Below are 57,671 nucleotides of genomic sequence, written 5' to 3'. Positions count from 1 at the left end.
TAAACAATGCAAAGTCCATCGAATTTATTTTGCCATCATCATTTAAATCACCCTTAATTCCAATAAGGGTAGGAGTCGGAGTTGGTGTTACGGCAGATTTTGGTGCACCTAAAAACTGTATCTCCGCTACGTTGCCATAGCTGCCGTCAGGAGACAGATAACGGACATAGCGGAAGGTGTTCGTATTGGTCACATTCGCCGAAGTTAATACACCCGTTGCCGGTTGCGCCGTAATGGTAAACAGCGTCACTGCGTCGCTAAAGTCAGCCAGATTGGCACCCTGGAATATTCCGCCCACCATGCGTTGTGAAAAGTTGGGTCGCGGACAGTAACTGATCTGCATAACGACATTGCTCACGCCGACACCAAAGTCCAACCCTGCCCAGCAACCGCTTCCTGCAGCTGCATCAAAGTACGAGTTCAGGTCGTTATCAAAAATCTTGGCGATTGTATTCCCTGAGTTATTCCAAGAACCGGTAGTACCTATAACAGTGCCGGTAAGTTTCGGGTATAACAGCGTCGCTTCAGCACTGTTGAGAGTTTCCACTTCATTGCTGACCGCACTGACCACATAATAGTACTTTGCGCCTGCCACCACGCTATCATCGGTATAGTTTGTCGAGGTAATACCTGTGGCAATTTTTGTATAAGGACCTGTGCTGGTAGTAGACCGTTTGACGTTGTAACTGTTTGCACCCGTTGTGGTATTCCATTTAAGATTGACAGCGTTGCCGGATGAATTTAATGTGGCACTCAATCCCGTCGGGAACACAGGAGCGGAAGGTAACTGTATTGCCCATTGCTGATTGGCACCTTCATGGTATGCCTTCCCTTCTATCTTACTTGAGTCATTGTTTGATATCTCCAGATTCGTACCATCATTAACGAGCACAAATCTATAGTAACCATCTCCAGTCGGTCTGATAATAAAACAAGTACCGGATCCAGTTCCCCACCAACCTACAGTACCAAATCCCATCCACCAGTTCCAGTTCCAACCCCTGCCTGCTGATGAGATTCTGTATTGGCCACCACCAATGTGCTGAATTTTCCAGTGCTGATCCGCTGTTCCCTTGTAAGTGCTGGTTACAATAGAGTTGTTGCTGGTTACTTCCTGCAATGTCATAGTATTGGCACGGTTCAAAAATTTATAAGTTCCATCTGCTATCGGTCCTGTTGATACCGGAGATAGTTCGATCCAATTCAAATTGAATCCGCCGGATAAAGCATTGATACGCAATTTCTGCCGTCCGGATCCGAGAAACACCTGCCGTGTGTCTGTTTTCCATGTCTGAACACCTCCAGTAACCGGAAGTACCCATGTTCCGGTCTTATCCTGATTACCGAAATTCACCTGCACACTGCCTCCACTGTTGTTTGCCACACGCAGTGCGAGATTGTAGTAACCTGGATGCTGTACCCAGATGGTATACTCGAGCCATTCTCCATCTTCAATCCAACCAACATTGTATCCACCGTCGGCATCCTTTGTCGTTTCAATATCTACCGCTTCATCAAGGCGGTACTGTGCTCCCTTATTCTCAGAATCTTTGTCATAAAATGAGACATCATTGCCACCCCAGTCAAAGTCCTCAGCCTCGATGCGTGTGGTACCGGTCAGGAAATTATTGACCCAGGTCGATGTTTTCCTTGGTAATCCTCCATTACCGTGCACACCTCGAGCTGCCGGCCAATTACCGTAGTCAGGCTTCCATGAAAGCCCGGCATTTTCAACTAATGCCGAGAAATATTCTGGCTTTGTAACATCATCTGATACACCAGAAGGAGGGATATATTGAAAAGTAAGCCAGGAAACACCCATGCGTTCCAATTCGGATGTAAGCTGGATATCAAATCCACCCGTTCCGCTTCCCCAAGCACCTCCGGCATACTCGGTCATAAAACAGGGATATCCGGCTTTAAGCAGTCCATCCACCGCGGTACTGGTTGCCTCCCAGCCTGCATATCCATGAAACGCAACAGCTTCGTTTGTCCACACTGCGTCCTGCTTGCCGAAAACTGCACTATTAAAAGCTTGTATGTCCTTCAAAGCTTCGGTTGTTCCTCCTGTACCGCCAAACACTGAATAGGAGAAAATTAATACCGGAGTTTTTGGTGCGTTTGCACGGATGGTCTTATATACATCGACATTCATTTCCACAGCACCGGTTGGCGTGGCCGTCGTGGAAGAATAAGGTGGTCCCCATGCAACAGGCTCATTGTGTATCTCATATAGAACATGTGTCTCGTTTGCATAGCGTGATGAATAGAAACTCCAGAAATCTTTCGCATACCTTGTGTTATGGTTACCATTATTGGCACCGTTACCGATGGTCATAACAAGATATAGCCCAAGTTCACGCGTTCTTTCCACTACCTTGTCAATTTCAGTAGCGGCATACCCAGGTGATTTGCTTCCAGCATTAGGATAATTGATATCGAAGCACTCCGCGTAGTGGTGCACGGCATTGAAACCAAGATTTTTAATTCTTGCAATCTGGTCATAGGGCGCTGCCGATGTCCATTCCGTAGAAATATATGGGCCACGCAGCGGCTGCCCGTTGTCACCCACGAATGTAGTCCTGGCTGAGTTGAGGTATGGCCGACCACGCTGAGGATCTGCATGCACCTGGTTTGGAACAAGGCTAAGCGAGCAAAGCACTAATGCAATTGCAGCTGCAAATGCAGTTCTGATTCTGATACTTAACTTCATAATTCGACCTCCATACTATAAATTTTTTAAGAATATATTTATTTTAAATATTGCTTAGAAAACGGATTTTTTTAAACCCTCATGCAATTCTGTTTATTATATATATTCGGCCATTATGCCTTTTTAAGTTGGGAATTTTATTAATAATTATGTATTTTACTTTATTCTATCAATAGACATGTTAACTTTATAATTACCGAATTTTAATATCCCATCCAAAAAAGAAATAAGATCTTCTTGGCTGGTTGTTTGTACTTTAAGCAGATAACATCCTTCACCGCTTATTCTATTCGCTTCAGTTACTAAATCGCTTTGCTTCAGATATTGTTGGAAAGACATATGATCCGTTGTTTTCATAAAAATAGTAATAAAAGCTGTTACTTCAAGTCCTAATTTTTTTGAGTTTATATTAACAGTATATCCCTCAATTACTCCAAGCTTTTCTAGCCTGTTGACCCTGTTTTTTACAGCTTGACCCGTGAGATGTACTATTTCTCCAATATCCTGCCATTGCTTTCTTGAGTTTTGAGTGAGCATTTTAATAATTTCCAAATCTGTTTGATCTATCATTCAAGTAAAAATCCTTTCATCATTCAAGTGCATTCAAGCAAAATATCCCACGGCTCAATTGCTTGATGCCATATAATAAATATACCACAATAAAAAGGAGTTAAGAACAATGAAGATTCATTTTATACGCCATGCTACAATGATAATCTACTATAATAATGTAAAAATTTTGGTTGATCCTGTACTGAGTCCTAAGAATACAATATCAGCCGTAATAAATGTTCCCAATAAGAAGGATAATCCACTGAAAGACCTGCCTGTCAGCATGGATTCAATTGTTGATTGTGATGCAGTATTTGTTACACATACGCATAGAGATCACTTTGATGATGCAGCCATAAAATTTCTTCCAAAAAACATAACCCTTTTCTGTCAACCGAAAGATGAAGTAAAAATAAAGAAGTTTGGATTTACCAATGTTATACCTGTAAAAGATAACTTCGAATGGAGAAATATCAAAATTAACCGAACAAAAGGAAAACACGGCCATTTTATTACTGCTTTAAAAATGGCTCCTGTATCAGGTTTCGTAATTTCAGCACCTTCTGAACCAGTTGTTTATTTAACGGGAGATACTATATGGTGTTCACATACTAAAAAGACTATAGAAAAATATCACCCGGAAATTATAGTTAGTAATTGCGGAGAGGCGAGATTTGCACGGGGTAAGGCCATTACAATGGATGCAGAAGATATCCTTTCCATATGCAAAAAAACACCTGAGGCTAAAGTTGTTGCTGTACACATGGATGCTTGGAATCACTGCAGATTATCAAAAGAAGATCTTCGCAATTTTAAAACAAAACATAGTTTAAATGGACAAATATTTATACCTGAAGAGGGTGAATGCATGTCCTTTATATAAATAAAATGTGAAAAATCCGAAATTATTCCTAAGTCATTACAATATTTCGCTTGGACAGGGCTTTTGCACCGGATTTCCGAGAATGGTTAGTATCTAAGAAGTCGATAAATCGATTTGGGCAGAATGCACCATAAGACTGCCCTTTACTTAGATACGATGCCGGCTATTCATAGTGTTACTTTTGAGCAACTATTATTGTAGTATTTTCTACTCTCCAAATCATCTCACTTTTAATAAACCCCGCCTTTGACATCAGCATAATTTGATTGTCAATAGTACATGGAGTATCATAATGATAAAACTCTCCGTGTTTAATTCCTTGTTCTTTTCGTATTCTTTGATTTTCATTATAGTATAAATCTTCATCTGCTTGATTTATAACCATATAATCACATTCAATATATTGTCCCCCAATTTTTAAGGCAGAGTAAATTTTTGAATACAGCTTAATCTTATCATTATGTGAAAAATGATGCATAGTTTGAAAAGAAATAGCAGCATCATATTTTTCAATTCCAAAATCATAATCAAAATAACTTTCATTTATCAACGTCAAGTTTTTCTCAGGGTGTTTTTGTTTCAGTTTATCAAGCATTGCTTGTGTTAAATCTATACCTGTAACATGAATTAAAGGCTTTGTTTTAAATATCTCATCAAGCTCTAATCCAGTACCACAACCTAAATCTAATATATTATTTACATCATGTGGCAACAATTCTGCCATCTTTATATAGCCCTCTTTACATCCTCTTACACTATTAAGCATATGTTCATCATATACATCAACTCGAGCACTAAAAAAATTACTCATTTGTTCTATTGGCATTATATTATCTCCTTGTAATTAACTTTATAAATGAATCTTCCATCGATTTAAATAGAAGGGGAAAACAGGATATGTCGGAGATTGCTTATTCTACGAGGTTATTTCTTTTTTCCAATAAGGATGTAACTACGTGGAAAAGCGTTATTAAGCAATTTCGATGTTTCGTTATCTGAATTTCCAAGAGTGTATTCATCAAATTCTTGTATTTCGATACCAGTTTGAATTATAGCGTTTATAATATCGGATATTTTGTGCATAAACCAAAAGCACTCGCTTGATTCATACTTCACCCCACCAACATAATCAATTCCTGTTGAGTAATTGTAAGGCCCTTTCTTGAAATAAGAGGTTATACTATCAAAATTCTGTTTTTTAAAATCGAATCCGTTCCCAAAGATATAAAAAAATGGATGTATCTCAGAAATAAATATTTGTCCATCTTTTTTAAGCAGTCTTGATAACACGCTAAAATAATCATTCAAATCGGGAAACCATTGTAGCGATCCCTCTGAAATGTATATAAAGTCAAAACAATCGTTGTATTGATCGTCAATCTCCAATATGTTCGACCTTATGAATTTTACGTTTAGTTTTGCAATTTCGGCAAGTTGCTTGGCTTCAGATATGGCGGTATCTGAAATATCAAACCCTATAGCTTCTTTTGCGCCAAGCTTCATGAGCGACAACAGTTCTCTGCCGTTATTGCACTGCATTTGCGATATAGTTTTACCGCTCAAATCAATTTGATTCAATTTGTTTATTACAATATTATCGTACTCTCCGTTGAATACTGTAAAATTAGAATCATTAAAACCAATCTTCAAGGAGTTATTTCTTGCTTTTTGATGGTATTCTAATGCTTCATTCCAAGCGGCTCTATTGCTTTCAAACATATTATTATCATTCATGCTATTACCTCCGATTATATAAATAATATCCAGTATTCTATAAGAACTGGGTGTCTCAGACGTCCTCGAAAGGTCTTATACAATTCAACCGCCCAATTGTATCCATTTCACAACTCCCCATATAACTATATCTAAACAAACTGTAAAGAAAGATTTAAGCTAGGGAAGTTGAGTTATTATATTTAACCACTGATTTGGGAGTCAGTTTTTGTCTTTACATCTACCTTTATGCTAATATCATTGTAAGAAATTCGTGTGCAATTATAGTTCGAAGCATTTGTAATATTCAAAGTCGTTCTTAAAGAGGAAGAAGGCTCTAACAAATGGAAATTAGGATGTGACACATCATCAGAGTCGTAGTAGCATACCATTCCAATATTACTACCAAATTCGTACAAAGAAAATTCTACCGATTTACTTCTGCTTGTATTCTCAGCCTCAATTTCAAAGCTCCTAATAGATTCTGTTCCATTGGTTGTCTCATTTAATATAGTAATCTTTAGATTACCATCAACTATAACATTCGATATCTCCTGTTCTACAACTTTCCAACGCGCAATCTCTTTTCCTGTTGCATCATACATGATAACTTCCGTACCCTCATTATTTTCTTCCGGTACTGTTTCTCCCACTAAAACCCTTTTATTTTCACTATCCCACTTTACAGGTACACCCAAAGCATCACCTATAGCTTTTAGCGGGAGCATAGTTCTTCCTTCAACGACCAGTACAGGCACATTATCTGGCTTAAATTCTTCTCCATTTACATAAACTTTAAATGTAGCCGTTGTCGCGCTATAGATTTTATTGTCCGCTATTCCAATATTTCCTGTTCCAGCATCTCCTGTCGCAGGATTTTCTTCTAGCTTTCCACCAACTAAAACTCTTTTATTTTCACTATCCCATTTTACAGGTAAATCTAAAGCATCACCAATAGCTTTTAACGGAAGCATAGTTCTTCCTTCAACAACTAGTACAGGTATATCACTAGGCTTAAACACTTCTCCATTCACATAAACTTTAAATGTAGCTGTTGCTGCTTTCCATTGCTCTGCATTAACACTCACACTTCCAAACAGTAAGGAGCCTATGAGTACTCCAGATAAAAAAAACGCCACCTTTTTTTGCATAAAAACAATCTCCTATCTAAATAGAATAAAACTAGTTTATACTAACTTTTTGATTCATCCATATCAAACAGCAAAAAATGAGCATTAGTTGAAATGTTGGCAACATTTTTTCTAACTCCATCCTTTTCATAAATATACAATGCCCCGGCACGCTCTTCAACTAGCTGTTTCCAGCCTTTGCTTTCCATATATTTATTAAATGTTTCATACCCATTGTTGACATCATCTAAATTTACATAGTAATACTTGCCAATAGCAAAATTTACTACTCTTACATTTTGTTCAACAGGGTATAAATTAGCATAAAATTTGAATACCTGATATTTGTTGAGCCAGCATATCAAACTAATACATAAAAAAGAAACCAAAAACAATAAAAACTTCTTTTTCATAACACCCTCCTCTCAAATATAAGAATGGATTGAATTTCCAAAGTTTTATCTATGTATAACTTCAAAGCATCACTAGATCCAAAATTTTTTCCTTCATGTCAATGACAAGATTGTATTGCGCTAAGCACAACTTTTCCATCTTTAATTTTACAAAAGTAATCCATTGGTATAGTGGGTCCGTGAACTTTAGATAAATCCTATCTTAGTGAAGGGGTGTGAGCAGGTGACCTATTAGTCATTGTTGCATATCCCATATAAATATAATCTTACCAAGTTTCAAAATGAATTTTGCTATTTTCAAACCTACAAGATTGTGTTTTTTCCTCACCTGGGTATCCAAAAGCAACTAAGGATACTGGTCGTATATTATTTGGTAACCCAAACTCCTTTACTATACCTTTGTAAAAATCTGACCCCTGTTTAATCCCGCACCAAACGCCTCCAAGCCCGATTGAATGGATAGCAAGAAGTATATTTTGAGTAGCCGCTGAGCAATCAGCTAACAACCATTCAGGTATACCTTGAACAACTTTATCACCACATACAATAATGCATGCTTGTGCACCCTTAAGCATTTTGACATAAGGATTGTAACCAATTATGCTAAACATTTTTTCCTTGTCTTTGACTACGACAAAATGAAATGGTCTTTTATTTGTCGCCGATGGAGCACAAAGGCCTGCGTTCAAAATAGTATTCATCTGAACATGGTTTATATCCTTTTCGCTAAATCTACGTATGCTTGCTCGTTGAGAAATAGCTTTCAATACCTCATTATTTATCAATTCAGGCATTTCTGTAAACTCTGGTAATAATGTTGGCGTGTCAGGCTCAATTTTCAAATGAACATTCAATTTCTCATTTCCATCAATCCCAATATCCTTAAGGAGCTGTTTACTAAAGAAAATACAATATCTCCCATTGCCTCTTGACATTAATTTAGATTTGAATTGAATGTTTTCAAGAACACATTTAACATATATAGAACCTTTAGGAATATTAAATTCAGCCCTTGCATCAAAAGGTAGTGATGCTACCACTTTATTTCCTTCTTTTTTAATATCAACTATGCAATCCATACTAATTTACCTCTTGTTTGTAAAAATAAAATATATACAATTACTTACCTATGGAGATTCAATATCACTTTCCTTACTCCAAATTTCATTCGATTTACCACCATAATACAATTTTAGCTTACTGATATCTGGTTGGCAATCTCTTTTATTCCATTTCCTTTCTCAATCAGTAGATTTCAACTTTTAATATTACCCTGTACTGTAAAATGGGTATACTAAATAAGCCTGTGCTGATTCACAGTTTTTGTCTATTCTCTATGTTTATATCCTACCTGAAACGCTTACGTTACTGCCAATGTTTAGGTTATAATAAATAAAAGATAATTTCAAAAAATATTTTGAACAAATTTAAATATGCAATACACTTATATATATGAAAGGTGCACCTTTTAAAGGAGGAAGACAAAGGAATGATTGACGCGGAAATTATTAAACTCTGCCAGCAGGAAGATCAGGCTGCTTATGATGAATTGTACAGGGTTGCCGGTAAAAAGGCTTTATGGACAGTTTATCAGCTGACTGGAAAAATGAATATAGCAGAAGATATTGTTCAAGAAGCTTTCTTCCAGTGTTTCCGTAATATAAAAAAATTACAGAAGCCGGAACTGTTTCCGGTGTGGTTTAACAGTATACTTTTAAGGACTTGCTGGCGCATGGTGTCCATGGAAAGAAAAAGGCCGGCGGTAAGTTTTGAAGCAGAAGCATTGTATGATCTGGAGAGCGATGAGAATGTTCTTGAAAAAATTGAATGTGACCATACAAGCAGCGTTATAAGGAAAGCTATTAACAGTCTCAAACCTTCAATGCGTTCAACCGTTGTATTGTACTATTACAATGATTTTACTATCAGGGAGATTGCTCAGGTCATGGGTTGTTTCCAGGGCACGGTAAAATCTAGGCTGCATTATGCAAAAAAGGTCCTTGAAAAAGAACTGAAAAAGGAATTTTCTGATGAACATATCCGTATGTCCGGTTATACCGGCTGCACCGGAAAGGAGTGTACAGCTAATGAATAACAGTAAAGATTTTGATTATTTGATTAAAAAAGCTCTATCCGAAGGTGAAAACAAGATCGAATTAGATCCATGTTTGACATCTGAGGTGAAAAGCAGGCTAATTTCACAGAAAGGAAGGGATAAAATAGATATGAACAGAATAAAAAACATTCTCGGAACACGCTTTGGTAAAGTTGCGGCGGTGTGCTGTTCTATGGTTCTTGTGCTGACTGTTTCGTATACATTTGTTCAGCCGGTAAGGGCTGCTAGCAAAGAAAGTATAGAAAAAATTAAGTCTATGGTTTATGATGTCATAAAAGGGAAAGATGGAAAGTATGTGGCAATTAAAGTTCCTTACCGGGAACCACAAAAGGAAGATAATAATGCTTATGAAGGAGTTAAAAAAGCTGTCGGTAAGGACCTTATATCAAAAATACCGGAGAATCTGGCCGGAGGTTATACTCTTGATCATCAGGCGCTCGGATGCTATGATTTAAAATCAGACTCGATGATTATGGTATCTTCTAAAGATGGTATGACGAAAGAATTGTATGATAAGTTCAATGAGACAGTGTCTTCGTTTTATTGCAAAGAGAAATCGCAGATTGTCCTTGAGATAGCCTACATGGATTTTCCTTTTGCTTTGAACTCCAGTCGGGAGCATATTGAAGGAGATAATAAGAAGAGTCTTTCCTTCGGAGATATAACAGCAACATATGCGGAGTACCCCGGCGTAAGATATCCTATAAAGGAGATTGACGGTCCTGGCAATGGAGATGAAGATAGGACTCAAAAGCCTGAAATCACTGTTTTGCATACGATAAAGTGGAAGCAGAATGATGCATATTACACAATATATGATTTCAACGGTGATCTGTCTGAGGAAGAACTAGAGTCGGCCGCAGCAACTGTAATTGAGAAGATGAATTAGCGATTGAAAGGGATGTGAACTAAGTTTACACCTGCAGGTCGCAAAAACTATAACGAAAATTCTCGGCAATTAGCCGGGAATTTTTGTTACGTTTACTTTCAACTCTATCAATTGTGTATCTTTTAAAGTGCTGAGACTTTGAGTTGACACCTATACAAAAATATTAAATAATGAAAGCATTAACAAAAGATAGTCATTGCATAGTTGTATTATTATGCTAAGCAATAAATCTATACATTATTGTGAAATAAAATTTCATACATGTTAAAAATGATATATAGATTTTAGTAATTGGAGGAATAGAAGAAATGAAGATAGGCTTTTTTGATTCAGGTATCGGAGGCATTACTGTATTGTATGATACATTAAAAGTATTGCCTAATGAAGATTATATATATTATGCAGATACATTAAATGTTCCATATGGACCAAAACCCAAAGATGAAGTTAAAAAGTATATTTTTAGTGCTATAGATTTTATCATCAAACAGGAAGTTAAGGCAGTAGTTATTGCTTGTAATACTGCTACAAGTGTGGCAATTGAAGAGTTAAGGAATAAATATAGTATTCCCATTGTTGGTATGGAACCTGCCATAAAACCTGCTGTTGAGAAAGATAGAGATGCCAATAAACGAGTTCTGGTAACTGCTACAGCATTGACTCTAAAGGAAGAAAAGCTTCATAACCTTATCGCAAAATTAGATAACGAACATGTTGTTGACTTATTACCTCTTCCGGGATTAGTTCAATTTTCGGAAAAACTTGAATTTAATGAGGAAATAGTATTGCCTTATCTTAAGGAACAGTTATCAAAATATGATTTTAATAATTATGAAACTATTGTTTTAGGATGTACTCATTTTTCTTACTTTAAAGATATGTTTAGAAAACTAGCTCTATCACATATTAAAGTGATAGATGGAAATATAGGTACTGCAAATAATCTAAAAAGAATTTTGAAAGAAATGAATTCCTTAAATGAAGGTAATGGTAGCATTACTTTCTATAATTCAGGATTTAAAATTCAGGATAAAGCTGGATTAGATAAATACAACAGACTATTCAAAAGATTGGATACCATCAACGAATAAAATTAATTTTCAAAATTCTGATATTAAGACGGAATATATGGTTGGAAACTTTTATACATGGGTGGAGGAAGTTATAACCCTAGGATAATTGAAGAGTCTAATAATATATAATTTGTTGTACCAAATAGCTTTAAATATGGTGAACTTATAAAAGTTAAATATGAGGGCACTGTTTGGAGTAATGAAAATGAGTTAAATGAAATAAAAGTTGCAATAGATATTTCTGTTACTTATGATCATGAATTTGCTCTTATGAATGATGGTATCCTTTGGGCATAAGAAAATTTTAACATGGAGGGATACAAATATCAACAATCTATACAATACGTGCCATGAAGTGCTATTTGCGGGACATTCTGAATTGCACATGGCTTTCATATATCATTTGCCAAGTACGACTTCGATGAATTGATGTAGGCAGGAAAATCATATTGTTAAGTAAAAAACATAGGGTCAAGCAATTCAGAGAATGAAGCGCTTGACCCTATGTTAAACAAAGTGCAGTTACTATTTTTATTGAATCTTTATTATATTGTAGTATTCAAGGGAATCAACTTTTATTTTGAGTTGGCCGTTACTATAGGTATAATATGGAATACTACTCTGTGATAAGTCCGGTGAAAACATTTCTACTTTTTCTGGTTCTTGTTCAAAAGGTATTACTACTTCAAAGTTGTTTTGAGGAAGCATTATATCTACATAATTATGATTTATCAAATGTATACATGTTTGTTCTTCTTTTTTATTTTCGGTAACTACTGAGCTTATGCCAGGTAACGATATCTCTGCATTTGTTTTTATTGGCTTGAATCCTGTGTATAAGCTGGCATTTTTCTTATAGAATCCGGAATAGTCAGTTAGGAAGTTTAAGATTCCGGATGTCAAAGCCGTAGGTTCAGTAGATATGGTTGTTTTAAGGTGGAAAGACATTGGAGTTCCACAGGCATAGCTCTCTGCTCCATAAATCCTCCAAAAGTCTATTTTGTCTTCTGAGGATAAGGCATAATAACTATCCATCATTTTACAAGGCCAATCCAAAAATAATACAACAGGAACATCACCGGCAACTTTTTCGCTTTTTTGTTTTAGGTCGAGGTAATAAGGAATAAGAGAGGCTCTACCATTAAGTTCCCCAGCTAATGTCGGTACGTAATTCACTTCTTTACCATTATCATCGTCATTTCCAGTATATAGCCCTATACTCTGAAAATCTACATATGGGTATATACCATTGGAGGTTATATATATATCCTTATTGTATTTGGTTTTTGCATAGGTTTTCAAAGTATCCACTATTTCGTGCCAGTATAACATCATATATTTTGCAGTAAAATTTTCATCTCCTATTTGGGGGCGGTTTTGAGTTTGTTTTCCCCATTCATTTGCCAAAGGATTTAACGAGTTAAAAGGTGATTGGGTCCATTTATTAGCAGCAAGGTACTTACGATAATTGAAATTATTATTCAAGTCATCATAGGGAACATCCTTTTTTATAACATTATCTTCAGCCATTCCAAATTTGTTTATCCAATCTTCTTTTGTGTAGTCAGGATATTTCTCCATCAAGTACTTATTAAAGTCCTTGCAGAAATAGTCATCATAACCCTCGTTCAAGTCCCAACCAGGACCTCTATAGGCTCCATCAGCTTCATCAAAGAAAAGTCCATCTACTCCGCCGTCTATCTGCATCTTTCCTATGTTAATCAAATATTGCCTATAAGAAGGATTTGCCATTGATGCTCTATAGAAAGTATCATCATGGAGCACCAATTTGTTTTCTGAATCCCTTGTAGCCCAATCAAGAAACTGCTCATTTGAAGACGCTTCATCCTTATACAGTACTGAAGCAGTTGCACCGCCAATGAACAGAGTACCATTTTTATGACATTCATTAACATATTTGAAGTTATAATCAGTAGGTACTGTTCCTGTAGTCTTCCATTTTTGCCAACCGCGAATTACCATATCAGGCTTAAGTGAGAGAACCTGAGGATCTTTAGCATATGTAGGACCCTGTGAAAATGCAAAGACGTTTACATCGTTCTTATATTCTTCATAGTCGCCTGTGTTGCGATTAAACCTTTTAGCTAAAATCATAATATCTTCTATATTTATAGCTTTATCTAAGTTTATATCCATATAAGACTTGTATTTATCACTTCCAGCAGTTGCATTCAAAACTTTTGCAATTTGAACTACATCGACCATATTGATAACGCCATCAGTTTTTCCATCCTCAGGCATGTCACCTGCCCATAGAAGTATTGGTTCATCTGCTGTTCCAATTACCTGGTCTTTATATGCAGGTATATTTATTTTACGCTCAAGAATTCCGTGTTTTGAAAAACAAAGGTTATAATTGATTATGCTCTTCGGTACATTATTCATAATAAAATAACCATTGGAATCAGTAGTTGAAGAGTATCCTGTATTTTCAAGCTTCACAGTAATTCCTGAGTTTAGTTCTTTAATTTCAGAGTTAACATTCAGCGATACATAGCCTGAAATACTCATAAGGGTATTGGGATCTATTGTAGGTGAAGGAACCGGTGTTGCTGTAGGAATCGGTGTTGCTGTAGGAACCGGCGTTGGTGTGGAAACTGGCGTTGGCGTAGGAACCGGTGTAACAGTTGTTATACTTTTTAATGTAAGATCATCCAATTCAAAGCTTCCTACACTGAAGTCTCCGTTTTCAATATTTATACTACGGATCTTTCCAAGGTCTAAAGTGTTGTTGTTGTCTTGTCCTACAGGCTGATAATAAGGGTCCTTTATAAAGAAGGAAAATGGGATTTCTATTGTTTCCCAAGAGTCTTTAGTATCAAAACTGTAAACCCAGGATTCACCTTCGCTACTTCCATCTTTTCCAAGTTCTACAACTTTAAATTTAAGTTTGGATTTTGATATAGACTTGAGTTTGAAAGAAATAGAAGCCCATTGTTTCCAGTCAGAGCTTATATTTTTATTTACTCCCCAGTAACTTCCGGAACTGTTGGTGAAGGTTATCTTCAGGCTTTTATTGCTGCCGTTATCGACGATTTCCTTAGTAACAGAAGCTCCACTTCCATTAAAGCTATACCATTCGGAGTTGTTTTCAGAATCATCAATCACAAGTACTCTGCATGTTGGTGTTGCTAAAGGTGTTGACGAAGGAACTACTGTATTCGAGGTCAAATCTGTTGCTGCAGTTTTTTCATTATATATAAAGTTTCCGTAAATCCCATGATAGCATAGAAAAAATACAGCGATGCAGAATACTACCGCCAAAACCCTTTTAAAATTTGAACCCAAACGCATTTTCATAAAATAATTCTCCATTCCGCCGCTGTCGCAGGCGACACAAATAATAATTAAAAATGGTGTGCGACTTTCACCACATTTAGTGTTCTCTTCCAAGAAGGTAATTTAAAAAGTATGATAAGGTAAGTATTAAATGGATATCTCAACCTTAACGAAGCTCATCACTTCTTCAAAAGAATAAAGAGAACAGCTTGTTTAGCTTATAACTTATTTCTGTTTGTGTACATATTTGCTAGATTTAATCTCCCCTTTTTTAAATTTTGTTTTAAGTTAGTTAAAAAGCTTTATAATTCTAGAGTTATACTAAACTCATAAAAAACTCGTAAAAAATTCATATTCTTGACTTTTAGTATCTTAACAAGCTTGACCATCATAGTACATCTTCTCAGTTTGCTTTCTACAAAATGATATTAATGCAGTGACATGAAATAAGTTTTCCTGAAATATTAACGCAAATAAGGAAAGCATATTTCAATAAAGTGTATAGTACAGAGAAGAGTTTTGTGAAGGATTAGAATTTAGAAATATTCATTTACTATATGCTATTTTATTCCAAAATACCTCATGTGCAACTAAAAATATACCACAATAAATGTAAAAATTCAACTGGAAGAAGAATTTTAGGTGAATAAAATTAAAAGATCCATATTTTACATTGAACGGGCTTATAGGCAATGATTAACTAGGTATTAGGAGAGGAAGAAATATAAGTAAAGGAGGGATTGTGGTGAAAAAATATTAAGAGTTGATCAAAATTAATAAAAAATTAATAAAAATTTAGCAAATATACCTAACAAATAAATTGACAAAATTGTGCAAATTTTGTAATATAGGTTTAGCAGCTAGGTTTGGGGAGGGAAGTTATCAATAAATAAAATTTTGTTAAGATGATGACACGGATATTTATCAGATGAATAGACAAGCAATGAAGTGAAGCGGAATGATAAGCTAAATGAAAAATTCGAAATAATATATCAGCTATTCCTTAGCATGTCTAAATGGCTGAACCTAATTTTCTCAATTAGTTAATTTCCTATAGTATTATTTTAAAATGTTCTTGATGTGTCTTAGAAATGTTCTTGATATATCAATGTAACGTATGGATATTTTATGCTTAAAAGGCTACCTCATGAGCTTTTGTAAAAATATATAAGTATATTCGAAAGGATTTTGAAATGAGTAATAGTGAGTTGAAAGAATTAAAAAAAGTAGATAATAAAAAGATTGTAAATCTATTAGGTATACAGATTAATAATATGACTGCCCAGGAGATTATTGCACATGTGGACATGTGTGTTGAAAGACGGACACCTTGCCAGATTGTTGGTGTTAATGTAGATCAGGCACTTCGTGTTATTGAGAATGAGTATTCTAAAAAGATATTCAGGGAAGCTGAACTTGTGTTTACTGATGGTAAACCTATTTTGTGGATGGCAAAACGTTTAAAAAGAGAAATTGTTGAAAAGGTTTCGGGTCCGGATCTTATGCTCTTATTATGTGAGCAGGCTGCCAGGAAAGGACATAAAATATTTCTTTTAGGTGCTGGACCTGGAGTAGCTGCTCAGGCTGCTCTAAATTTGGAAAGGGCTTACCCTGGATTGCAGGTTGTTGGTACATATTCTCCGCCTTTTGGATTTGAAAAAGATGCTGCTGAAATGAATAAGATAAATACAATGTTACTTGAATCAGGCGCAGACCAGCTCTATGTTGGTATGGGCTCTCCAAAGCAAGATATATTTATTTATGAGAATATGGACAAGTATCAGATTCCTGTTTCTTTTTCCATGGGTGCTGCTTTGGATTTTATCGGTGAAAGCTTTAAAAGGGCGCCTAAGTGGATGAGCGATATGGGGCTTGAATGGTTCCACAGGTTTTTGCAGGATCCAAAGAGAATGTACAAGAGGTATTTTGTAGAGGATATAAAGATATTTGGTTATTATAGAAAGTTTAGAAATGAAGAAAAGGCGGCCGGAAGAATATAGCTGTTTTGCACATCGGGGGATAAATATGTTGAAAGTTTTAGTAATAGTTCCGACCATATTCGGGTATGACGGAATTTCAAATGTAGCAACAAACTATTATATATACCAGGATCATAAAGAGATTAAGATGGATGTTGTAAGCATCAATCCCGTTAATGAGAAGTTTAAAAAGGAACTTGATAAAAGCGGAGGTCGTAATTTTGTAATTGAATACAGGAACAGAAAGCCTATAAGCTACGTTAAGAAACTGCGCAGAATAATTAAAGACAATGGATACCAAATAGTTCATGTCCATGGCTGCAGCTGTACAATGTTTGTTGAAATGCTTGCGGCAAAACTGGCTGGGGTAAAAGTGAGAATTCCGCATAGTCATAATACGACTTGCGACCATGTGAAGGTGGATAAATTACTCAGACCATTTTTTATGAAACTCTATACAAATGGTTTTGCCTGTGGTCAGGAAGCTGGGGAATGGCTCTTTTCCGGTAAACCGTTTGATGTGATTTCAAATGGGATTGACCTTGAAAAGTTTGGATACAACAGTGAAGTACGAGAACAGTTCAGAAAGAAGTATGATCTGGAAAACAAGTTTGTCATTGGACATGTAGGCAGGTTTAGTGAGCAGAAGAATCATAAAAAACTTATTTCAGTTTTTGATGCTGTTTCTAAAGTTCGGTCTGATGCAAAGCTGGTTCTAATTGGTGCCGGTGAGCTAAGAGATGAAATCGAGGCTGAAGTGAGAAATAAAAAATTGGATGTATTGTTTGTTGGTCTTAGTGATGAAGTGGAATGCTGGCTCCAGGCAATGGATGTTATGGTTTTTCCGTCACTGTTTGAAGGTTTACCCCTTGGAATTGTAGAGGCTCAGGCAGCGGGTCTTCCATGCATTTTAAGCAATACAATTTCACCTATGACTGCCATCACCGATCTCGTGAAGTTTGTTGAACTGGAAGCGGATGATGCGAAGTGGGCGGAGACAGTTATAAACTCTGTGGACGGTCTGGATAGAAGTGGAAGGAAAGGCTATGTAGAGCAGCAAATTAAAGACGCTCATTTTGATATAAAGACAAATTGTAGAGAGTTATTGCAGAAGTATAAAAAGATATTGGAGGAAACTAAATGAAATATTTAATATTGGGAGCCGGTCCTGCCGGACTTACATTTGCTAACAAGTTGAAAATGCGTGGAGAGACTGATTTTCTAGTCCTTGAACGTGAGTCTGAAGCAGGTGGACTTTGTCGTTCTGTCGATGTGGATGGTTCTCCATTTGATATTGGTGGTGGGCACTTTCTTGATGTTGTTCGTCCGCATGTTAACGAATTTTTGTTTAAGTTTATGCCAGAAGAAGAATGGGACAGGTATGAACGTGACAGCCGTATAGTGGTAAATGGAAATACAATCAACAGCCCGATTGAGGCAAATATTTGGCAGATGAAATTGGAAGATCAGGTTGAATATCTTAAAGCTATAGCAGTGGCTGGTTGTAATACTGGAACTCCAATGCCTGAAGCTTTTGTGGATTGGATATATTGGAAACTCGGCAGTAAAATTGCTCATGATTATATGATCCCATATAACCAGAAGATGTTTGCCAACGAACTGACTGAACTAGGTACATATTGGCTTGAAAAGCTTCCGAGCGTTAGCTTTGAAGAAACACTCCTTAGTTGTCTAACTAAACGTGCTTATGGCACTCAGCCTGGACATGCCAAGTTTTATTATCCGAAAAAGTATGGTTATGGAGAACTTTGGCTTAGAATGGGTAAAGCATTAGGTAGCAATATTGAATACAACAAGTCTGTAAAAGGTATCAACTTCAGTACTAAAACAGTAACTACCCAAGATGGTGGGAAATATAGTGCAGACATTATTGTTACCACAATTCCATGGATGGAATTTAATGAAATTATAGGAATGCCTGATGACATCAAGGAAGGTATTGGTAAATTGAAGTTTAGTTCTGTTGAGATGCGCTACTTTAGCCAAAATCTTGATACGACAGCTCAATGGATTTATTATCCTGATCCAAACCTGGCATATCATAGAATTATGGTTCGTCGCAACTTCTGCCCGAATAGTAAGGGTTACTGGACGGAAACAAGAAAAGAACGTGTCCATATGTTTACGGCAGAGGAGCAAAATAATTACCACTATCTGAACCAGTATTCGTATCCTCTGAATACAATTGGAAAGCCGGATATTATGAAGAAACTGCTTGACTGGAGTGAAGGACAGGGTGTATACGGTTTGGGTCGTTGGGGAGAACATCAGCATTATAACTCTGATGTAACTGTTGATTTAGCGATGAAGATGAGTGAAAGAATTTAATAAAATAAGTAGCATAATTTTGTTGAATAAACAGAAATTACCTGATATAATGTATTGACATTAAACGTAAATAAAGCATAAATGTGTGGCTTATTTACTATTGTGTCATTAAAACAAGAAAATACATAATTTAGAGAATACTATATAAAGATATCAGTGTATGTGATTTTTTGCTAGGGGACAATTTGTGAGTGCAGAAATATAGTACTGAGGAAGAAGTAAAGCAAGAGAATAGAAAAGAATAAATATTCTGGTAATAACCAAGACTTATAGAAAGATTTATTTCAACTATTAAAAAGCTTTAAAAACTAATACTCTTCATTATATGTGTCTCATCGCAGTTAGTCCACTGGTGATGTCTACTCAAAAATGTAAACCGAATAGAATAATTTGCAGTGCTTATATAGCTTGGATAGGTGGTTAGTCTATTAGTGCGTAAGCTATGGTAAGGTATAGGTATGCAAATTTGGTGTGGTAAGTTATGGTAACGGAGTCGTAATACTGACACTGTCTATTTGGTTAACAGTTGAGAGTCTTATGGGTGATTAATACTATTTTAAAAATGGAGATTAAAAAAATGTACAAAATGATTTGTCTTGATGTTGATGGAACACTGATCGATAGTCAACTTAAAATACCTGAAAGTAACAGGAAGATGATTAAGCAAATTGCAGACGAAGGTGTTCCTGTTGTACTTGCCTCTGCCAGACCGGCGGTAGGAATGGGTGGGTTAGTAGAAGAACTGGGAATACACCAAAATCCTCTTGTAGCATTTGGAGGGTCATACATAACTAAAGGAAATGAGGTGTTATTCCAAAAGAAGATATCTTATGAGTGTGCCATAAATATCTATTTAACTGCATCCACAGTTGGGTGTGATCACATCACTGTTTTTAGTGGTGACAGATGGGCTGTAAGAGCTAAGGATAGTATAACGGAGTTTGAAATGGGCCTTTTAGGAATTGAGCCAGAATTTGTTGGAAATCTGGATAATGTACTAAAGTATGAATTCTCAAAAGGTGTTGACAAATTTTTAATTGCAGGTGAGCACAGTCATCTTGTTACGCTAAAGGAGAAGTTAGATGCTTTAGACGCGCATATTGAAACTGTATTTTCAAAACCGCATTATTTGGAGATCCATCCTGAGGGAGTTTCAAAAGCTGATGCTATTTCAATAGTTGCTGAAAGCCTGGGAATATCACGAGAAGAAGTTGTTGCATGCGGTGACGGATTCAACGATTTACCAATGCTGGAATGGGCAGGTGTCGGGGTTGCAATGGGAAATGCACCTCTGGAAGTAAGAAAGAAAGCAAATTTTATAACGCTATCAAATGACGAGTGTGGAGTTGCCCATGTGATTGAACAGCTCTTCATTAAGAGTAATTAAAGGGGTCAAATAGTTATGAGTGTTAACTTTTATCAAAGTGATTTTGAAGATTTTATTGAGGTTATTGGTAGAGAAATTAACGGTTTTTGTAAAAGCTTGAAAGTTGAAGATTTTTTTCATGCTTTACATATAATTCAGGATTCTGAGAGAAAAGGCGGAAGAGTGCATGTAACGGGGATTGGAAAACCAGGACATGTTTCCGGTTATATTTCTTCATTATTATCATCAACAGGCACCCCTGCATATACTTTACATGGAACGGAAGCAGTTCACGGTTCTGCCGGACAGGTAGTTCCTGGAGATGTAGTAATAGCTATTTCAAATAGCGGTGAAACTGCTGAGTTAAAGAGCACTGTTATGACAGTGAAAAATAATGGAGCATATATTATAGGAGTTAGCGGGAAAAAAGATTCATGGATAGCTAAGGTAAGTGATGCCTTCTTATATGCAGGAGTCAGTGAAGAGGGTGGTCCGTTAAATAGAGCACCAAGAGCTTCCATTTTGGCTGAAATTATTGTACTTCAGGCATTGTCTGTTTTGCTGCAGTGCAGTAAGGGGCTTACGCCAAGCCAATATGTTAAGTGGCACCCAGGCGGAATGCTTGGCATATTACGAGATGATGAAGTAAAAGTATGATCGTATTAAAAATGCACGTATATATAAAAGATTTTTAGGGGGAAATTATCAGGTGAATAAGACCTATAATGTAGAAGATATAAACAGGCTCTTTATACAACAGAGCTATCTGGATAATTGGGATAAATATGTTGATAGCATTAATTGTGAGGCGGAGTGTTGGGATTATATTGTAATCACTGCGTCTAATGAACGTCAAGCACAAGCATATCGTATTCAAATAGATGAACGCCAGAAGAATGGTGTTTTGCCAGAGAAAACAAAATGTATTGTATTGTCTGACCCAGATGGCAAACGGGTTGGAAGTGGAGGAGCGACACTTAATGTTTTAAAAGAAATATATAAGCTGGAAAATATGGATGTTCATGCAGTTGAAAAACTGAGAATACTACTTATTCATTCAGGTGGTGATAGTAAGAGAGTTCCGCAGTACTCTGCTATTGGAAAACTGTTTTCACCTGTTCCAAGGGAACTTCCTGACGGCAGGCTTTCAACGTTATTCGATGAATTGTTGATTGCATTTTCAGGCCTTCCAACCAGAATGCAATCCGGAATGGTATTGGCAGCAGGTGATATTCTAATACTATTTAACCATATGCAGGCTGATTTCATAAGGGAAGGTGCAGTAGCACTGTCAACTAAAGCCTATGCAAACCAGGGAACAAATCATGGCGTATTTTGTGTTGATCAAAAAGGCAGGGTGCAGAAGTTTTTGCATAAGTATCCGGTCGAAAGGTTGAGAAGTGAAGGAGCAGTGAACGCAGTAGGAAGTGTTGATATTGATACTGGGACTTTCTGGCTTTCTTCAGAAATTGTTTTGTCGCTTTTAGGCCTGATTTGTGATGATTCATCAGGTATTGATGAATCTAAATTTTTATCATATGTTAATGACAAGGTGGCTCTTAGTTTTTATGCCGATTTTGTTATTCCAATGACAGCGCAGGCAAGTTTTGACGGATACTTGCTTGAGCCTGGTGAAGGACCTAGAACAGTAGAAAGAGATGAATGCAGAAGAGTAATCTGGTCTAAGATGAAAGATCACAAACTGGTTGTACAAAGGCTATCTCCTGCAGAATTCATTCACTTTGGTACTACATATGAGCTTAGAGAAATAATGACAGGTGCCAGTAAAGCAAGAAATCACTTAAATTGGAATAATAACACCGGAAGCAGCGGAAAGGCTATCAATGGAACTACGCTAATCAATTCGTGTGTATCAAAAGCTTCAGAGATAGGAGCAAATTGCTATATTGAGAATTGTGTAATTCATGAAGGAGCCAAAATCGATCCGGGAGCTATTGTATCTTGTTGTGAACTTGAAAAGGGAGCTAAAGTAGGTCCCGAAATGGTGTGGCAAGTACTGCCTGTGACTTATGAAGGTAGGAATGGGTTTACAGCAAGAGTTTACGGTACAAAAGATAATCCCAAGAATGAAGCTGGGCGTGGCGGAGTTCTTATGGGATATGGTCTTCTGGATTGGATGAAGGATAACAACATTCAGAATGCCGATTTGTGGGAAAATGAAGCGTTGAGTTTATGGGAGGCTAAACTATACCCGTTTTGCAAGACCGCGTGTGAAGCAATTTCTTGGGCTCAAGCTTTGCAGGATTCGGTAATCTTAAGAAAAGCATTTAATACTGAACGATGGAAAAAAATGCCAAGGCTGAGTCTTCAAAGCAGTTTCGCATATGCAGATATTCCTGGTATATTAAGTATTATGCAGAACTCCGGAGACAATGCAGCAGTAGCTCATTTCATTGATGCAGTGACTTCGGGTACATATGTAGGAAATATCATGAGATGCTTGGGAATTGGTGAAGCTATAGCCAGAAGAATGAGTATGATTCTGAATAGAACTTTAGAGAGCAGCTGGCCTATGGAGTACAAAACCAGAGTTTACCGTGCTTTAGCTGAAGTCTCTAAGGTAAAGCAGCTTCAAAATGAAGAAATGGATCCTAAAAAACTTGAAAACCTGTGCTTTGATGAAATTAATAGTGCAATCTGCTCAGCATTGTTGGAAGATATTTCAGATGATGGATGCAGAGCATTAGTAAAGGATAGTGCAGTGGTTAGTCTTCCGGTTAGAGTGAATACAGGCGGTGAATGGTCAGACACTCCTCCCTACAGCTTGGAAAACGGAGGGACGGTGCTAAATATCGCTGTAACAATTGGTGGTAAGTTGCCAATCAAGGCTAAGGCTGAAAGGATTGACAAACCGGTTATTCGCTTATCAAGTATTGATTTAGGCATTACCCGTGATTTTGATTCATTTGAGAAGCTTTTGAGGTATGACGACCCATCAGACCCATTTGCGCTTCATAAAGCAGCCCTCGTTGTTACAGGAGTTCTTCCAAGAAAAGAAAAACTGCCCAGAAGAAGCTTTAGGGACATGATGGATGCGCTAGGTGGGGGATTGCTATTGGAAACAAATGTTCTTGGGATACCAAAGGGATCAGGTCTCGGAACCAGTAGTATTTTAGCATCTGCTGCTGTTATGGCTATAAGAGAGATTTTGGGTCTTCAACATGATGACCAGCAGGTCTTTTCTCAAGTGCTTGTACTTGAACAGCTAATGACTACCGGTGGAGGATGGCAGGATCAGGCAGGAGGAATCATTCCCGGCATTAAATTGCTCTCGACTAAGCCTGGTTTGAAGCAAAAAATTACAGCGGAGAAAATTGTAGTTTCTAAAGAGACTCTGCATGAATTAAACCAAAGATTGGTACTTATTTATTCAGGTCAGAGAAGACTTGCAAAGTCTATATTAAGAAGTATCATGGGTAGGTACATACTTAATGAACCAGAAGCATTAGAAATACTTGTTGAAATTCAAAGGCTTTCTGTTCTAATGAAATTCGAATTGGAAAAGGGGAATATAGATAAATTTTCCGAACTGATGAATATCCATAGAGAAAAAATCAGAAAACTTGATGCGGGCTCAAGCAATACATATATTGACTTAATCATGAAAGTTTGTGAGCCATATTTATCAGGAATAATGTTTTGTGGAGCAGCAGGCGGAGGATTTTTAATAGGAGTTTTAAAAGATGCAGATAAGAAAGAGGTTTTATCTACAAGTCTTTGTGAGGTATTCCAGGATACACAGGTTGCGTTATGGGATATAGAGATATATAACAGCGAATTATAATGGAGGAAATATATAATGGAAATTAAGGAGTATATCAATATTTTTTTTAGAAGGATATATGTTGTAATTGCAGTAACTTTGGCATTCACTATCCTTGGTGGATTGGTTCTATTTGCTATGTCTAAATATGAAGCATCCAGCAGCGTTTATGCCGTTGGGTTGGAAAACGAAGATGCATTTTCCGAAGAAGTTCTGGTTAACGACTATTGCCAAATAGCTTTAAGTCAAGTTGTAGTTAATGAAGTGCAAAAGAAACTGTCTCAGGACAGTAACAATTCTGCAAAAAAGTTTTCAAGCTTAACCTATGAAGATTTCAAAAAGAAGGTAAATGTTTCTTCGGAATATGGTACACGGGTAATCTATATAAAAGTGAAAGACAAAAATCCTCAAGCTGCTGCAATTGTTGCTAATAGCATGGCTGAGGTTCTGATTCTCCGGGCTAATATATTTTCCAGTACTGATAATTTGAAATTACTTGATAGAGCTGTAGTTCCGAGTAAACCTGTAGGAGGAAGCTTAATATTGTTAATTGCAATATGTTTTATATTAGGTTTTGGAGCATCTATCGCATGTGTTTTCTTACTTGAGTACTTTGATGATAGAATCAGATCCGCAGAAGATATTAAAATGATTTTAGAAATGCCGGTTTTGGGTGTTGTGTCAAACGTGAGCAGATAATGCTTATAGAGTGAAAAATCCCAGAGAATACTTAAGCTATTATTTATCAAAAAATAGGAGTGTGTACAAGTGGCAGATAAAAAAGTAAACCTTAAGGTTGTGACAAAAGATGACCCTAATTCAATGGCATCAGAAGCGTATCGTAAGATACGTTCAAATATAAAGTTTGCAAATGAAAAACTTCGAAAGATTATAGTGACAAGTTCACTCCCAAATGAAGGCAGGACAGGGACTGTTTCAAACCTCGCAGTTGTTTTCGCTAAGGAAGGAAATAAGATACTGTTGATAGATTCAGACTTAAGAAACCCAAAGATAGCAGACATTTTTGGAATTGAAAATAAGTTGGGATTAACCAGTGTACTTGCAAAAAAGAAGAATATTTCAGAATGCACAAGAAAAACAGAAGTAGATAATCTATGGGTTTTAACAAGCGGTCCGTCTGTAGATAATCCTTCAGAGCTTCTAGGATCCTCAGAAATGAAAGATTTTTTAGACAAATGCTTGGATGAGTTTGACATGGTATTTCTAGATTCACCACCATTAAATAAATATACAGATGCTCAAGTTTTAGCGGCTGTTTCAGATGGGGTTATTATGGTGGTTGCAGCTAAGAGTCGTGCAGGAGAAGTATTGGAAACCAAATCACTTCTTCAAAGTGTAAATGCGAATATTATCGGTGCAATTTTAAGAACTTAAGAGAATGTTTACAAAAGATAGCCTCTTCGGGTTAATTTATTGAAAGGTGAGAAGTACAAAATGTATGAGGTAGTAATTGGTAAGGTAAAGGGACTGATATTTACTAAGGATAAGGTTAAAAAGAATTCAATTATAGCACCTATTATAAGATTTGTTGTTTTGGCTTTGGGTTTTCTGGTAGTAAAGTTAGCCTATCCTTATTTGGATCAGACAAGATATGGCGTTTGGATGACGATTCTTTCTATATTTAATATGCTTATAGTTGTTGATCTTGGTATATCTAACGGTCTTAGAAATAAATTAACTGAAGCGTATGCCAATAATGATTCAGTCAAGGCCAAAGAATATGTAAGTACTGCTTATGTTCTGTTTGGTATTTTCATATTTATATTGATGGTTATTTCGTTTTTTGTAGTAAGGTTATTTGATTATTCTGTAATTTTCAATGTAGATAAGACGATAGGATCAGAACTTAAGTTTTTAATGAGCATTGCTATTCCGTTATTCCTTTTATCTTTCTATTTCTCATTGTTAAATGCAGTTATGTATGCAAAACATGACTCTGCTCTTTATGATTTCAGAGCCTTCATATTTAATTTATTATATATACCGACAATATTACTGATTAAAAGGTTCAGCTATAATAGTATTTTTTATTTGGCATCGAGCTATTTGGTTGCTACAAATCTGTCATATATTTTCTTATCCGTGTATCTTTTTAAAAAGAAGTATCGTGATATTATCCCTTCATTAAAAAATGTAAAGTTTGTTTATATGAAGGATTTGCTGAATGTTGGAGTTACCTTTTTGTTTGTTCAGTTATCGTCTTTGATTCTGATGTCAGCAGATAATATAGTTATTACACAGTTTTTAGGACCCCAATATGTTTCGGTATATCAGATTGTAAACAAACCTTTTTTGGTTGTATATATACTGTTTACTGGTGTGACGGCACCTTTATGGTCGGCGTTTACTCATCACTATGCCCAAAAAGATGTCGACTGGATATCTAATACAATTAAAAAAATGATACAGTTTTTAATTCCAATTGCTATTTTCCTTTTTGTTATTGCACTGGCATTGAAGCTTCTGATTTATTTATGGATTGGAAGAGAGTTGGACTATTCTTTAACCCATGTTATTTTTTATTGCATATATGTTATTCAATTAAGTTGGAATGTAATATTTACATCTTTTTGCAATGGAGTTGGGAAATTAAAATCTCAGCTTGTTTTAACAATAGTAGGTGCAGTAATGAACATACCACTTAGCTATGTTTTGACTAATTATTTTTCCTTAGGTCTTAGTGGTGTTATATTATCATTGATTATAAGCAATCTCTTGCTATCGATTGTTTTGCCGATAATTACGGTAAGAACTTTAAGTGCAATGAGGAAAGAAAATGAGAAAGGGGCTAATTTGGTTGAATAAATGGATCTACCATTTAAATCCGAAGAGTGGAGTCAGCAAGTATTCCTTATTGGTTATTGTGCAGCTTTTAATAGTGCATACTGCTATTTTAATGGGGGATATGCATGCAAAGCTGAAATATGCTAAATATGGGGCATTTATTTTAGTGATTTTCATGTCTTTTTTAGTAATATGTAAAGATGGTATAAAGTTAAAAGATATATTACATGCGGCTAAAGGGTATAAATATTATTTCTATATTATCCTCTTTTTAGGTGTGTACTCTATGATAATACAGGTGTTTTTTGAGAGAGCTTTACTTAAGAGAACATATATTGAGCTGTTATTTATGTGTTGTCCGTTGATATTTTGTGTTTGTCTTAAGATTTTGGAGAAGGAACAGTTCAATAAACTTATAGATTATATATTGGTTATTTATATACTTATGTTTATTATCCGTTTTGCTTCAAAGTTATCAATACCAGGTATCTTAAGTGTTAACTTCTTAAAATCCTATTCACCTTATGAATGTGAATATTCCCAAGTATTTGGTATGCTCGCTGTGTTCTTTTTGTTCGAGAAGAAATACTTTAAATTTGTTGTTAGTATTATTTTTGCAATCTTTGCTATGAAAAGGTTTGAAGTTCTTATGGCACTAATGAGCGTTTTTGGAGTTTGGTTATTCATGAGGCTCAAAATGACTTCTAAGAAAAAGAATGCTATTGTCATATTAGCGGTTTTGGGCAATATATTGGTAGTTGGGTTTTTATACTTCCTGGCTTATCGCTCTACGGCACATATGCTTGAAGGATTTTTTGTCAGAAATTTTGGCACTAGCATCAATGGTTTTACCTCAGGAAGAACTGATTTTTTAGCATCACTTCTAGATCGTGGGATTAATTTGAAAAGAGGGTTTGGATTTACTACGTATTTTTTAAGGACTGATAAGTACTATATAAAAAGTGCTTTCCCTGTCATACATGGTGATCAGCTCAAAATATTTTTGGAGATGGGTTTGTTTGGATTAATATCTTTTGTTACATTACTTTATGCAGGCGTAAAAAATACAAGGGGCTTATATTTTACACTTTACTTAAATGCTATTTTTACTTTTAACCACCTTCTTGATATCAGTGCCAGCATGTTCGTTTTCTATATGCTCATTGGATATGCTAATTTTTATTCCGATGAAAAGGTTGGTGTTAAAGAGCCTATAAAGAAAAGCTTATATCTGAGAAGTTTCAAGAAAAAGTATTTGGAAGCTCAATAAATACTGCAGATAATTTCACAGGATTTTACCATATTTAGAAATATATATTTGAATAATACAAATTCAATTTTCATATTTTAAATATAGTAGAAACTATGAATGGATGTGATAAAATGGATAAGTATAAAAAGTATTTATTGACGGAACTTAGTGAAAGGGATAGGAAGATCCTGGATAAGTATACAAAGTTCTATTCGAATTTTATAGAAAGCAATACTGCGAAGACTGAAATACATGAAGATGAGAGATTTAAAGGTAATAGATAGCTTATTGGATAAAAGTTCATCCAAGTATTTAAATAAAATGTCTTGCAGTATGTCCGATTATTGAGTATAATATCTTAAGTACGCAGAAACGCGTATTTTATTCCGCCTCTTTGAAGCGAAGTGAAAGAGGCAAAAAACGTAGGGACTCGATGTTCCGGAGTTTTTATTTATAGTTAATCTTTGGTCGTGCTAGATGGGGAGGTAGCGGTGCCCTGTACCTGCAATCCGCTATAGCAGGATTGAATTCCTGTCTCAGGCTTGTTTTTGTATGGTCTGCCCTATGTAAGTGGTAATGAAAACCGGGTCCTGCGCAATGAAACCCCGTGAACCCCGTCAGGTTCGGAAGGAAGCAGCGGTAAGCGAGCACTTTCATGTGCCGTGGGAATGCCTGGTTAGAGCTAACTACATAGGTAACGCTTGTAGAAACCTGTCAAAGATGGGTGCACGGCCAATTAAATTTATAAAAAACTAAACATTTTAATAAATATAGATGAAAAGCATTTTAAATTTAGTTTTAGAGTTTTTCATCTACAGTGCACAGCTATTTAAAAATCCTTTAAATAGCTTATTTATTTATATAATATATTTATGTAGAATATGCCGGAAGTTAGGGGGAAGAAGCTTGTCTTACTTAGCGCTTTACAGGAAATGGCGTCCAATGGTTTTTGAAGACGTTGTTGAACAGGAGCATGTTGTAAAGACTCTTAAAAATAGTATTTCTGTAGGAAGAATAGCTCATGCGTATCTTTTTTGCGGGACAAGGGGTACCGGTAAGACTACTATGGCAAAAATATTTTCCAGAGCTATTAATTGTGAGAACTCTACTAATGGTGATCCGTGCAATGAATGTGAGATATGCAAGGGAATATTAAATGGCAGTTTACTTGATGTAATTGAGATAGATGCGGCTTCAAACAATAGTGTTGATAATGTCAGGGAAATAAGGGATGAGGTAGTATATGCCCCATCAAAAGCCCGGTACAAGGTATATATAATCGATGAAGTTCATATGCTTTCCTCAGGCGCGTTCAATGCCCTGTTAAAGACTTTGGAAGAGCCACCTGGACATGTTGTATTCATACTTGCTACGACCGAGCCTCACAAGCTACCTGCAACAATACTTTCGAGGTGTCAGAGGTTTGATTTCAGGAGAATTCCTGTTGAAAGTATTGTAAAAAGAATTGAACATATTGCAAAATCAAGTGAAGTAAGCATTGAAAATGAAGGGTTAAAGCTTATAGCCAGGATGTCTGATGGAGCATTAAGAGATGCTATCAGTATTCTTGACCAGTGTATTTCACTTGGTAACAAGCACTTGACTTATGATGATGTGCTGTCAGTTGTGGGAATAGTAAACAACACATTTATTGCAGATATGGTTGATGCTATTAATTCTAAAGAAGTGGAAAAGGTATTATATCTTATAAATGTACTGGTTATGGATGGAAAAAACATTACACAGTTTGTATCAGACCTTGTTCTCTATTACAGGAATTTATTGATTTGCAGTACCAGCAGAAATCCGGAAGAAATAATTGAAGCTTCCAAAGAGATGATACAAAGGATGAAAGCGCAGAGCCAAGGCCTGTCAAACATTGAGATAACATCCGCTATTAAGGAGCTTTCAACTCTCGAAGCCACCATGAAGTGGTCAACCCATGCCAGAGTTTTGTTGGAAGTAGCTCTTATAAAGCTTTGTGAGAATAGTGTTAATTCAGGTGATGCCAGTATGCATGAAAGAATTGATTTCCTTGAAAAGAAAATTAACGATATGCTGGCAAATGGAGTCAAGGTAAGTTCTGGTGAATCAAGAAGCTATGATGTTGATGGCAAAAAAAACGATAGACCCAATGAACCAAATACAGGGAATAAAAGCTCTAATATGGCTGCCAGCGATAGTAAAATTGATCTTAAAAACCTGGCAGGCAACTTAAAAGGGTTGGATATATGGGCAGATGTATTAAATGATTTAAAACAAAATGGTAGAATGGCGCTGTTTTCTTATCTCCTTGATACTAAGGCTATTGAGATAGACAGCAGAATTGTGGGGATTGTGTTTCCACCTGAAAGAAGCCATTTTAAAATCAATGTATCAAAGAGTGAAAATGCGGAAATCTTAGAGAATTATACAAGTAAGAGATTGGGAAGAGAGATAAGAGTTAAATGCATTGATAGTGGAGATATTATTGAGAATAAAGAAGGAAGCAGTAATGAAAATGATGAACTTGTTGAGAAAGCACATGCTATTGCACAGAAATTAAACACACCATTGAATATAATTGATGAATAAAAAGGTTGAGATGTAAAAGCGGATAAATCTGATTTGCTGCTAATTGCCTAAAAATAAGCAGGGTGCAAACGTTAACTTTATGAGTAGCTTTATGAAAATATAAAAAGTGTATAAAATATGACTAATATTTAAAAAGAACTGGTATTTTGACCGTATATTAATGTATAATGTTTATTGTGTCTTGATTTTATTCTTAATAAATAAGAAATAGGTTAAGATGTGTAAAATTAATAGTATCTTATTAAATTAGTATAAAACAGGAGGTAGGTTATAAATGGCAAAAGGTGGTTTTCCAGGCTTCGGAGGAGGAAATATGAATAATCTCGTGAAGCAGGCACAAAAGATGCAGAAGGATATGGAAAAGCTTCAGGAAGAATTGAAGGATAGGACTATTGAAACATCTGCAGGTGGTGGAGCAATTACCGTTGTTGCAACAGGTAAGAAGGAAATAAAGGAAATTGTTATTAAACCTGAAGTTGTTGATCCTAATGATGTTGAAATGCTTCAGGATTTGATTGTGGCAGCCGTAAATGAAGCTATTAGAAAAGCTGATGATATGGTTAATTCAGAAATGAACAAGATAACAGGCGGATTAGGTGGTATACCCGGACTGTTCTAATATAAGGATGGATTATAATGAGTGTTTATGCGGCACCTGTTGCAAGACTTATTGAAGAGTTTGAAAAGTTACCTGGAATTGGGCATAAAACGGCCCAAAGATTGGCTTTTCATGTACTCAATATGCCTATTGAAAAGGTTGAAAGGCTTGCAAGTTCTATCAGTGATGCGAAGCTAAAGACTAAATACTGCAGTGTTTGCGGCAATTTGACGGATAGTGAAATATGTTCACTGTGCAGTTCAAACACCAGAGATGAATCTGTTATATGTGTTGTTGAAGATGCCAGAGATGTTGCTGCTATGGAGAGAATCAAGGAGTTCAAAGGTTTGTATCATGTCCTGCATGGTGCCATATCACCTATGGAGGGGATTGGACCTGAGGATATTAAGATTAAGGAGCTTTTACTCAGGATTCAGGATAAGGACATCAAAGAGGTTATTATTGCTACAAATCCCAATATTGAGGGTGAAGCTACAGCAATGTATATCTCAAAGCTGCTAAAGCCTATAGGCATTAAGGCCACAAGGATTGCGCACGGCATACCTGTAGGCGGAGATTTGGAATACGCTGATGAAGTTACATTGGCTAAGGCTTTGGAAGGCAGAAGAGAGATATAAATTTAGTACACAACTGCAGCCCGCAAATAAATCATATTACAAGTAAATAAAGTTTAATCAAGAGCCACTTCAAGGTTGCGTAAGAAGCCACCTTGAAGTGGCTCTTTTTGTTCATAAAGGAATTTACAAATCCTGTTTTGATGGCAAAACTATGGATATTAAAATGGCATCCTTATACTATTCTTCTCAATATGAAATTATGACAAAATGCTATAAAGTTATTACAAAATGCGATAAAGATATGACAAAATGCTGCATAGTGATGACATATTGCTGTATTGAAATAGTATATAATTTAATCTGATTGAAGTGGAGCAAATTATTATTGATAAGGGGAGGGCATCTTAAAAAATCTGAATTGTTTTAGTAACAACATTTTAAAAACAGGGGGTATGTATATGAAAAGAGTGATTTCAATCTTATTAACAATTTCAATGCTGTTGGTTTTTTTTACCTTTGATAGCAAACAGGTAAAAGCGACATCATCTTTAGTCCCATGTACTATACAGGTTGCAGCTGATGATGCCTACGAGGTGTATTTGAATGGAATGCTTTTAGCTAGATATGATGATCCAAAAAATTGGAGGTTATCAAAAACTTATAATTTTGAAATGGATCCTGATGGAGATAATGTAGTTGCTATAAAAGCATGGGATGTTTACGGCGATAGAGTTGGAATGATTGCTAACATGAATGTCAATGGGAAAAGTTATTATACCTCTTCATCATGGCAGGCAAATGGTACTTATCAACCAGGTTGGGAGACTTTATCTTTTAATGATTCCGGGTGGAATAATGCAGTAGTAAAGTATGGACCATGGCTACCTAACCCACTTGTAGATGGAAAATGGATATGGACAGAAAAAGATGATAACGTGGCATATTTCAGATTTAATTATGATATATATACTTTCAAGGGAAATATTTATTTTATGGGAAATCAGAATAATGGGTTTTTTTTAAGTCAAACGAAGTATCCATTGGATAATATGAATGTTGAATTCTATGAAAAACAAAAAACTGGAGATGTAAAGATTGGTGAAACAAAAACCAAAGCAAACGGAGACTTTGAAGAAAAAATTCCAATTTCTAATAAAAATGCCAATATATACTATGTTGTTAAAGCAGATGATGCATATTCTAAAGTTTATAAAAAGCAATCTTCTTCCGATGTAATCAAACATGAATCTGGTATTATAAACATGAGTAGAGCAGTAAACAGGGTTCTGGATTTTGGTTCAAAGGAGGCCAAACCAGGTGGTGCCTTCAATATTATTAAATCAATTGACAGGGGGGCGGGTTTCTGGGTAGGTCAGAGTATGAATTCGGGTCAAACCTTGGTGCCTTCAAAGGTTACAGTTTATTGTGACACAAATGATACAACACCTTCAACTCTCAGGGCAAAATTTTCAAATTTATACAATACCATATCCATATCTCATTCATTAAGTTATGATATGAACCCTGGTGCAATTATACATGAATATGGTCATAAACTCATGTATGAGTTTGCTGGCATATCAAGTATTGCTGGAGGTAAACACAGCCTGACAACTGAATGCAGTAATGCGGAAACAGCATATGTAGAAGCCTGGGCTGAATTTTTTGCAGTAAGTGTTCTTGGTTCAGAATCATTTCATGGACAGAACTCATCTGAGGATTATGATGCCGAATTACCTTATCCAGATTTGCAAAAAGCTAGGAGTGAAATTTCAGGTGCTGCTATTATGCAAGATTTGAGTGATTCAAACAACGAGAGCTTAGGGAAGATTCAGAACACTCTTATGGTAATGGGAAGGCCTGTTCGAGTAGAAAAGGATATAAGTGATCGTTTGAGTCTTGGGTTTCCAGCAGTAATGAGAACCATGATTTCCTTAAAAGGTAGTTCAAATCCTACTATGTTAAGCTTTTGGGAAAAATGGATATCGCTGTATTGCGCAAATGCAAATAGCCAAGAATCATGGGAAATTTTTATGAGGCATGGTATGGAATCAGATGGATATATACTTGACAAAATAAAACCCCAGATCCAAGATCTACGAATTGTAAGTCAAAATGTAACTTCAACGACAATTCAAGCCGATGCTACAGATAATGCAATGATTGCTTTAGTGGCTTTTGTGGTTAATGGTAATCTTGTATCCTACGATGAAACAGCTCCTTACCAATGCACACTAAATAATTCAAATTATGCTAATGGTAATTACACAGTAGAGGCACTCGCTTATGATATGCAAGGCTTGACTGAATCTCAAAAGAGGAAGAAAAAGTATGGAGACCAGTCGCTTACAATGAATGCAGTTTCAACAGTCAATACATCTAGCGAAAACAATGTAAAAGTGTCAGAGAGTTTTTCTAATTCTGTACTATCCAATTCAACCTATTCAGCAACATCAGGAACTTTTGAAAATGATCTGAAAGATATGTTGAACTATCAGAATTATGAGGTTGTTAGTTCTTCAACATATAATGGAACGTCTGAGGTACCTTCTCCTGAGATAAGTTTTATTGTCAGAAGAGGAACTTCTTCAAAGATAGTATCAAAAGTAGATGTAGCTGCATCCTGCAAATTAAAAGTTACAGATCCATATGCTAATATAACGTATTCAGCAATCAGTAAAAATGGAATAATTGAAATGGATAAGATTTCTGCTCCTGGTATATGGAAATATCAGGTTATACCTTATGATTTGTCTGATAATTTGGAAGTTTCATCTGCAGTAGGTCAGTACTTAATGGATTCAAATCAATATCGTTCACCGGAAGCTATTAAAACATTAGCTCTTTCAATTACAAATGGAACTGGAACAGAAACTCCAATAAATCCCACTGTCAGTGATATAAATAATACTTTTTCAAATGCAGGATATAAAGTAATCAATTCCAAGTCGATTAATATGACCAGGACTCCTTCGGCATATAATACTTTTACCGTTAAAAGTGGGTATGATTATATGATTGCTGCTGACAGCAACCAGGGAATATTTGATGTGGAAATAGTAGATCCGAATGGTCAAATTTTTGATATACTGGAATGTCCGCGTTCTCCCAATGGAGTTGAACTAAAATCTATTAGTCCAGGAACATGGAAATACAGGCTTATCCCAGTTCAAATGTCCTTTGATGAAGCTGCAGCTGTGTGTGGTGTGGCTGAAAGACCTGGAGATATAAGTCTAATTACTAATAATCCTTTGCGAGGTAAAATTAATACACTGTCACAAAGCTTCTCAGTATCTGCACCCTTTGTAAGCTTAGTGGAACTTGAGGTTGAAAAACCTGATGGAGATAGAACCCAGTATAATAGTGTTGTAAGGCAAGGATACCATTGGTTTGATAACATATCTTTTGGTGACGGAATAAATAAACTATATTTTAAAGGGATTGCCAGTGATGGGACGGTTGGAGATGTGGTAGAAAAAACTGTAGAAATAGATACAGTGCCCCCAGAGATTTATGATTTAAAGGTTATTTCAAAAGAACCACAAATCTCTATAAGTTCAACAGGAGAAAATGTTGTGTATGAAAGCAGGGTTGATATTAGGGGCTTTGTTTCGGAAAACGCGAGTGTATTTTTTAATGATGTCAATGTCTATTGGGAAAAAGACACAAGTGGAGAAAAAGCTTTTATTTTTGACTTCTATCGTTATGAACCAGGCGATAACAATTATATTATTAAAATGACAGACGAAGCTGGGAATGTATCAACTAAGGAACTTACTATTACAAGAGATGGTTCCTATGATTCGAATGTTGCACAGCAATATATTATTGAAGATATTGGAGATTTGCAATTTAAAGTTAATGGTAGATCTGATATACCTTTTGAACTTGTTGCAGATATCAATGATATACCCCTTACAATAGTAAATGGCAATACAATAAAAATAGAGCCTGGTCAATTTGTTGATGGATATTATGACCTATTTTGGAGTGCAAAAGATATCTATGGAAGAATATATTCTTGGAGCAATTGTATCTATATAGGTAATGGAGATGGATTAAAAGCTGAATATTATGGTGATAAAAATTTTACAGATTTAAAGATGACAAGGATTGATAAAACTATAGATTTTAGCTGGGGTGAGGATTATCCTTTCGAAGAACCTGGACCTCTTTCTATTAGGTGGACAGGGTATATTAAAATACCAGAAACAAATTATTACAGTTTTGTTGATCGTTTTGGACTTACAAAATATAATATCTGGGTGGATAATATGCCCCAATCAACAAATGTTGCAAAATACTTTATAAAAGATAGTATTCACAAAATCAAGATTGAAGCTGTAATAGATAGTGGGTATACTAACTTATATTGGTGGGTTGGATTGAATCCAATAAAATTTAACCAATTAGTTCCGCAGACGGTATTGTTTTCTGAAGAAGTTGTTTCCCCAACAGCGACCGCAACAGCGATAGCAACATTGACCGCAACATTGACCCCAACATTGACCCCAACATTGACCCCAACATTGACACCAACATTGACCCCAACATTGACACCAACATTAACTCCAACATCGACACCAACATTGACACCAACATCGACACCAACATCTATGATAAATCCTTATAATCAGGTTGAAGCAGAAAATTATTCTTTTATGTCTGGTGTTCAGACGGAAAACTGTTCTGAAGGCGGAAAAAATATTGGTTATATTGATACAGGAGATTATATAGTGTTCGATAATGTAGATTTTGGAAATGGTGCATCTGCATTTAATGCAAGAGTGGCAAGTGCAAACAACGGGGGGAGTATTGAAATCAGACTTGACAGCTTAACAGGAACACTCGTTGGAACATGTTTTATATCTGGCACAGGGGGATGGCAGAACTGGACTACAAAATCATGTGATGTTAATGGCTTAACAGGGAAGCATAAATTATATCTGGTGTTAAAAGGAAATGGGAGCGGTTTATTTAATGTAAACTGGTTTAAATTTTCCCAGACTTCTTCCCCAACAGCAACACCAACAGTAACACCAACAGTAACACCAACAGCAACACGGACACCATCAGCAACGCCAACATTAACGCCAACAGCAACACGGACAACAACACCAACGCCAACAGTAACAGCAACACGGACACCAACATCAACGCCAACACTAACGCCAACAGCAACACGGACAACAACACCAACGCCAACAGTAACAGCAACACGAACACCAACAGCAACAGCAACACCTACCCAAGGAAAAATAAGTGTTAAAATGTTTAATGCAACAACTGTTGCCGAAGTAAATTCAATAAATCCGAAGTTCCAGATTACCAATACTGGAAATGTTCCAATTAATCTATCCGATATAAAAGTTCGGTATTACTATACTATAAATGGAGAATATGCACAAACTATCTGGTGTGATTGGGCTACAGCAGGAAGTTCTAACATAATATCAAGCATAAACAAGATGATATTGCCAACGTCATCAGCAGACTATTATATTGAAATAGGATTTAAAAGTAATACAGGAATATTGTCTCCAGGTGAAACTACTGAAATTCAGATGCGTTTCGCAAAAAACAATTGGACAAACTTTATCCAAACTGGTGATTACTCATTCAACTCAACGGCATCGTATTATATTGAATGGAACAAATCACCTGGATATATATTGGGTATTCTTAATTGGGGTATGGAGCCATAATTAAGCGATTTTTGAAAACTATGAATGCACTATACACTAAAAAGGTTGTGGACTTAATTATCACAAGCTCTTAGTGTAAAAATCAGGGCAATTCTCTACAAAGGGAATTGCTCTTTTTATGTGCATATAGGAATTTACAAATCCTGTTTTGATATTGACAATGATGGTTTTAAAGGATTAAATCTAATATGGAGGACTGAAAATGGAAAAGGTTGAGGTATTTGAGAATGAATTTAAGAAAAGGAGATTTACCGAAATACTCAATAATAGAATTAAAGATATGATTTAAAAGCATACATAATGGAGGTGTGTAAGATATGGAAAATAAATATTATCCACTTGAAAGTGAAAGATGTATAAAGACAGGCAAGAGATACCGACACTTCAAAGGCAAGGATTATCTTGTCTTATATGTTGCAAAGCATTCCGAGACTCTTGAAGAAATGGTTGTATATCAGGCCTTATATGGTGAGCGTGGAATTTGGGTAAGACCGCTAGAAATGTTCATGGGTCAAAAAGAAGTCAATGGTAAATTAGTAAATCGTTTTGAAGAAATCGTAGATTAAGTTAAGTATATATAACTTAATTGAGTAAATTATTGAAATGGAGCAGTTAGAATGAGAAATGTGGTATACTCTCCGGAAACGGTTTTTTCTATAGAATTTTAATAAGCATTTATATGGTTGTAAAACACATAATTAATAAAATTGAGTTGTACATTAAAAAAATTAATAATCCTATTAAAAATATTTAATTGAAATATTGACAATGGAAAAATTATATATTAATATAAATATATAATAAATAATATTTAATTTATAGTTAAAAATATTAATATGCTACATCATAATTTTAAGGAGTGGTTTTATGGGTAAGGAAGTTTTAGGAAAGTGCCCTGTTTGCAACAGTGATACAATTGTAACTAGAATAAGTTGCGATAATTGTAATACAACTATAGAAGGGGAATTTACACTGTGCAAGTTTTGCAGACTTACTTCAGAACAAAAGCAGTTTATAGATACATTTATTAAATGCAGAGGCAATATTAAAGAAATGGAAAAAGAACTGGGGGTTTCATATCCTACAGTAAAAAACAGACTTGAAGATGCTGCAGCGGCATTGGGTCATAAGCCGGAACCACAGGTTGAGGAAGACGGAAAGAAAAAAGAAGTACTTGAGAAACTCAATAATGGGGAGATCGGTTTTGATGAGGCAATGGAATTGCTGAAAGGTTAATATATATCGGTTGGATAGATTTTCAAATTTAGCTTACTAATTGGAGGGTGATAGATTATGGCAAGTGAAGAAAAGATTCTTATACTTAAAATGTTGGAAGAAGGCAAAATTAACAGTGAAGAGGCAGCGAGACTTATTGAAGCTGTAGAGCCTGTGAATAAGGGAGCTCAAAGTGACAATACTGCTAATAGTTCAAGGCAGCAGAAAAAGGTTAACTTCAGTGATGAAGTTTCAAAAGTAAAAGACAAGTTGAATGATTGGAAAAAGGATTTAAAAAATAACTACAATCAAAAGGATTTTGACCGCACTATAGAAGAATTCAGTACGAAAGCTGAGAAGGTTGGAAGAACTCTTGCTAATACAACTATTGGAATTGCAGACAAAGTAGTTGATTTTGTAAGTAGTTTTGTTGATACAAACTCATTTAATATCTTTGGAAAGTATAAGGCTGTTGAAAAGTCCTTCGAAACAGGGGATATAGCAGAAGGTATGACTCTTGATGTTGAAGGTGTAAATGGCAATATACTTGTTAAAAAGCATATGGATAATAAAGTGATTATAAAATCAACAATAAGAAGCCCTTATGAAAATGCTGATGAGCTCCTTAATTTCAGCCAGGATGATAGCAGCATAGCCTTAAAGAGTAACAAAGAGGAGAATGTTAGCGTTTCCCATGAGATATTTTTACCTTCAATAAAGTTTAAGTCAATAATCCTTAAGACTAAAAACGGAAAAGTATATGTTGAGGATTCTATAGCAGAGATGTTTGAAGCTCAAACAACTAACAGCAATATCGAACTCATGGGTGTGAACAGTGATAAAATCAGTGTTACAACCAGAAATGCAAGAATACAGTTTGGTTATATTATAGGGAAGGACATCGATGTAAATACGGTTAATTCCCTTATAGATATTAAGCACGTAAAAACTCAAAATCTTAACGCTGTAAGCAGAAACGGCAGAATTCTCATTGAAAATGTTCATAATTATCAGGGGTGCTCCGATATCAATATGAACCTCAAGACTAATCAAGCAGGCATAAAAGTCAATATGAATGACATGGAGAAGAGAGCTTACAGAATTAAAGCACAAACAACCAATGCCGATATTAACCTATTAATACCTGAGATAACCTACAAAAATATAAGCAAGCAGTTGGCTAATAGTTTTGTAGAGGCGGAAAGCAGCGGATATGACGCGTTTGAACAAAAAGTAAACATAATTGCTGATACCCAAAATGGTGATATTGAAATTGTAAAATAGATACTTTATTTTAGGAATAGCTGAATTATATTTTCAGCATTCCTTAGCTAGACAAAAGGGTGGCTTTGAAGCTGCCTTTTTTGTTGTGTATCTGGAACATTGATGATTACTTATCTGCAGGGAGCTTAATTTCCCATATGACGCTATTATCGGAGTCAGTCAAAAGGATATTTCCAGCAGCATCTATTGCTAAATCGCTTGGTTTTGCAAACCAGGCGTTATAACCTAAGGAGGAAGTGAGGTTTTGTTGGCCTTTTCCAACCTTGCCTGCAAGGGTTTCAACATCAACCAACTTGCCATTTTCCAAAACAATTCTTCTTAACACGTTGCTATCAATTACATATATGTAATTACCATCGGCAACGATCTTTTCAGGAGAAAAAAAGCTGCATTGTGTACCATCAATGAAGTTTTTATCCATTTCCTTACCAGCAAAGTTTTTAAAACGTCCATCGGTTTGATCTAATTTTAGTATTGTGCCATTTGTTGAGCTTGATATAAAGATATTATTGTTTCCGTCTACAGTAATGCTTTCGGCACTTCCGATGTCTCTTGAACTTATGCTTCCGCTAAGTCTATCAACTAAGGTAAAGGTAGTTTCAGCATCTAAACCAATTGTCTTTGGCTGCAATATGTACATGTTTTCTGAACTGTCAAATGCAAAATCTGATATATTATACGTGGATTCAGTATTCTGATAAATCAGCTTAGGTTTATTGCCTTGTAATATATAAATTTCTGAAACATACTGCTCTTTTTCATTTATATAGGGAGCAATAGAAAAATAGATATTCCCACTGGATGCTATCTTTACCAAGTCAATATCTTTATAATTATCGAGTTCAATGCCAAGAGTTTTTACCCATCCGTCTTTAATTGCTCTGAGCTTTGCAGAGTCTGTGAAATAAGTATCGTTGGTAACCTTATTAATTGACAGGCTTTTTGGATAATTAACGACCGCTGTGTTGGAATTTCCATCCGATATATCGGCATGCTGACCGACTCCCGCGAAAAGGGTAACGTTTGTGTCTTTTAAGTATTTCAGGTTGATATTTACATCTTTAGTGTCGTCCAGAGGTTCGTTGACAACAACGGTCAGTTTTATTGGTTTTCCATTATAAGATCCGTCAAATTGGGCTTTTCCTTCTTTTAGCGGTTGGATTTCGTCATTGCTTATTTTGGCTACTTCGGAGCTTGGGTAGTTCCATTTAATATCTGAAGCTTTCAATTCTTCCTTTGAACCATCGGGATATTCTTTTAAAACTTTGATAATTCCAGTTTGATTAACTGAAAGGGATAATATTTGTGGGGATAGTAGCAGCAAGGCAGCATTCTCTTTATAAATAGCAGAAATGCCAAGGTAAACAGTTGAGAATGATATCATAGATAAAATTACCATGGAAGTTATCAATACACGGTTCATTTTCCTAAGCTTTACGTCTAAAACTCTCACCCTATTGATATTTTTTAAATCAGTCAATAATTCTTCGACAGTTTGGTACCTATCCTTTAAATCCTTTCTGATACATTTTCTTACTATATAGTCCATATTTCTGGATATTTTATTATTGTATTGAATTAAACTGGTATCATCATATTTGGGCAGTACACCTGTCAGTAAATGGTGTAAGGTAACACCAAGACTATATATGTCTGCACGGACATCAGAAATACCTTCGGCCGTTAGTTGCTCCGGTGCAGCGTAATGAGGGGTGCCTGCAATGACGGTGTCTTTTCTATCTGAGCCCTTGTATTCCCTTGAAATGCCAAAGTCTATTAATACAGGTCTATTATCGCTTGTAATAATTATGTTATGGGGCTTTAAATCTCTGTATATAATCGGAAAAGGTTTCAGGTTATGCAAATATAATAACACTTCACACAATTGCTTTGCCAATGAGACAACCCTTTCTTCAGAAAGAGTGCCTTGAGCTTCCAAGAGCTTGTTTAAGGGAGTTCCTTCGATGTAGCTTTCAACAATGTATATTCCAGTCTCATCTTCCATTACGTCTGCAATTTTAGGAAGGCTGATATGATTTAATTTCTTTAATATATTGGTTTCTGTTGTAAGTTCATATTTTGATTTGCTTTTTTCAATACGTTTAACGGCCCACAGGTTACCAAGTTCTATATTTCTGCACAAATAAACCTCTCCTGAGGCACCTTTACCCAAAAGCCGTTCTATTTTATATTTTTGTTTTATTATTTCCCCTACCATCTTAAACCACCCGACTTTTAATAAGTTATTTGGTTAATGCGTTTTAACATTACATTCAAGTTAATTCATCTTCATCAACGTCAATAGTATTCTCAAACGGTTCCATTATGTTCTGCTCATTTTCATTAATAGCAGATAGTTTAGGAGGATCAGACTTAATTTTTTTTGATGGAAATAAAAAGTTTATTTTTAAATATAAAACCAAAAGAACAATATTGGCAATTAAGGCTAATAAACCTACTAATATATATATATATTGATACCCCATAAAACCTCCAACTTCCCAGCATATAATAAATTGCAAATGTTTATCTATACGAATCTGCGATTAAAGTTTATTATACAATCTATATAAAATGACTGCGGCATCTCTTCTTGTGCAGGGAGTTGTTGCGTTGAATTTGCCGTCGGCTCTTTTTACTACAAGGCCTTCTCTAGTTCCTAGTGAAACATATTTGCGCGCCCATTTTTGTATATCTGCATTGTCTTTATAGATGAGAAGGTTATTTTCATCTTTTGGTAGGTAATATCCTTTTTCAGTTTGTAAAGTAACAGCACAGGTTTTTATAATTTCCTGATTGTTTATCGAATTGTTTCCTAGGAATTTATTACCGGGATAACCTGATATTAAGTCTTCGTTATCAGCAATTGCAACCGGATTGTAGTACCAGGCTGTTACCGGAACATCTATAAAATCAGTATGTGCGTCTTCATCAATTAAGTTAAGAACTTTAATTAAAAGGCACACAAATTCGCTTCTTTTCAGTTTGCCAGCTGGATCGAAGATACCGTCATCTTTTCCGTTTAGTATTCCTTTTGATGAAAGAACCTCAATTGCTTTTTTAGTCGTAGGGTCCTCGTTTCCAATGTCAGTAAAAGTCTTCTTGCCTTCAATTACATGGTAGTTTCCAGAGCTTGTGGTGCTTACCCTCAGAGTTTTGTTTTGGGTGTCTTCATGTCCGCCCATATTGTACATCTTAGTGGTTGACGCAGCATATTCTGTGCAGTACTCTTGTTTTCTATTTCCATAGGGAAGACCTAATTCAATTTTTTGATCTTGCCTTATTAAATTGTAGGGGGCACTTGCAGATTTGGTATCTATAGCCTTTTGTTGGCCAGATGAATTTTCGTTTGATTCATAGTAAATAGCACAATAATCAGGATTGCCATCTCCATAGGGAAGCTCCAAACCTATTTTACAATTCAGCTTTTCTATTATTGTACCATCTGTGTACTTAAATAGGAGATTGACTTTGCTTTTAATTTTTGTATTTGCAGGTTCTGTTTTTTCATTAGTCATGTAAATTTTTAAGTCTTTGTTTAGCTGTGCTTCTATGTTTTCATAGTATAAAATGATATTACCAAACTTTGATGAAATCTTTACATCCATTTCAGCTTTCATCAAAGGTACGATATCCTTTAGTACATTTATGTTTAGCCCATTATCTATTAATTCTACATCAATATTAATTCTTTTGCGGATTATCCTGTTGGGTTCGTATGGTTGTGTTTCTAAAAACTCCTCTACATCCTTTTTGGCTCTTGATGCTAATTCACTTTGAGGTAAAATCAGTTCTTGTTCTAATTCTACTATACCAGTTTCGCATATAACTTTTTGGGTAGCTATTTTCTCAATGGTTTTTTCAGCTTCTGTAGTAATAAGTTCGTTTTTTTCATTGTAAGGGTCATAAACACCTTCATATCTTTTGATTATTTCAGCAATGTTTTCTTGGAAATCTCCCATCATCTTTTTATAATCAGCGTCAGTATCTTTGGAAGTTTCCTGAGGATTAGGACCAGGAATGGTTTGTAGCGGCTGAATTACAGTTGGAGCTGGGGTATTCCTATTTGTATTGGTTGTGGTAGAAGTTGATTTAGATGTAGAAGACGAAATAGGTGTAAAAGTTGAAGTGGATGCAGGTGTAGGAGGTTCAGGCGTATAGGACGAAGTAGTATGTATAGGAGTAGAAACAGGTATATATGTAGGGGTAGAAGCAGGCATAGGTGAGTATGGTGTTGATAGAGGGGAAGCCGTTGGTAGTGCAGGAATTTCGTTAGTAGTTACCTCCAAATGCCCTTTATAGGAAACAATATAACTTATAAAGCTATAAGGATTATAACTTGCAAGATCCGGTAATTCAAGGATAGCAATATTAGTGTTTTGGTCAAAGCTATAAACGCTGGCATATACATTCTCTGTAACTGTTTCAGTTTCAGGTGTATTTGTTATTCTTGTTATATTGAAATCAGACTCACTGATAGAATTTAAAGGAGCACCTGAAAATTGTATATTCATAAGGTTACCTGAAACAGTTATATTGTCGATATACGGTTGAACGGGGATGTTCTGGGGAGTAGAACAATTAATTCCATCCAGATCACCTAATTGAAATAATGAACCGTCGGACGTTATATAGCTGCTTGTATTATAATCTGTTGAAATTTCGGAGACATTATCCGATAACAACGTAGGAGTTAAAATAACGCTGTCTTTTGAATTCCCGAGTTGATAGTAATCATTATATCCCCATCCCCATACTAAGCCGTTTTCGTCTAATGCCATAACATGATCATAAGCAGATACTTTCGAAATATTATCCATAACCTTTACCGGAGAAAATTTATTTTCTGATCTTTTATCACCTAAAAGAACACCAGAATTAGACCCCCAGGAATATAATGATTTGTCAAGTGTTATAGCATATGCTGATTGCGGTGCTGCAGTGACGGTGAATACATTACCTAAAATCATTTTGGGCTTATTCCTCTTAGTCAAGTTTTGACCGTCTCCCAATTGACCATTAAGGTTATTACCCCATGACCACAATGTGTAATCGGTCTTTACGGCAAAGCATGAAGTATAATCTACAGCTATACTGCTCACATCTTCCATAATCTTAACAGGCGTGTAACTTTTTGTATATGTCTCATTGCCTAACTGTCCATCGGTATTATCACCCCATGCCCATAAGCTGTTATCATTCTTTATGGCTAAAGTATGCCTTTCTCCACAGACTACAGATCTGACATTTTCCATTATTTTAACAGGGGTAGTTTTGATTGCACTTGTGGAGTCTCCCAGCTGCCCATACACATTATTTCCCCATCCCCAAAGACTGCCATCGCTTCTTATTGCAAAACTGCTAGTGCTATCTTTCCCTGTACATATTTGTAGTACATCATTCATTATAATTTGGGGTTTCGAATTATTTTTGCCGCTGCCATCTCCCAATTCGCCAAGGCTGTTTGTACCCCAGGCCCACAGAATATTGTCTTTTGTAAGTGCCAGTATATGTCCCTGACCGATGGATACATCGGATATATTCTCCAGCATCTTTATTGGATATTTAAATTTATCCTGTCTTAATGTATAGAGACTATCAGTATGAGTGCACCATTCCCAAAGACTATCATCATCCAATAATCCTATACATATTCTACCCGCACTGTATACTTCTTTCCATTTGTTTAGTTTGATTGAAGGTAATTCCGACTCTGCTGACAATGCTTTTGTGGAATCGCTTTCTGCCAATACTTCGATATAATTATTTGACAATGGGCCAATTGCCAAAGCTACTAATAAAATAATACAAATAAAGTTTTTAAGTTTAAACATACCATACCTCTCAATTTTATATTAAAATCAACTGTAAAAAAATACATATATATGATAACTCAATTAGTTATCATATTACAAGATTTAATTATGGTATAAATCGCATAACCACTAATAAAAAACGTTTTGCTTCAGTAAACTTGCAATACATAAGCATTTTTAATATAATAATTACGAACGATTTATTTACCAATTAATGTATTAGGGGTAGTTATGAATATAAAAATATTTGGTGATACAATTAGTGATCTTCAAAGAATTCTTTTTGTCAACAAAATTGAATGTGTTAATAAGCTTGGAATCAGCATGGACACCTTTGAAAACTGGGAGAAGGGTAGAAATCTACCCAATGCAGGTAATTCAGGTGCTATTAAAGGTGTTTCAATTATGACAGTTATGGAAGTCTTTGAAGACCAATACCAAAAGCGTTTAAACAGAGGGATGCTGGATAGGGAATTGCTTGAGGAGATGATGTCTTGCTTGGAGCTTCCAGATGATACAAAATCATATCTTAGTGAATATATGCTGAAGCCTGAATTTGTAAAGAGGCTTATTGAAAGTGCCTATGAATACCATTCGTTGTGTAAAAATAGGACGGACTTTTTATGGAAGAAATTAATTGAAGTTTATAGTAATAATTGTTTAGAACAAAACAAAAAGAACATTGAATTGCAAATTGGAAGCAAACGTATAAAGGTCAGATCGGATTTGGGAGTATCGTTAAAAAGACTGGCTGAAGGTGTAGTTGAGGAGCTTTTAAGGAGAGACCTGATTGAGAACGTATTTGAATATATGAAACAGTATTCTTTTCAAGTTTTGGATAAAAACAAGAAAATACACACCATCAGAGCTGATGAAAACACATACTTAAGGGACATTGAGGAGATAAGCTATGAAAGGCTTGAAATTGTTGAACGTATTGGAGAAACAACAATAATAATTTCTCCTAACGAGGAAATTGATGAGATTATTTATCCATTTATGGAAAGGATTTTAGATACCGATTCATCGCAGGCAGAAACAATTGCTGAAAGGTTTAAGATATTCAAAGATAATTTTATTATTGGGAGAATAAGTGAATATTCTGATTATGTTATTTCCAGTAGGGTTATTGGGCAAAGACATGCTCTGATAAATTTGGAAAGCGGAAGATACTTTATTACAGATCTAGATTCTAGAAATGGTACATTTGTAAATGGCCAACGGCTTCAACCAAGGGAAAAACGTGAGATATATGGCGATGACATTATAGGGTTTGTAAAATTTAAGTATTTGTTTATAGTCCCAGAAAACTAATTTCAATCGGATAATACAAAAAAGAAGGTTGTCAAAAGGGCTCTATTTGGTTCCCTTTTGACTATGGAAAAGAAAAAGATTATACGCTGTACGAAATATAGTAATAAAAAGATTTTTTCATTATAATCCTATTGTTCCTTTCTTATAAAAAAAGAAAGTACTTTCAAAGGATTCAAAGGTTTCGATTGGGTCTTTATCCAAATAAGAATTTTCTATAACAAATGAATGATATTTGTTGCTAATCATTTGTTCAAGCCAAATAAGATTTACAATATATTCATAATACCTCTCATTTGAATAATTGGAATATAAGCTTTTTTCATTGATATAAAAAGGATCTTTTTTTGTGATGCTAAAAATTGCATCAGCCAGTTCCTTCACTTTGACTCCTTTTTTAATTTTTTGAAGATCATTGTCATCATCTTTTATAAAAAGCTTCTCAGAAATCAATTTGTTAATCATCAATGAAATTTCGTCATCAAAAAATCTATATGACGTATTTTTATAACTTTTTAGTTTTGAGCTGAAAGTACCATCTTTAACTCCGATGATTTTAGCTGCATAGGATTTTTTTATACCTAAAACTTTTAGTGTAGTTTGAAGAACTTTCCGAGTCATATGTATCTCCCCCTCTAAATAATATTGATATGAGTTTGGGCCTGGTATTAAGCCCAAAGTTCTAGTTATATATATATTTAATTTGCCTTGTGTAAGTTTCCGGAATCTGGTTATATAATATGACTAATATTAAACAAAGGAAAGGTGAATTCGAAGCCGAAGAATTTAGTGAATGGATTTACATTATATTACAGATGGAAATATAACTATGTCTTAACTACAGTTCAAAAAAAGTGATCTTCTATTCAGATGCTTCCATTTTGCGATTCGATAATTTTTCATTTAAGAAATTCGATAAATATGCCGATAATATTTATAAATCTCGCATGTATTTAAAATAGAAGAATTTTCTGCAATCATATCTCAAAGACTCAAGGAGAGATAATATGGATATATTTCTGATTGTTGGTATTATTGTAGGTTTTGCGGCCATTATTGTCGGGATGATTGTTAAAGGTGCAAACATTGAAGTTCTTTTGAATCCAGCGGCAGCAATTATTATAATTATAGGTACAATTGCTGCGACAGCAAATTCATTTCCCAAAAAGGAAATTTTAAATGTCGGTAAGATTGCAGGTGTGCTATTCTCAGACAAGCACAAAGTAGATCCTGGCGAGATTATCAAGCAGATTCTGGAGCTGTCTCAAATGGCCAGAAGAGAAGGTTTGCTATCACTGGAACAGACTATTGAAAAAACTGAAAACCAATTTATGAAAAGAAGTTTGGGTATGGTTATAGATGGGGTTGAAGAGGAATACATACGAGAAGTTCTCAATGTCGAAATTGACTCAATGGAAGAAAGGCATCGAGCAGCTGCTTCTATATTTTCAACAGCGGGCAGCGCAGCTCCTACACTTGGAGTTTTGGGTGCCGTAATAGGGCTTATCGGAGCTCTAGGAAACCTTAATGATACAGAAAAACTTGCACATATGATAGCAGCAGCATTTGTTGCAACACTATATGGTATATTTATTGGATATGTTCTTTGTCACCCATTTGCATCAAGGTTGAAAAGAAAATCACATGAGGAAATAGCTATATTGCGAATTATTGCCGAAGGTGTTTTGTCCATTCAAGCAGGAGAAAGTCCTAAGAGCATGGAGCTAAAACTATATGGTATGCTGGAGCCTGAGGTTAGAAGGAAACTGGAGCAAGCTAATGAAAAGTAGCGGGAAAGAGGAGATGAATCATGTCAAATAAAAAAGTACATCATGAGGAACACGCGGATGAAACATGGCTTCTGCCATATTCTGATATGATGACACTTTTGCTTGCACTCTTTATAGTTATGTTTGCTATGAGTAAAACGGATAACGCAAAGATGAAGGAGATGAGCGAACAATTCAGTATAGTATTTTCAGGCGGAGCAGGCATGATGGAGGGTGACGGGAATTCTGTAATTCCATTGGTGAAAAATGAGAGCAGTGTTGGTACCAGTGAAGAAAATTCAAATGATATTACTGTATCTACAACAAAAAGTAATGAAACTAAAGAAGATGAAAAAATGAAAGAGATTAAGGACAATATAGAAAAAGAAATTTCGGAAGAAGGGTATTCAAACAATATAAAGTTGGTACTTGATAGTGAGGGACTTGAGATTTCCATACAGGACGTTGTGTTGTTTAATACAGGAGAAGCGGATATAAAAAAGGAAGTGTATCCTCTTCTTTTAAAACTTACTGGTATTATAAAGGGGCTAAACAATAGCATTAAAGTTGTTGGACATACAGACAATGTACCCATTCATAATGATAAATTTCGTTCGAATTGGGATTTAAGTTCCTTTCGAGCTATAAATGTAATGAGTTTTATGAGGGATCAGGGAAAGCTAAGACCTGAAAAATTCTCTATACAAGCGTGCGGAGAATTTAAGCCGAAGTATGATAATTCTACCGAAGAAGGAAGAGCTAAAAACAGGAGGGTAGAAATATATATTGTGCGAAATTATCCGTTGGATAAGGACGAGAAATCTAATGATATCAAAACATCAAATAAAGATAAATCAACTGATAAGGGCAACTGAAAAGTTGCCTTTTTACATACTCCGCATCTTTCAGACGAAATATAAGAGGCGAAAATGTGGGGGAATCAATGTACTGGAGTTTTTATTTACTTAAAAATTGTGTTATTTAAACTTGCGATTCATAAAAGCATTAAATACTTCATTTTTGTCTAGAATATACCATGAATACATGATATAATATGTGATTGTGGATTTAATATTCTTTGAATTAGAGGTGCAAGATGTTTGATAGATTGCAGGCTGCAGAGAACAGATATGAGGAAATGAATCATAAGCTTAGTGATCCGGCAGTGATTGAAAATCAGGATGAATATAGGAAGTTAATGAAGGAGCATGCAGAGCTTCAGGAATTAGTTGGCAAGTATGGTGAGTATAAAAAAGTTACTCAGGAGATTGCTGATGCAAAGGAGCTTTTAAACGACAAGCTCGATAAAGATTTTCGTGAAATGGTTGAAATGGAGCTTAAAGAGGCAGAAGAGGGATTGGAAAAAATTAAGAAGGAACTTAAGATACTCCTTCTTCCTAAGGATCCTAATGATGAAAAAGATGTAATTGTTGAAATACGTGGAGGCGCTGGAGGCGAAGAAGCTGCATTGTTTGCCGGTGTACTTTTCAGGATGTATACAAGATATGCTGAAAGATGCGGATGGAAAACGGAAATGCTGGATTCAAATCCGACGGAAATCGGTGGGTTTAAGGAAGTAGTTTTTGCTATTGAAGGAAACGGAGCTTTCAGCAAGTTAAAGTTTGAAAGTGGTGTGCACAGGGTACAGAGGATACCTGAAACAGAGGCAAATGGAAGAATTCATACTTCTACAGTTACAGTGGCTGTTTTGCCTGAAGTTGAGGAAGTGGATGTTGATATAAATCCTAATGATTTGAGGATAGATACCTATAGGGCGTCCGGTGCAGGTGGACAGCATATTAACAAGACCGATTCAGCAATTAGAATAACCCATATTCCTACGGGTTTAGTTGTTTGCTGTCAGGACCAGAGATCACAGTATAAAAATAAAGATAAGGCCATGAGGGTTCTTAGATCCAAGCTGTACGAGATAGCCCAGGAGCAGCAGAACAGTGAAATTGCACAGGCTAGAAAGGGTCAGGTTGGTACAGGTGACAGGAGCGAAAGAATCAGGACATATAACTATCCGCAGGGAAGAATGACGGATCATAGAATAGGCCTTACACTTTATAAGCTCGAGAGTATTTTAGAAGGTGACATGGACGAGGTTATAGATGCACTGATTACTACTGATCAGGCTGAACGTCTTGGAAGCGGCGGAATTGACGATGAAATATAGATAAAATCATATTTTAGCTACATTTTTGCAATGTTTCAGCTTTTCCTTAGTTGTTTACAAGTTGCATAACGTTTAATTTACTATTGCAACTTTTATTAGTACTAATAATTTGCCCCTATACTGAATAGAATTAAATATAAATTCAGTGAGGTCCAAAGCGTTAATGAAAGGTAATATCCTTAATTTAATGGAGTTTGGAATATGGGGGTAAAGTGTGGAATATTTGATAAAGGTTACACTTATTGGCCTTATCTCCGGTATAGCAGGTACAAGTATCGGTGGTTTAATGGCTTTTTTTGTTAAGAAAGTTAACAGGCGCTTTATAAGTTCTATTTTAGAGTTTTCAGCAGGGTTGATGACTTCAGTGGTGTGTTTTAAGCTAATACCTGAGGCGTTTAATTATGGGGGAATAAGTCTAACTTTATTTGGAGTTTTTCTCGGGGTTCTTACAATTTTATTAGTTGAGGAATTTCTTGGGAGAGCTGAGTTCTTAAAGACCAAAAGCCGCAACTCAGGACTTTTAAGGGCGGGAATTGTAATGGCAGTAGGAATTGCGCTGCATAATTTTCCTGAAGGTTTTGCAGTGGGTTCTGGGTTTGAAGCTTCTGTAAGCTTGGGTATGATTATAACAGCTGTGATTGTAATACATGATATACCTGAAGGTGTTGCAATGGCAGTTCCCATGAAAGCCGGGGGATTTTCGAGCAAAAAGGCATTTTTCATTACTGTGCTCTCAGGTGTACCGATGGGGTTAGGAGCTTTATTAGGAGCCATAATTGGAGGAATTTCGCAAAAGTTTATCGGGGCCTGTCTCGGATTTGCTGCTGGTGCTATGCTTTATGTAGTTTATGGAGAATTGATGGTTGAATCCAAAAAACTATATTTAGGGAGACTGCCTTCCATTAGTAATGTTTTTGGCATGGTTTGTGGTATAATAATAACGACAATAAATTAGTGACCGCAAAGTAGTTCTTCCTAGTATATGAGATGCAAAACGAGGAAACACATTTAAAATATTTAAATTAGTAATATAGAGTATTAGTGAAATGGGTTCTTTAAGGAGAGAATGGTTTTGAAAACAGAAATTATAGAAATTAACAGTGGCAATATTGATATATCTAAGATAAGGTACGCTTCCCAGGTTTTAAAAGATGGCGGACTGGTAGCATTTCCAACGGAAACCGTCTATGGCCTTGGGGCTAATGCTTTAAATAAAGAAGCTGTAGAGAGAATATTCATAGCGAAGGGGCGGCCATCAGACAACCCGCTTATAGTGCATGTAGCTGATAAGCGGTCTGTAGAAAAATTGGTATCACACATACCAAATAAAGCTTCAATCCTTATGGACAAGTTCTGGCCAGGACCTCTTACACTAGTTATGGACAAGCTGCCTATAATTCCGGAAGTAATAACGGCAGGACTTGATACTGTCGCTATTAGAGTTCCATCGCATCCTATTGCCCTTGCATTGATCAGGGAAGCTGAATTGCCGGTAGCAGCCCCTAGTGCTAACGTCTCCGGAAAACCCAGTCCAACCGATTCAAGGCATGTGATAAATGATTTAAATGGTAAGGTCGATGTGATAATTGATGGAGGATTTTCGGATATTGGTGTCGAATCTACTGTTGTAGATATGGTTTTAGACCCTCCAATGTTACTACGTCCTGGAGGAATAACAGTAGAACAATTAGAAGATGTTTTAGGACAAATTCAGATTGATCCCACCCTTGTAAAGAAAAATCTTGATGATATAATTATTCCAAGGTCACCCGGAATGAAGTATAAGCACTATGCACCGAAAGCCGATGTTATAATTGTAGAGGGTGATCCGGAAAAGATTGCTGTAAGGATTAACGAAATGGTCAAGGAGTATGAAGGTAAGGATATAAAAGTTGGAATTTTGGCAACCGATGAGACGGTACACTTGTATCCTGAGAGTTTGGCAGTATCTCTTGGCAGCAGGTTAAGTCCTGGGACTATAGCGGCAAATCTGTTTAAGGCTTTAAGGGATTTTGACAAAACGGACGTACAGATGATTTTTGCAGAATCTGTTGATAGTTCAGGTATTGGTCTTGCGATAATGAATAGAATGAAAAAGGCAGCAGGGTATAATATTATTAAAATATAAGTATTATAAAAATGCTTTTCAATATCTGTTTATACAAAAGAGGGAGACAGGAAAATGAAAAGGGTACTGTTTGTTTGTACAGGGAATACATGCAGAAGCATTATGGCTGAAGGCCTTTTTAATAATGCTGTCAAAAAAGAAAATAGTATGACGCAGTTTACAGCCTTTTCTGCCGGAATTTCGGCATATGATGGGGAATGTGCAAGTTCTTATGCATTGAGAGTCTTAAAAGATTGGAATATTGATATAGGCTATCACATTTCAAAACGCATAACTCAGGAAGATATTGATAACGCCTTCGTTATACTTACTATGACGGGAGAACATAAAAGAGTACTGCTTAAAATGTTTTCCAATGCCCAAAGTAAAGCGTATACCTTAAAGGAATTTGCTTATGAAAGTGGCAGAGGTATAAACGGTTTTTCAACAGACATCAGCGATCCGTATGGAGGGTCTGAAGAAGTGTATAGAAGATGTGCACAGCAGATAAAGGAAGCGATTGATGCATTGATTCAAAGACTTAAAGAGTTTGAACAATAAATTTGGTGAGTATAAGCCTCATTTAAAGCTTTTGAAGTTTTTTGTTTTGACATAAAGTTTCCTATAATATAAAATATAAATCTGGAGGATAACATGAAAATTGCAATAGGTAATGATCATGCAGGATACAAATTAAAAGGAGATATAGTAAAGTTCCTTCAATCAAACAATTACGAAGTGGTTGACTTTGGAACATGCGATTCTCAATCAGTTGACTATCCAGACTATGGCTTGAAAGTTGCAGAAGCTGTAAAAAGTGGAGAATGCGAAAAAGGCATAATTATTTGTGGGACAGGGATAGGAATCTCTATGGCAGCAAATAAAGTACCAGGTATTAGAGCAGCTTTATGTACTAATAGCTTTATGGCAAGAATGAGTAGAGAGCACAATAATGCCAATATTCTAGCATTAGGTGAAAGAATTATTGGTCTGGATCTGGCAATTGATATTGTGGATACTTGGCTAAAAGCTGAGTTTTTGGGCGACAGGCATCAAAAAAGGGTAAATAAAATAGAGGATATAGAAAAAAAATACAGCAAATAAAAGGAGAAATAGCACATGAAGAATGTTTTTGTACTTGATCATCCTTTAATACAACATAAGATTTCGCTTTTAAGGGACAAGAATACTCAGACGAAGGAATTCAGGGAATTAGTACTAGAAATATCAATGCTGATGGGATATGAAGTAACAAGAAATATGCCTTTAAAAGAAGTTGAAATAGAAACTCCGGTTGGAGTTGCTAAAACTAACATTATATCAGGCAAAAAACTTGGTATAGTTCCTGTATTAAGAGCAGGCCTTGGTATGGTTGATGGGATGTTAAAGTTATTACCTATGGCTAAAGTTGGACATATTGGACTTTATAGAGATCCCGAAACTCTCGGACCTGTAGAGTATTATTGTAAATTGCCGGATGACGTATCTGAGAGAGAGATAGTGGTAGTAGACCCTATGCTTGCAACAGGTGGTTCCGCGTCAGCTGCTATAAAATACATAAAGGATAAAGGGGTTAGCAGTATTAAGTTGATGTGTCTCATAGCTTCAAAGGACGGTATTGACAGAATAAACAAAGATCATCCTGATGTTATCATATATTGTGCTGCAGTTGATGACAAGTTGAATGACCATGGATATATAATACCTGGTTTAGGTGATGCCGGGGACAGGCTTTTTGGTACTAAATAATTGTTTTGGGTGTTTTTGCGTTAAGTTTCTGATAGAAATGTACGAAATATATTTTAGTGTATTTTGTTCACACAGGGGGGAAGTTTGTGAGACCATCTTGGGATCAGTACTTTATGGAAATAGTTGATCTTATTAAAAGCAGGTCAACTTGTAAAAGGCGTCAGGTAGGAGCACTGATTGCGAAAGACAAGCGTATACTTGCGACTGGATATAATGGCGCTCCTATGGGATGCAAGCATTGTGATGAAATAGGCTGCTTAAGGGAAAAAATGAATGTGCCTTCAGGGGAAAGACATGAACTTTGCAGAGCCATACATGCAGAGCAGAATGCTATTGTGCAGGCTGCTTATTCAGGAACAAGTGTAAAAGACGGAACACTATATGTTACAAATCAGCCCTGTGTATTATGTGCTAAGATGGCAATTAATGCAGGAATTAAGAAAATTGTGTTTAAGGGAGAGTATCCCGATAATCTTGCCTTAGAATTACTAAAAGAGGCAGGAATAAGAGTTGTAAAGTTTGATGTAGAATAGTATTATAAATAAAACTAGTATGCGAAATTTATCTCTGATATACGATAATGTGAATTTTTGCTAATTTAGTATGTATATGTTAAGGAGATACATTTGATTGGGAGAATAATAATTTTAGTAGCATAGCAATATAGTTTCAGGCACGTTTATTTGAGCAGGGTTTTATTTATTATTTTACAAAAGATTAATGTTAGAAAAGAAGGTGTTCTTGTGTTTTTTGAATATTTTATATCTTTTGCCCTTGCTTTTATAGTTTCATTTGTTGCAACTCCAATTGCAAAAAAAGTGGCATTTTATATTGGAGCTGTCGATGTTCCAAAAGATGAGAGAAGGATGCACAAAAAGCCCATTGCTAGATTGGGAGGATTGGCAATCTTTTCAGGGTTTATTATGACTCTAATGTTTGGATTGATTAGTACTTTTATAGGTGTTATAGGAATTACGCCAAACCAACAATTATTAGGAATGCTTGTGGGTGTTTTTATCATTGTAGGAATGGGTATTGTTGATGATATCAAACAATTAGGTCCTAAAATTAAGTTTGTATTTCAGATATTAGCGGCTATAGCAGTAGTTTGGATATCAGGTGACAAGATATCAATTATAACAAACCCGTTTTCATCAACTGGTACTTCGGTGATTAGTGATTTTATTGCATATCCGCTTACAATATTCTGGATTGTAGGGATTACTAATGCTATCAATTTTATTGATGGACTTGATGGTCTAGCGGCTGGGGTATCCTCTATTTCATATTTGTCACTTATGTTTATTGCAATTTTGTATGGAGAAGTACAAACTGCTATGATTATTGCGATTCTTGCAGGAGCAACCCTTGGTTTTCTACCATATAACTTTAATCCAGCAAAAATATTTATGGGTGATACAGGTTCTACGTTTTTAGGTTTTACACTAGGTGTCATTTCTATTCAGGGAATGATGAAAACCTATGCAGCAATATCTATAGTTATTCCGATATTGGTTCTTGGACTGCCTTTATTTGATACTACTTTTGCTATCCTAAGGAGACTTATTCAAAGAAAGCCTATTATGGCTGCAGATAGAGGGCATTTGCATCACCGCCTTATAGACATGGGATTTAGTCAGAGGCAGTCGGTCGTAACCATGTATGCTGTAAGCGGAGCTTTGGGCCTTGTTGCTATTGTGTTAGCTGATAAGGGAGCTTTAAGTGCAGTTGTACTTATAATTGCTCTATCAATATTTGTTATTGCAGGTTCAAGGTACATGAGCGAAATTAATGATGCTCCTGATATCGAAAATAAAGTTGAGGAAGAGAATATACCAAGTTTATCAATACAAAAAGCGAAAAAATAGTGTTTAACATTATATGGAGCACTATTATGTTTTAGGGAGGATTATTTTGGACAGATTGAAAGCAATGGTTGTTTTCGGCACTAGACCGGAGGCAATAAAAATGGCACCTTTAGTTAAGGAATTAAAAAAATATGACCAGATTGATACAACAGTATGTGTTACCGCACAGCATAGACAAATGCTCGATCAGGTTCTTGAAATATTTGATATAACTGCTGATTATGATTTGGATATAATGAAGGACAGGCAGACACTGATAGACATAACTACAAGGGGACTGGAGGGCTTAAACAGAGTTTTTGGAAAAGCTAAGCCAGACATAGTTCTTGTACATGGAGATACAACAACAACATTTATAGGAAGTCTTGCGGCCTTTTATAACAAGATCAGCGTGGGCCATGTTGAGGCAGGACTCAGGACAAACGACAAATATTTCCCCTATCCTGAAGAAATAAACAGGAAGCTGACAGGTGTTTTGACAGATATTCATTTTGCACCTACTATGACTAATAAAAACAATTTGTTAAAAGAGAATGTTAATGCTAATAAGATTTATATAACAGGAAACACTGTAATTGACGCTATTAAAACTACTGTAAGG

General features: G+C 35.8%; 46 protein-coding genes and 1 other RNA gene (2 of these 47 cut by a window edge). 35 read left to right on the top strand and 12 right to left on the bottom strand.

What is annotated here, in order from left to right; genetic code table 11:
• Together ACECE_RS0208015 and ACECE_RS0208010 are read right to left on the bottom strand one after the other, a co-directional pair.
• Nucleotides 1–2,713 carry the 5' portion of a sialate O-acetylesterase gene (locus tag ACECE_RS0208015; RefSeq protein WP_010246447.1) on the bottom strand. Its footprint begins 899 nt before the window's first position, so only the first 2,713 of its 3,612 coding nucleotides appear in the window; it begins with the start codon at nucleotides 2,711–2,713; its stop codon lies beyond the left edge, outside the window.
• Nucleotides 2,714–2,869: 156 nt separating this feature from the next.
• A complete protein-coding gene (locus ACECE_RS0208010; protein WP_010246445.1) occupies nucleotides 2,870–3,283 on the bottom strand; it encodes an Lrp/AsnC family transcriptional regulator in 414 nt (137 codons plus the stop codon).
• Between the two features lie 109 nt (nucleotides 3,284–3,392).
• Here ACECE_RS0208010 and ACECE_RS0208005 point away from each other — a divergent pair, with 109 nt between their 5' ends.
• The gene (locus ACECE_RS0208005) at nucleotides 3,393–4,148 is read left to right on the top strand and encodes an MBL fold metallo-hydrolase (protein WP_010246443.1); all 756 of its coding nucleotides are present in this window, start codon (nucleotides 3,393–3,395) and stop codon (nucleotides 4,146–4,148) included.
• Nucleotides 4,149–4,323: 175 nt separating this feature from the next.
• Here ACECE_RS0208005 and ACECE_RS0208000 read toward each other — a convergent pair whose 3' ends face one another.
• The 5 genes from ACECE_RS0208000 to ACECE_RS31675 form a co-directional block, all read right to left on the bottom strand.
• A complete protein-coding gene (locus ACECE_RS0208000) occupies nucleotides 4,324–4,974 on the bottom strand; it encodes a class I SAM-dependent methyltransferase (protein ID WP_010246441.1) in 651 nt (216 codons plus the stop codon).
• 98 nt (nucleotides 4,975–5,072) lie between these two features.
• On the bottom strand, nucleotides 5,073–5,882 hold the full coding sequence (locus ACECE_RS26945) for a class I SAM-dependent methyltransferase (protein WP_010246438.1): 810 nt from the start codon (nucleotides 5,880–5,882) through the stop codon (nucleotides 5,073–5,075).
• 182 nt (nucleotides 5,883–6,064) lie between these two features.
• On the bottom strand, nucleotides 6,065–7,012 hold the full coding sequence (locus ACECE_RS0207990) for a copper amine oxidase N-terminal domain-containing protein (RefSeq protein WP_010246436.1): 948 nt from the start codon (nucleotides 7,010–7,012) through the stop codon (nucleotides 6,065–6,067).
• Nucleotides 7,013–7,053: 41 nt separating this feature from the next.
• Nucleotides 7,054–7,404 (bottom strand): hypothetical protein, encoded by a 351-nt coding sequence (locus tag ACECE_RS0207985; RefSeq protein WP_010246434.1) that lies wholly within the window; start codon nucleotides 7,402–7,404, stop codon nucleotides 7,054–7,056.
• 266 nt (nucleotides 7,405–7,670) lie between these two features.
• A complete protein-coding gene (locus ACECE_RS31675) occupies nucleotides 7,671–8,483 on the bottom strand; it encodes a nitroreductase family protein (protein WP_010246432.1) in 813 nt (270 codons plus the stop codon).
• Nucleotides 8,484–8,893: 410 nt separating this feature from the next.
• On the opposite strand from ACECE_RS31675, the gene ACECE_RS0207975 reads away from it, so the two are divergent.
• The 3 genes from ACECE_RS0207975 (at nucleotide 8,894) to murI (ending at nucleotide 11,500) form a co-directional block, all read left to right on the top strand.
• Nucleotides 8,894–9,499: an RNA polymerase sigma factor gene (locus tag ACECE_RS0207975; protein WP_010246430.1), complete on the top strand. Its 606-nt coding sequence runs from the start codon at nucleotides 8,894–8,896 to the stop codon at nucleotides 9,497–9,499.
• A complete protein-coding gene (locus ACECE_RS0207970) occupies nucleotides 9,492–10,409 on the top strand; it encodes a hypothetical protein (RefSeq protein ID WP_010246428.1) in 918 nt (305 codons plus the stop codon). The genes ACECE_RS0207975 and ACECE_RS0207970 overlap by 8 nt, the downstream gene beginning before the upstream one ends.
• A 308-nt stretch (nucleotides 10,410–10,717) precedes the next feature.
• Nucleotides 10,718–11,500 (top strand): glutamate racemase, encoded by a 783-nt coding sequence (murI, locus tag ACECE_RS0207965; RefSeq protein ID WP_010246426.1) that lies wholly within the window; start codon nucleotides 10,718–10,720, stop codon nucleotides 11,498–11,500.
• Between the two features lie 513 nt (nucleotides 11,501–12,013).
• Here the strand turns inward: murI and ACECE_RS0207960 are convergent.
• On the bottom strand, nucleotides 12,014–14,803 hold the full coding sequence (locus tag ACECE_RS0207960; RefSeq protein ID WP_010246424.1) for a CIA30 family protein: 2,790 nt from the start codon (nucleotides 14,801–14,803) through the stop codon (nucleotides 12,014–12,016).
• A 1,172-nt stretch (nucleotides 14,804–15,975) separates the two neighbouring features.
• On the opposite strand from ACECE_RS0207960, the gene ACECE_RS0207955 reads away from it, so the two are divergent.
• From ACECE_RS0207955 to ACECE_RS0207860, 19 genes are all read left to right on the top strand, one after another.
• Nucleotides 15,976–16,782: a WecB/TagA/CpsF family glycosyltransferase gene (locus ACECE_RS0207955; protein ID WP_010246422.1), complete on the top strand. Its 807-nt coding sequence runs from the start codon at nucleotides 15,976–15,978 to the stop codon at nucleotides 16,780–16,782.
• 25 nt (nucleotides 16,783–16,807) lie between these two features.
• Entirely contained in the window at nucleotides 16,808–17,905 is a 1,098-nt protein-coding gene (locus ACECE_RS0207950; protein ID WP_010246419.1) for a glycosyltransferase family 1 protein, read from the top strand.
• Entirely contained in the window at nucleotides 17,902–19,110 is a 1,209-nt protein-coding gene (locus ACECE_RS0207945) for a protoporphyrinogen/coproporphyrinogen oxidase (RefSeq protein WP_010246417.1), read from the top strand. The genes ACECE_RS0207950 and ACECE_RS0207945 overlap by 4 nt, the downstream gene beginning before the upstream one ends.
• A 577-nt stretch (nucleotides 19,111–19,687) precedes the next feature.
• Nucleotides 19,688–20,497, top strand: a complete 810-nt coding sequence (locus tag ACECE_RS0207940) for a Cof-type HAD-IIB family hydrolase (RefSeq protein ID WP_010246416.1) — start codon at nucleotides 19,688–19,690, stop codon at nucleotides 20,495–20,497.
• 15 nt (nucleotides 20,498–20,512) lie between these two features.
• Nucleotides 20,513–21,133 carry an SIS domain-containing protein gene (locus tag ACECE_RS0207935; RefSeq protein WP_010246414.1) on the top strand — a complete coding sequence of 207 codons (621 nt, stop codon included), beginning with the start codon at nucleotides 20,513–20,515 and terminating at the stop codon, nucleotides 21,131–21,133.
• 52 nt (nucleotides 21,134–21,185) lie between these two features.
• A complete protein-coding gene (locus tag ACECE_RS0207930) occupies nucleotides 21,186–24,281 on the top strand; it encodes a fucose pyrophosphorylase domain-containing protein (RefSeq protein WP_010246412.1) in 3,096 nt (1,031 codons plus the stop codon).
• A gap of 15 nt (nucleotides 24,282–24,296) precedes the next feature.
• On the top strand, nucleotides 24,297–24,959 hold the full coding sequence (locus tag ACECE_RS0207925) for a YveK family protein (protein WP_010246410.1): 663 nt from the start codon (nucleotides 24,297–24,299) through the stop codon (nucleotides 24,957–24,959).
• A gap of 69 nt (nucleotides 24,960–25,028) precedes the next feature.
• Nucleotides 25,029–25,655 carry a CpsD/CapB family tyrosine-protein kinase gene (locus ACECE_RS0207920; RefSeq protein ID WP_010246408.1) on the top strand — a complete coding sequence of 209 codons (627 nt, stop codon included), beginning with the start codon at nucleotides 25,029–25,031 and terminating at the stop codon, nucleotides 25,653–25,655.
• A gap of 60 nt (nucleotides 25,656–25,715) precedes the next feature.
• Complete coding sequence (locus ACECE_RS0207915) at nucleotides 25,716–27,086, top strand: lipopolysaccharide biosynthesis protein (protein WP_010246406.1); 1,371 nt, start codon at nucleotides 25,716–25,718, stop codon at nucleotides 27,084–27,086.
• Nucleotides 27,079–28,335 (top strand): hypothetical protein, encoded by a 1,257-nt coding sequence (locus ACECE_RS0207910; protein WP_162862504.1) that lies wholly within the window; start codon nucleotides 27,079–27,081, stop codon nucleotides 28,333–28,335. The genes ACECE_RS0207915 and ACECE_RS0207910 overlap by 8 nt, the downstream gene beginning before the upstream one ends.
• A 113-nt stretch (nucleotides 28,336–28,448) precedes the next feature.
• Nucleotides 28,449–28,601 (top strand): hypothetical protein, encoded by a 153-nt coding sequence (locus tag ACECE_RS31020; protein ID WP_010246402.1) that lies wholly within the window; start codon nucleotides 28,449–28,451, stop codon nucleotides 28,599–28,601.
• A 184-nt stretch (nucleotides 28,602–28,785) separates the two neighbouring features.
• Nucleotides 28,786–29,049: signal recognition particle sRNA large type (gene ffs, locus ACECE_RS30060), an RNA gene on the top strand.
• A gap of 174 nt (nucleotides 29,050–29,223) precedes the next feature.
• Nucleotides 29,224–30,891: a DNA polymerase III subunit gamma/tau gene (gene dnaX / locus ACECE_RS0207900; protein ID WP_010246400.1), complete on the top strand. Its 1,668-nt coding sequence runs from the start codon at nucleotides 29,224–29,226 to the stop codon at nucleotides 30,889–30,891.
• A 274-nt stretch (nucleotides 30,892–31,165) separates the two neighbouring features.
• On the top strand, nucleotides 31,166–31,510 hold the full coding sequence (locus tag ACECE_RS0207895; RefSeq protein WP_010246398.1) for a YbaB/EbfC family nucleoid-associated protein: 345 nt from the start codon (nucleotides 31,166–31,168) through the stop codon (nucleotides 31,508–31,510).
• A gap of 17 nt (nucleotides 31,511–31,527) precedes the next feature.
• On the top strand, nucleotides 31,528–32,127 hold the full coding sequence (gene recR, locus ACECE_RS0207890; protein ID WP_010246396.1) for a recombination mediator RecR: 600 nt from the start codon (nucleotides 31,528–31,530) through the stop codon (nucleotides 32,125–32,127).
• A gap of 398 nt (nucleotides 32,128–32,525) precedes the next feature.
• Nucleotides 32,526–37,772, top strand: a complete 5,247-nt coding sequence (locus ACECE_RS31670; protein WP_010246392.1) for a carbohydrate-binding protein — start codon at nucleotides 32,526–32,528, stop codon at nucleotides 37,770–37,772.
• A gap of 317 nt (nucleotides 37,773–38,089) precedes the next feature.
• Nucleotides 38,090–38,338 (top strand): DUF1653 domain-containing protein, encoded by a 249-nt coding sequence (locus ACECE_RS0207870; RefSeq protein WP_010246391.1) that lies wholly within the window; start codon nucleotides 38,090–38,092, stop codon nucleotides 38,336–38,338.
• A 301-nt stretch (nucleotides 38,339–38,639) separates the two neighbouring features.
• Nucleotides 38,640–39,008, top strand: coding sequence for a DUF2089 domain-containing protein (locus ACECE_RS0207865; protein WP_010246389.1), 369 nt, complete (start codon nucleotides 38,640–38,642; stop codon nucleotides 39,006–39,008).
• 57 nt (nucleotides 39,009–39,065) lie between these two features.
• Nucleotides 39,066–40,271, top strand: coding sequence for an SHOCT-like domain-containing protein (locus ACECE_RS0207860; protein WP_010246387.1), 1,206 nt, complete (start codon nucleotides 39,066–39,068; stop codon nucleotides 40,269–40,271).
• A gap of 106 nt (nucleotides 40,272–40,377) precedes the next feature.
• Here the strand turns inward: ACECE_RS0207860 and ACECE_RS29210 are convergent, their stop codons facing one another.
• The 3 genes from ACECE_RS29210 to ACECE_RS29205 are packed head-to-tail and all read right to left on the bottom strand — an operon-like array spanning nucleotide 40,378 to nucleotide 46,105.
• Nucleotides 40,378–42,489, bottom strand: a complete 2,112-nt coding sequence (locus tag ACECE_RS29210) for a serine/threonine-protein kinase (protein ID WP_010246385.1) — start codon at nucleotides 42,487–42,489, stop codon at nucleotides 40,378–40,380.
• Between the two features lie 55 nt (nucleotides 42,490–42,544).
• Nucleotides 42,545–42,757 carry a hypothetical protein gene (locus tag ACECE_RS0207850; protein WP_010246384.1) on the bottom strand — a complete coding sequence of 71 codons (213 nt, stop codon included), beginning with the start codon at nucleotides 42,755–42,757 and terminating at the stop codon, nucleotides 42,545–42,547.
• Between the two features lie 60 nt (nucleotides 42,758–42,817).
• Complete coding sequence (locus ACECE_RS29205; RefSeq protein WP_010246382.1) at nucleotides 42,818–46,105, bottom strand: RCC1 domain-containing protein; 3,288 nt, start codon at nucleotides 46,103–46,105, stop codon at nucleotides 42,818–42,820.
• 213 nt (nucleotides 46,106–46,318) lie between these two features.
• On the opposite strand from ACECE_RS29205, the gene ACECE_RS0207840 reads away from it, so the two are divergent.
• Nucleotides 46,319–47,401 carry an FHA domain-containing protein gene (locus ACECE_RS0207840; RefSeq protein ID WP_010246380.1) on the top strand — a complete coding sequence of 361 codons (1,083 nt, stop codon included), beginning with the start codon at nucleotides 46,319–46,321 and terminating at the stop codon, nucleotides 47,399–47,401.
• A 120-nt stretch (nucleotides 47,402–47,521) separates the two neighbouring features.
• Here the strand turns inward: ACECE_RS0207840 and ACECE_RS0207835 are convergent, their stop codons facing one another.
• Nucleotides 47,522–48,019 carry a hypothetical protein gene (locus ACECE_RS0207835; protein WP_010246378.1) on the bottom strand — a complete coding sequence of 166 codons (498 nt, stop codon included), beginning with the start codon at nucleotides 48,017–48,019 and terminating at the stop codon, nucleotides 47,522–47,524.
• 386 nt (nucleotides 48,020–48,405) lie between these two features.
• On the opposite strand from ACECE_RS0207835, the gene motA reads away from it, so the two are divergent.
• The 11 genes from motA to wecB all read left to right on the top strand — a co-directional run.
• Nucleotides 48,406–49,188, top strand: coding sequence for a flagellar motor stator protein MotA (gene motA, locus ACECE_RS0207830; RefSeq protein WP_010246376.1), 783 nt, complete (start codon nucleotides 48,406–48,408; stop codon nucleotides 49,186–49,188).
• A gap of 20 nt (nucleotides 49,189–49,208) precedes the next feature.
• Nucleotides 49,209–50,042, top strand: a complete 834-nt coding sequence (locus ACECE_RS0207825; RefSeq protein ID WP_010246374.1) for a flagellar motor protein MotB — start codon at nucleotides 49,209–49,211, stop codon at nucleotides 50,040–50,042.
• A gap of 221 nt (nucleotides 50,043–50,263) precedes the next feature.
• Nucleotides 50,264–51,346 (top strand): peptide chain release factor 1, encoded by a 1,083-nt coding sequence (prfA, locus tag ACECE_RS0207820; RefSeq protein WP_010246372.1) that lies wholly within the window; start codon nucleotides 50,264–50,266, stop codon nucleotides 51,344–51,346.
• Nucleotides 51,347–51,560: 214 nt separating this feature from the next.
• Entirely contained in the window at nucleotides 51,561–52,301 is a 741-nt protein-coding gene (locus ACECE_RS0207815; protein ID WP_010246370.1) for a ZIP family metal transporter, read from the top strand.
• 117 nt (nucleotides 52,302–52,418) lie between these two features.
• Nucleotides 52,419–53,474, top strand: coding sequence for an L-threonylcarbamoyladenylate synthase (locus ACECE_RS0207810; RefSeq protein ID WP_010246368.1), 1,056 nt, complete (start codon nucleotides 52,419–52,421; stop codon nucleotides 53,472–53,474).
• A 54-nt stretch (nucleotides 53,475–53,528) separates the two neighbouring features.
• Entirely contained in the window at nucleotides 53,529–54,014 is a 486-nt protein-coding gene (locus ACECE_RS0207805) for a low molecular weight protein arginine phosphatase (protein ID WP_010246366.1), read from the top strand.
• Nucleotides 54,015–54,107: 93 nt separating this feature from the next.
• Nucleotides 54,108–54,557, top strand: a complete 450-nt coding sequence (gene rpiB / locus ACECE_RS0207800; RefSeq protein ID WP_010246365.1) for a ribose 5-phosphate isomerase B — start codon at nucleotides 54,108–54,110, stop codon at nucleotides 54,555–54,557.
• Nucleotides 54,558–54,572: 15 nt separating this feature from the next.
• On the top strand, nucleotides 54,573–55,202 hold the full coding sequence (gene upp, locus ACECE_RS0207795) for a uracil phosphoribosyltransferase (protein WP_010246363.1): 630 nt from the start codon (nucleotides 54,573–54,575) through the stop codon (nucleotides 55,200–55,202).
• An 86-nt stretch (nucleotides 55,203–55,288) separates the two neighbouring features.
• A complete protein-coding gene (locus ACECE_RS0207790) occupies nucleotides 55,289–55,735 on the top strand; it encodes a deoxycytidylate deaminase (RefSeq protein WP_010246362.1) in 447 nt (148 codons plus the stop codon).
• Between the two features lie 210 nt (nucleotides 55,736–55,945).
• Nucleotides 55,946–57,070, top strand: a complete 1,125-nt coding sequence (locus ACECE_RS0207785) for an MraY family glycosyltransferase (RefSeq protein WP_010246360.1) — start codon at nucleotides 55,946–55,948, stop codon at nucleotides 57,068–57,070.
• Between the two features lie 46 nt (nucleotides 57,071–57,116).
• Nucleotides 57,117–57,671, top strand: partial view of a non-hydrolyzing UDP-N-acetylglucosamine 2-epimerase gene (gene wecB / locus ACECE_RS0207780; protein WP_010246358.1) — the start only. The gene runs 600 nt beyond the window's last position; only the first 555 of its 1,155 coding nucleotides appear in the window; it begins with the start codon at nucleotides 57,117–57,119; its stop codon lies beyond the right edge, outside the window.

It is taken from the genome of Acetivibrio cellulolyticus CD2 (assembly GCF_000179595.2).
In the GTDB taxonomy this organism is placed as follows: Bacteria; Bacillota; Clostridia; order Acetivibrionales; family Acetivibrionaceae; genus Acetivibrio; species Acetivibrio cellulolyticus.
Note: the sequence above shows the minus strand (reverse complement) of the source record. Positions and strands in the feature narration are given on the sequence as shown.

Excerpts from the sequence above, each read along its gene's own strand:
- ACECE_RS0208010 (WP_010246445.1), bottom strand. The coding sequence starts at position 3,283 with ATGATAGATCAAACAGATTTGGAAATTATTAAAATGCTCACTCAAAAC.
- ACECE_RS0208005 (WP_010246443.1), top strand. The coding sequence starts at position 3,393 with ATGAAGATTCATTTTATACGCCATGCTACAATGATAATCTACTATAAT.
- ACECE_RS0208000 (WP_010246441.1), bottom strand. The coding sequence starts at position 4,974 with ATGCCAATAGAACAAATGAGTAATTTTTTTAGTGCTCGAGTTGATGTA.
- ACECE_RS26945 (WP_010246438.1), bottom strand. The coding sequence starts at position 5,882 with ATGAATGATAATAATATGTTTGAAAGCAATAGAGCCGCTTGGAATGAA.
- ACECE_RS0207990 (WP_010246436.1), bottom strand. The coding sequence starts at position 7,012 with ATGCAAAAAAAGGTGGCGTTTTTTTTATCTGGAGTACTCATAGGCTCC.
- ACECE_RS0207985 (WP_010246434.1), bottom strand. The coding sequence starts at position 7,404 with ATGAAAAAGAAGTTTTTATTGTTTTTGGTTTCTTTTTTATGTATTAGT.
- ACECE_RS31675 (WP_010246432.1), bottom strand. The coding sequence starts at position 8,483 with ATGGATTGCATAGTTGATATTAAAAAAGAAGGAAATAAAGTGGTAGCA.
- ACECE_RS0207975 (WP_010246430.1), top strand. The coding sequence starts at position 8,894 with ATGATTGACGCGGAAATTATTAAACTCTGCCAGCAGGAAGATCAGGCT.
- ACECE_RS0207970 (WP_010246428.1), top strand. The coding sequence starts at position 9,492 with ATGAATAACAGTAAAGATTTTGATTATTTGATTAAAAAAGCTCTATCC.
- murI (WP_010246426.1), top strand. The coding sequence starts at position 10,718 with ATGAAGATAGGCTTTTTTGATTCAGGTATCGGAGGCATTACTGTATTG.
- ACECE_RS0207960 (WP_010246424.1), bottom strand. The coding sequence starts at position 14,803 with ATGAAAATGCGTTTGGGTTCAAATTTTAAAAGGGTTTTGGCGGTAGTA.
- ACECE_RS0207955 (WP_010246422.1), top strand. The coding sequence starts at position 15,976 with ATGAGTAATAGTGAGTTGAAAGAATTAAAAAAAGTAGATAATAAAAAG.
- ACECE_RS0207950 (WP_010246419.1), top strand. The coding sequence starts at position 16,808 with ATGTTGAAAGTTTTAGTAATAGTTCCGACCATATTCGGGTATGACGGA.
- ACECE_RS0207945 (WP_010246417.1), top strand. The coding sequence starts at position 17,902 with ATGAAATATTTAATATTGGGAGCCGGTCCTGCCGGACTTACATTTGCT.
- ACECE_RS0207940 (WP_010246416.1), top strand. The coding sequence starts at position 19,688 with ATGTACAAAATGATTTGTCTTGATGTTGATGGAACACTGATCGATAGT.
- ACECE_RS0207935 (WP_010246414.1), top strand. The coding sequence starts at position 20,513 with ATGAGTGTTAACTTTTATCAAAGTGATTTTGAAGATTTTATTGAGGTT.
- ACECE_RS0207925 (WP_010246410.1), top strand. The coding sequence starts at position 24,297 with ATGGAAATTAAGGAGTATATCAATATTTTTTTTAGAAGGATATATGTT.
- ACECE_RS0207915 (WP_010246406.1), top strand. The coding sequence starts at position 25,716 with ATGTATGAGGTAGTAATTGGTAAGGTAAAGGGACTGATATTTACTAAG.
- ACECE_RS31020 (WP_010246402.1), top strand. The coding sequence starts at position 28,449 with ATGGATAAGTATAAAAAGTATTTATTGACGGAACTTAGTGAAAGGGAT.
- ACECE_RS0207895 (WP_010246398.1), top strand. The coding sequence starts at position 31,166 with ATGGCAAAAGGTGGTTTTCCAGGCTTCGGAGGAGGAAATATGAATAAT.
- recR (WP_010246396.1), top strand. The coding sequence starts at position 31,528 with ATGAGTGTTTATGCGGCACCTGTTGCAAGACTTATTGAAGAGTTTGAA.
- ACECE_RS31670 (WP_010246392.1), top strand. The coding sequence starts at position 32,526 with ATGAAAAGAGTGATTTCAATCTTATTAACAATTTCAATGCTGTTGGTT.
- ACECE_RS0207870 (WP_010246391.1), top strand. The coding sequence starts at position 38,090 with ATGGAAAATAAATATTATCCACTTGAAAGTGAAAGATGTATAAAGACA.
- ACECE_RS0207865 (WP_010246389.1), top strand. The coding sequence starts at position 38,640 with ATGGGTAAGGAAGTTTTAGGAAAGTGCCCTGTTTGCAACAGTGATACA.
- ACECE_RS0207860 (WP_010246387.1), top strand. The coding sequence starts at position 39,066 with ATGGCAAGTGAAGAAAAGATTCTTATACTTAAAATGTTGGAAGAAGGC.
- ACECE_RS29210 (WP_010246385.1), bottom strand. The coding sequence starts at position 42,489 with ATGGTAGGGGAAATAATAAAACAAAAATATAAAATAGAACGGCTTTTG.
- ACECE_RS0207850 (WP_010246384.1), bottom strand. The coding sequence starts at position 42,757 with ATGGGGTATCAATATATATATATATTAGTAGGTTTATTAGCCTTAATT.
- ACECE_RS29205 (WP_010246382.1), bottom strand. The coding sequence starts at position 46,105 with ATGTTTAAACTTAAAAACTTTATTTGTATTATTTTATTAGTAGCTTTG.
- ACECE_RS0207840 (WP_010246380.1), top strand. The coding sequence starts at position 46,319 with ATGAATATAAAAATATTTGGTGATACAATTAGTGATCTTCAAAGAATT.
- ACECE_RS0207835 (WP_010246378.1), bottom strand. The coding sequence starts at position 48,019 with ATGACTCGGAAAGTTCTTCAAACTACACTAAAAGTTTTAGGTATAAAA.
- motA (WP_010246376.1), top strand. The coding sequence starts at position 48,406 with ATGGATATATTTCTGATTGTTGGTATTATTGTAGGTTTTGCGGCCATT.
- ACECE_RS0207825 (WP_010246374.1), top strand. The coding sequence starts at position 49,209 with ATGTCAAATAAAAAAGTACATCATGAGGAACACGCGGATGAAACATGG.
- prfA (WP_010246372.1), top strand. The coding sequence starts at position 50,264 with ATGTTTGATAGATTGCAGGCTGCAGAGAACAGATATGAGGAAATGAAT.
- ACECE_RS0207805 (WP_010246366.1), top strand. The coding sequence starts at position 53,529 with ATGAAAAGGGTACTGTTTGTTTGTACAGGGAATACATGCAGAAGCATT.
- rpiB (WP_010246365.1), top strand. The coding sequence starts at position 54,108 with ATGAAAATTGCAATAGGTAATGATCATGCAGGATACAAATTAAAAGGA.
- upp (WP_010246363.1), top strand. The coding sequence starts at position 54,573 with ATGAAGAATGTTTTTGTACTTGATCATCCTTTAATACAACATAAGATT.